At 57.0% G+C, this 56,761-nt stretch carries 50 protein-coding genes and 5 pseudogenes (2 of these 55 running past the window's edge); 22 read left to right on the top strand and 33 right to left on the bottom strand.

Annotation, left to right across the window (positions count from 1 at the left end):
* On the bottom strand, positions 1-1,554 hold the 5' portion of the coding sequence (locus LINBF2_RS12735) for a DNA topoisomerase III (RefSeq protein WP_281889395.1). Its footprint begins 1,413 nt before the window's first position; only the first 1,554 of its 2,967 coding nucleotides appear in the window; the start codon lies at positions 1,552-1,554; its stop codon lies beyond the left edge, outside the window.
* A 109-nt stretch (positions 1,555-1,663) separates the two neighbouring features.
* Here LINBF2_RS12735 and LINBF2_RS12730 point away from each other — a divergent pair, with 109 nt between their 5' ends.
* From LINBF2_RS12730 to LINBF2_RS12720, 3 genes are read left to right on the top strand one after another with little or no spacing between them, the layout of a single operon-like run.
* A complete protein-coding gene (locus LINBF2_RS12730; protein WP_281889393.1) occupies positions 1,664-2,293 on the top strand; it encodes an SET domain-containing protein-lysine N-methyltransferase in 630 nt (209 codons plus the stop codon).
* 38 nt (positions 2,294-2,331) lie between these two features.
* Positions 2,332-3,123 (top strand): biotin--[acetyl-CoA-carboxylase] ligase, encoded by a 792-nt coding sequence (locus LINBF2_RS12725; RefSeq protein WP_281889390.1) that lies wholly within the window; start codon positions 2,332-2,334, stop codon positions 3,121-3,123.
* A gap of 54 nt (positions 3,124-3,177) precedes the next feature.
* Positions 3,178-3,372 (top strand): hypothetical protein, encoded by a 195-nt coding sequence (locus LINBF2_RS12720; protein WP_281889388.1) that lies wholly within the window; start codon positions 3,178-3,180, stop codon positions 3,370-3,372.
* A gap of 39 nt (positions 3,373-3,411) precedes the next feature.
* On the opposite strand, the gene katG is transcribed toward LINBF2_RS12720, so the two are convergent.
* From katG to LINBF2_RS12660, 12 genes are all read right to left on the bottom strand, one after another.
* Entirely contained in the window at positions 3,412-5,625 is a 2,214-nt protein-coding gene (gene katG, locus LINBF2_RS12715) for a catalase/peroxidase HPI (RefSeq protein ID WP_281889386.1), read from the bottom strand.
* 188 nt (positions 5,626-5,813) lie between these two features.
* Positions 5,814-7,391 carry an alkyl hydroperoxide reductase subunit F gene (gene ahpF, locus LINBF2_RS12710; RefSeq protein ID WP_281889384.1) on the bottom strand — a complete coding sequence of 526 codons (1,578 nt, stop codon included), beginning with the start codon at positions 7,389-7,391 and terminating at the stop codon, positions 5,814-5,816.
* A gap of 197 nt (positions 7,392-7,588) precedes the next feature.
* On the bottom strand, positions 7,589-8,152 hold the full coding sequence (gene ahpC, locus LINBF2_RS12705) for an alkyl hydroperoxide reductase subunit C (RefSeq protein ID WP_104796950.1): 564 nt from the start codon (positions 8,150-8,152) through the stop codon (positions 7,589-7,591).
* Positions 8,153-8,296: 144 nt separating this feature from the next.
* A complete protein-coding gene (locus LINBF2_RS12700; RefSeq protein ID WP_281889380.1) occupies positions 8,297-8,488 on the bottom strand; it encodes a hemin uptake protein HemP in 192 nt (63 codons plus the stop codon).
* Positions 8,485-8,892, bottom strand: a complete 408-nt coding sequence (locus LINBF2_RS12695) for a biopolymer transporter ExbD (RefSeq protein ID WP_104796952.1) — start codon at positions 8,890-8,892, stop codon at positions 8,485-8,487. Before LINBF2_RS12695 ends, LINBF2_RS12700 begins: the two co-directional genes overlap by 4 nt.
* Positions 8,882-9,586: a MotA/TolQ/ExbB proton channel family protein gene (locus LINBF2_RS12690; RefSeq protein ID WP_281889378.1), complete on the bottom strand. Its 705-nt coding sequence runs from the start codon at positions 9,584-9,586 to the stop codon at positions 8,882-8,884. The genes LINBF2_RS12695 and LINBF2_RS12690 overlap by 11 nt, the downstream gene beginning before the upstream one ends.
* Before the next feature lie 3 nt (positions 9,587-9,589).
* On the bottom strand, positions 9,590-10,243 hold the full coding sequence (locus LINBF2_RS12685; protein ID WP_281889376.1) for an energy transducer TonB: 654 nt from the start codon (positions 10,241-10,243) through the stop codon (positions 9,590-9,592).
* Complete coding sequence (locus tag LINBF2_RS12680; RefSeq protein WP_281889374.1) at positions 10,240-11,328, bottom strand: alpha-hydroxy acid oxidase; 1,089 nt, start codon at positions 11,326-11,328, stop codon at positions 10,240-10,242. Before LINBF2_RS12680 ends, LINBF2_RS12685 begins: the two co-directional genes overlap by 4 nt.
* Before the next feature lie 2 nt (positions 11,329-11,330).
* Positions 11,331-12,017 carry a Fe2+-dependent dioxygenase gene (locus LINBF2_RS12675; protein ID WP_281889372.1) on the bottom strand — a complete coding sequence of 229 codons (687 nt, stop codon included), beginning with the start codon at positions 12,015-12,017 and terminating at the stop codon, positions 11,331-11,333.
* A 12-nt stretch (positions 12,018-12,029) separates the two neighbouring features.
* Positions 12,030-14,285, bottom strand: coding sequence for a TonB-dependent siderophore receptor (locus LINBF2_RS12670; protein ID WP_281889370.1), 2,256 nt, complete (start codon positions 14,283-14,285; stop codon positions 12,030-12,032).
* A 129-nt stretch (positions 14,286-14,414) separates the two neighbouring features.
* A complete protein-coding gene (locus LINBF2_RS12665; RefSeq protein ID WP_281889368.1) occupies positions 14,415-15,470 on the bottom strand; it encodes an extracellular solute-binding protein in 1,056 nt (351 codons plus the stop codon).
* 111 nt (positions 15,471-15,581) lie between these two features.
* Positions 15,582-17,201 (bottom strand): iron ABC transporter permease, encoded by a 1,620-nt coding sequence (locus LINBF2_RS12660; protein WP_281889366.1) that lies wholly within the window; start codon positions 17,199-17,201, stop codon positions 15,582-15,584.
* Between the two features lie 59 nt (positions 17,202-17,260).
* Here LINBF2_RS12660 and LINBF2_RS12655 point away from each other — a divergent pair, with 59 nt between their 5' ends.
* A complete protein-coding gene (locus LINBF2_RS12655) occupies positions 17,261-18,439 on the top strand; it encodes an ABC transporter ATP-binding protein (RefSeq protein ID WP_281889364.1) in 1,179 nt (392 codons plus the stop codon).
* A 42-nt stretch (positions 18,440-18,481) separates the two neighbouring features.
* Here the strand turns inward: LINBF2_RS12655 and LINBF2_RS12650 are convergent, their stop codons facing one another.
* From LINBF2_RS12650 to LINBF2_RS12640, 3 genes are read right to left on the bottom strand one after another with little or no spacing between them, the layout of a single operon-like run.
* Positions 18,482-19,924 (bottom strand): sensor histidine kinase, encoded by a 1,443-nt coding sequence (locus LINBF2_RS12650; RefSeq protein ID WP_281889362.1) that lies wholly within the window; start codon positions 19,922-19,924, stop codon positions 18,482-18,484.
* Between the two features lie 15 nt (positions 19,925-19,939).
* Complete coding sequence (locus LINBF2_RS12645; protein WP_104801907.1) at positions 19,940-20,614, bottom strand: response regulator transcription factor; 675 nt, start codon at positions 20,612-20,614, stop codon at positions 19,940-19,942.
* A gap of 37 nt (positions 20,615-20,651) precedes the next feature.
* On the bottom strand, positions 20,652-21,161 hold the full coding sequence (locus LINBF2_RS12640; protein ID WP_281889360.1) for a MarR family winged helix-turn-helix transcriptional regulator: 510 nt from the start codon (positions 21,159-21,161) through the stop codon (positions 20,652-20,654).
* A 141-nt stretch (positions 21,162-21,302) separates the two neighbouring features.
* Between LINBF2_RS12640 and recA the strand changes: the two genes are divergently transcribed.
* The gene (gene recA, locus LINBF2_RS12635; protein WP_281889358.1) at positions 21,303-22,442 is read left to right on the top strand and encodes a recombinase RecA; all 1,140 of its coding nucleotides are present in this window, start codon (positions 21,303-21,305) and stop codon (positions 22,440-22,442) included.
* Positions 22,443-22,478: 36 nt separating this feature from the next.
* Positions 22,479-22,979, top strand: coding sequence for a recombination regulator RecX (gene recX / locus LINBF2_RS12630; RefSeq protein ID WP_281889356.1), 501 nt, complete (start codon positions 22,479-22,481; stop codon positions 22,977-22,979).
* On the opposite strand, the gene argC is transcribed toward recX, so the two are convergent.
* Positions 22,976-23,893 carry an N-acetyl-gamma-glutamyl-phosphate reductase gene (gene argC / locus LINBF2_RS12625; RefSeq protein WP_281889354.1) on the bottom strand — a complete coding sequence of 306 codons (918 nt, stop codon included), beginning with the start codon at positions 23,891-23,893 and terminating at the stop codon, positions 22,976-22,978. The two genes, recX and argC, sit on opposite strands and share 4 nt — an antisense overlap.
* Positions 23,894-24,064: 171 nt before the next feature.
* Between argC and sucC the strand changes: the two genes are divergently transcribed.
* From sucC to LINBF2_RS12605, 4 genes are all read left to right on the top strand, one after another.
* Entirely contained in the window at positions 24,065-25,225 is a 1,161-nt protein-coding gene (sucC, locus tag LINBF2_RS12620) for an ADP-forming succinate--CoA ligase subunit beta (RefSeq protein WP_104801911.1), read from the top strand.
* 10 nt (positions 25,226-25,235) lie between these two features.
* Positions 25,236-26,132: a succinate--CoA ligase subunit alpha gene (gene sucD / locus LINBF2_RS12615; protein WP_281889351.1), complete on the top strand. Its 897-nt coding sequence runs from the start codon at positions 25,236-25,238 to the stop codon at positions 26,130-26,132.
* Between the two features lie 128 nt (positions 26,133-26,260).
* On the top strand, positions 26,261-26,773 hold the full coding sequence (locus LINBF2_RS12610; protein WP_281889349.1) for a pilin: 513 nt from the start codon (positions 26,261-26,263) through the stop codon (positions 26,771-26,773).
* A gap of 75 nt (positions 26,774-26,848) precedes the next feature.
* Complete coding sequence (locus LINBF2_RS12605) at positions 26,849-28,531, top strand: Wzy polymerase domain-containing protein (RefSeq protein ID WP_281889347.1); 1,683 nt, start codon at positions 26,849-26,851, stop codon at positions 28,529-28,531.
* 16 nt (positions 28,532-28,547) lie between these two features.
* Here LINBF2_RS12605 and LINBF2_RS12600 read toward each other — a convergent pair whose 3' ends face one another.
* Both LINBF2_RS12600 and moaC read right to left on the bottom strand, forming a co-directional pair.
* Entirely contained in the window at positions 28,548-29,303 is a 756-nt protein-coding gene (locus LINBF2_RS12600; protein WP_281889345.1) for a glycosyltransferase family 2 protein, read from the bottom strand.
* A gap of 39 nt (positions 29,304-29,342) precedes the next feature.
* Entirely contained in the window at positions 29,343-29,819 is a 477-nt protein-coding gene (moaC, locus tag LINBF2_RS12595) for a cyclic pyranopterin monophosphate synthase MoaC (protein ID WP_281889343.1), read from the bottom strand.
* 105 nt (positions 29,820-29,924) lie between these two features.
* Here moaC and LINBF2_RS12590 point away from each other — a divergent pair, with 105 nt between their 5' ends.
* Complete coding sequence (locus LINBF2_RS12590) at positions 29,925-31,463, top strand: M48 family metalloprotease (RefSeq protein WP_348773709.1); 1,539 nt, start codon at positions 29,925-29,927, stop codon at positions 31,461-31,463.
* Here LINBF2_RS12590 and LINBF2_RS12585 read toward each other — a convergent pair.
* Positions 31,416-31,775, bottom strand: a complete 360-nt coding sequence (locus LINBF2_RS12585; protein ID WP_281889341.1) for a phage holin family protein — start codon at positions 31,773-31,775, stop codon at positions 31,416-31,418. The two genes, LINBF2_RS12590 and LINBF2_RS12585, sit on opposite strands and share 48 nt — an antisense overlap.
* 79 nt (positions 31,776-31,854) lie before the next feature.
* On the opposite strand from LINBF2_RS12585, the pseudogene LINBF2_RS12580 reads away from it, so the two are divergent.
* A pseudogene (locus tag LINBF2_RS12580) lies at positions 31,855-32,261 on the top strand (DUF3717 domain-containing protein).
* 3 nt (positions 32,262-32,264) lie between these two features.
* Here the strand turns inward: LINBF2_RS12580 and LINBF2_RS12575 are convergent.
* The 3 pseudogenes from LINBF2_RS12575 to LINBF2_RS12565 all read right to left on the bottom strand — a co-directional run bounded on the left by LINBF2_RS12575 (position 32,265) and on the right by LINBF2_RS12565 (position 34,116).
* Positions 32,265-32,827: pseudogene (locus LINBF2_RS12575) on the bottom strand (YaeQ family protein).
* 104 nt (positions 32,828-32,931) lie between these two features.
* Positions 32,932-33,165: pseudogene (locus LINBF2_RS12570) on the bottom strand (adenylosuccinate lyase); the annotation flags it as partial.
* A gap of 63 nt (positions 33,166-33,228) precedes the next feature.
* Positions 33,229-34,116: pseudogene (locus LINBF2_RS12565) on the bottom strand (lyase family protein).
* Between the two features lie 204 nt (positions 34,117-34,320).
* On the opposite strand from LINBF2_RS12565, the gene LINBF2_RS12560 reads away from it, so the two are divergent.
* Positions 34,321-34,935, top strand: coding sequence for a glutathione S-transferase N-terminal domain-containing protein (locus LINBF2_RS12560; protein ID WP_281891343.1), 615 nt, complete (start codon positions 34,321-34,323; stop codon positions 34,933-34,935).
* Here LINBF2_RS12560 and LINBF2_RS12555 read toward each other — a convergent pair.
* The 7 genes from LINBF2_RS12555 to LINBF2_RS12525 are packed head-to-tail and all read right to left on the bottom strand — an operon-like array spanning position 34,932 to position 40,677.
* The gene (locus LINBF2_RS12555; protein WP_281889339.1) at positions 34,932-35,381 is read right to left on the bottom strand and encodes a nuclear transport factor 2 family protein; all 450 of its coding nucleotides are present in this window, start codon (positions 35,379-35,381) and stop codon (positions 34,932-34,934) included. The genes LINBF2_RS12560 and LINBF2_RS12555 overlap by 4 nt on opposite strands.
* Positions 35,381-36,163, bottom strand: a complete 783-nt coding sequence (locus LINBF2_RS12550; protein WP_281889337.1) for an SDR family NAD(P)-dependent oxidoreductase — start codon at positions 36,161-36,163, stop codon at positions 35,381-35,383. Before LINBF2_RS12550 ends, LINBF2_RS12555 begins: the two co-directional genes overlap by 1 nt.
* 34 nt (positions 36,164-36,197) lie before the next feature.
* Positions 36,198-36,776, bottom strand: coding sequence for a chalcone isomerase family protein (locus LINBF2_RS12545; protein WP_281889320.1), 579 nt, complete (start codon positions 36,774-36,776; stop codon positions 36,198-36,200).
* The gene (locus tag LINBF2_RS12540; protein WP_281889318.1) at positions 36,773-38,008 is read right to left on the bottom strand and encodes a cyclopropane-fatty-acyl-phospholipid synthase family protein; all 1,236 of its coding nucleotides are present in this window, start codon (positions 38,006-38,008) and stop codon (positions 36,773-36,775) included. Before LINBF2_RS12540 ends, LINBF2_RS12545 begins: the two co-directional genes overlap by 4 nt.
* Before the next feature lie 19 nt (positions 38,009-38,027).
* Positions 38,028-38,816, bottom strand: coding sequence for a DUF1365 domain-containing protein (locus LINBF2_RS12535; RefSeq protein ID WP_281891342.1), 789 nt, complete (start codon positions 38,814-38,816; stop codon positions 38,028-38,030).
* A 5-nt stretch (positions 38,817-38,821) separates the two neighbouring features.
* Entirely contained in the window at positions 38,822-40,114 is a 1,293-nt protein-coding gene (locus LINBF2_RS12530; protein ID WP_281889316.1) for an FAD-dependent oxidoreductase, read from the bottom strand.
* Positions 40,111-40,677, bottom strand: coding sequence for a glutathione peroxidase (locus tag LINBF2_RS12525; protein WP_281891341.1), 567 nt, complete (start codon positions 40,675-40,677; stop codon positions 40,111-40,113). Before LINBF2_RS12525 ends, LINBF2_RS12530 begins: the two co-directional genes overlap by 4 nt.
* 135 nt (positions 40,678-40,812) lie before the next feature.
* Between LINBF2_RS12525 and LINBF2_RS12520 the strand changes: the two genes are divergently transcribed.
* Positions 40,813-41,784, top strand: a complete 972-nt coding sequence (locus tag LINBF2_RS12520) for a MerR family transcriptional regulator (RefSeq protein ID WP_281889314.1) — start codon at positions 40,813-40,815, stop codon at positions 41,782-41,784.
* A gap of 43 nt (positions 41,785-41,827) precedes the next feature.
* Entirely contained in the window at positions 41,828-42,331 is a 504-nt protein-coding gene (gene rfaE2 / locus LINBF2_RS12515) for a D-glycero-beta-D-manno-heptose 1-phosphate adenylyltransferase (protein WP_281889312.1), read from the top strand.
* Here the strand turns inward: rfaE2 and glnE are convergent, their stop codons facing one another.
* Positions 42,332-45,025: a bifunctional [glutamate--ammonia ligase]-adenylyl-L-tyrosine phosphorylase/[glutamate--ammonia-ligase] adenylyltransferase gene (gene glnE, locus LINBF2_RS12510; protein WP_281889310.1), complete on the bottom strand. Its 2,694-nt coding sequence runs from the start codon at positions 45,023-45,025 to the stop codon at positions 42,332-42,334.
* Between the two features lie 36 nt (positions 45,026-45,061).
* Between glnE and LINBF2_RS12505 the strand changes: the two genes are divergently transcribed.
* The 3 genes from LINBF2_RS12505 to LINBF2_RS12495 are packed head-to-tail and all read left to right on the top strand — an operon-like array spanning position 45,062 to position 51,759.
* Positions 45,062-49,120: a YhdP family protein gene (locus LINBF2_RS12505; protein ID WP_281889308.1), complete on the top strand. Its 4,059-nt coding sequence runs from the start codon at positions 45,062-45,064 to the stop codon at positions 49,118-49,120.
* The gene (locus tag LINBF2_RS12500; protein WP_281889306.1) at positions 49,120-51,120 is read left to right on the top strand and encodes a PAS domain S-box protein; all 2,001 of its coding nucleotides are present in this window, start codon (positions 49,120-49,122) and stop codon (positions 51,118-51,120) included. Before LINBF2_RS12505 ends, LINBF2_RS12500 begins: the two co-directional genes overlap by 1 nt.
* Before the next feature lie 3 nt (positions 51,121-51,123).
* Positions 51,124-51,759 (top strand): response regulator, encoded by a 636-nt coding sequence (locus LINBF2_RS12495; RefSeq protein WP_104800413.1) that lies wholly within the window; start codon positions 51,124-51,126, stop codon positions 51,757-51,759.
* Between the two features lies 1 nt (position 51,760).
* On the opposite strand, the gene LINBF2_RS12490 is transcribed toward LINBF2_RS12495, so the two are convergent.
* Positions 51,761-51,901 carry a hypothetical protein gene (locus tag LINBF2_RS12490; RefSeq protein WP_201747071.1) on the bottom strand — a complete coding sequence of 47 codons (141 nt, stop codon included), beginning with the start codon at positions 51,899-51,901 and terminating at the stop codon, positions 51,761-51,763.
* Between LINBF2_RS12490 and LINBF2_RS12485 the strand changes: the two genes are divergently transcribed.
* The 3 genes and pseudogenes from LINBF2_RS12485 to LINBF2_RS12475 all read left to right on the top strand — a co-directional run.
* Positions 51,834-53,093, top strand: a complete 1,260-nt coding sequence (locus LINBF2_RS12485) for an MltA domain-containing protein (RefSeq protein WP_236657968.1) — start codon at positions 51,834-51,836, stop codon at positions 53,091-53,093. The genes LINBF2_RS12490 and LINBF2_RS12485 overlap by 68 nt on opposite strands.
* A gap of 56 nt (positions 53,094-53,149) precedes the next feature.
* On the top strand, positions 53,150-53,437 hold the full coding sequence (locus LINBF2_RS12480) for a Bor family protein (RefSeq protein ID WP_104800415.1): 288 nt from the start codon (positions 53,150-53,152) through the stop codon (positions 53,435-53,437).
* A gap of 82 nt (positions 53,438-53,519) precedes the next feature.
* Positions 53,520-53,741 (top strand): annotated as a pseudogene (locus tag LINBF2_RS12475) (Bor family protein); the annotation flags it as partial.
* A 58-nt stretch (positions 53,742-53,799) separates the two neighbouring features.
* Here LINBF2_RS12475 and LINBF2_RS12470 read toward each other — a convergent pair.
* Complete coding sequence (locus LINBF2_RS12470; protein WP_104800417.1) at positions 53,800-54,276, bottom strand: Lrp/AsnC family transcriptional regulator; 477 nt, start codon at positions 54,274-54,276, stop codon at positions 53,800-53,802.
* Positions 54,277-54,417: 141 nt separating this feature from the next.
* On the opposite strand from LINBF2_RS12470, the gene LINBF2_RS12465 reads away from it, so the two are divergent.
* Positions 54,418-56,761: the 5' portion of an indolepyruvate ferredoxin oxidoreductase family protein gene (locus LINBF2_RS12465; RefSeq protein WP_281889301.1), read on the top strand. 1,217 nt of this gene lie beyond the right edge of the window; 2,344 of the gene's 3,561 nt are visible here — the first part of the coding sequence; the start codon lies at positions 54,418-54,420; the stop codon falls past the right edge of the window.

The following is a 56,761-nucleotide window of genomic DNA, read 5'->3' as shown; positions in this document are numbered from 1 at the left end:
GCCGAGCAATGTGGCTTCGCTGTAGCGGGCAGGTGGACGAGTTTTCAAGCCTTTGGCGTCGGCTGATTCGTTCTTGGCCGACTCGCCTGCTTTCAAAGCGACGAGGGTTTTGCCGTCTTCTTCGTTGTCTGACGCTTCTTGTGCGGCGTCTTTGCCGTACACGGCCATCCAACCGGCGTTGACCAAGACCTTGCCTTCGGTGCGGAAGTTGTGGTCTTTGCCCCCTGCTTTGACCGTGCTGATACGCGTGGTCACCATGTATTCAGCACTGGGGAAGAACACCGCCATGAAGCGGCGCACCACCAAGTCGTACAGCTTTTGCTCGGCCTCAGACAAACCACTGGGCGCTTGCAAGGTGGGGATGATCGCAAAGTGATCACTGACCTTTTTGTTATCAAACACGCGGGGCAGTTTGCGCACGTAGTTGTTGTTCAGCGCGACGGTGGCGTGTTGTTCGAGGTGCTTCATGCCGCTGTCGGCCAACATGGTGAACGTGTCTTTCACCACAGCCACGTAGTCTTCAGGCAAGTGGCGTGAATCGGTACGTGGGTAAGTCAGCGCTTTGTGACGCTCGTACAAACTTTGCGCCAGGGCCAAAGTGGTCTTGGCCGAGAAGCCAAAGCGGCCGTTGGCTTCGCGTTGCAGCGAGGTCAAGTCAAACAAGCCGGGACTGGCTTTGGTGGTGGGTTTGCTCTCTTCGGTGACGGTGGCTTGTTGGTTGCGCACGGCGTCGGCAATGGTCAAAGCCTCGGCTTCGCTCCAAACGCGGTCGTGTTTTTTCTCGGCGTCTTCTGCGTCTTTTTTGTGCTCTGGGTTGAACCACTTGGCGGGGTAAGCGCCCGCAGCCACTTGGAAGCTGCCATGAATCTCCCAATAGTCGCGGCTGATGAACTTGCGTATTTGTTCTTCGCGCTCCACCACCACCGACAGGGTAGGCGTTTGCACACGGCCCACGGTGGTCAAGAAGAAGCCACCTTCGCGTGAGTTGAACGCAGTCAAGGCGCGTGTGCCGTTGATGCCCACCAGCCAGTCGGCTTCCGAACGACTGCGTGCCGCATCGGCCAAGCCTTGCATTTGTTTTTCGCTGCGCAGGGATTCGAAGCCATCCCGAATGGCTTGCGGCGTCATCGATTGCAACCACAGGCGCTTCACAGGTTTGTCGAGTGGCTTTTTACCGCCAGCGTATTGCTCGATCAAACGGAAGATCAATTCACCTTCACGGCCCGCGTCACACGCGTTGATGAGGGCGGTCACGTCTTTGCGTTTGGCCAGCTTCACCACCGCGTTCAAGCGTGTCTTGGTTTTCTCGACGGGCTTCAAGTCGAAGAAGGGGGGAATTACGGGCAGGTTGGCAAAGCTCCACTTGCCGCGCTTGACGTCGAATTCTTCGGGCGCTTGGATTTCCACCAAATGACCGACGGCACTGGAGACCACATAGGTGTCGCTCTCAAAGTGATCGTCGTGTTTTTCGAACTTCCCCGCCACAGGCGTGAGTGCGCGCACGATGTCTTGCGCGACCGAAGGTTTTTCGGCAATCACGAGGGTTTTGCTCATTTCAAAGTTCCTTAAAAACTGACCACTACAATTCGTTCTCTCGCGTGCGCACGCGCGCCCATGTGCGCGCACGCACATGCGTACGTATTAAAGTTAACAGAAAAAATCAGTGTCCAAAAAATCTCTCGCCCCAACCCCCGCGCCGATCAAAGGCCGCCGCATCCAAACCCGTCGCTCAGGCGTGCATGGCAAAGGGGTTTTCGCACTGACAGACTTTGCCAAGGGCGAGACCATCATTGAATACGTGGGCGAGATCATCAGCTGGAAAGAGGCGCTGCGCCGCCACCCGCACGACCCCACCGACCCCAACCACACGTTTTACTTTCACATCGACGAAAAGCATGTGATCGACGCCAAGTACGGCGGCAACTCGTCACGTTGGATCAACCACTCATGCAAGCCCAGCTGCGAGCCCGATGAAGAAAACGGCCGCGTGTTCATCAAAGCCATCCGCGACATCAAGGCCGGTGAAGAGCTGAACTACGACTACGGCTTGGTCATCGACGCGCCCATGACGCCTGAGCTCAAGCTCGAATACCCCTGCTGGTGTGGCGCGAAGAAGTGCCGTGGCACTTTGTTGTCCTCCACCTCGGAGTTCCCGAAGGACGAAAAGCCCAAGGCAAAAAAGGCTGATAAGTCAAAAAGCAAACCAGTCAAAGAAGACAAAAAAAAGTCAGACAAAAAGTCGATCGGCAAGGTCGACAAAGACACCTCTAAAGCCAAAGCTAAAAAGCGCTGAGACTCATGATCTGGCCTGCGGAAGACCTCTGGCTTGCGATGGTTGCCAAACAATCAGGCATCACAGTTGAGGTGCTGCCAGAGATTGACTCCACCAACACCGAGCTCATGCGCCGTGCCCGCGCGGGCCAAACCGAGCCGGTGCTGCTGGTGGCCGAAACCCAAACCGCTGGCCGTGGCCGCCTAGGTCGCCCGTGGCACGGCGAAGTGGGCCATGCCCTGACTTTCTCATTGGGGCTCATGCTCAAGCCAGCTGATTGGTCGGGCCTGTCACTGGCCGTGGGCCTGTCGCTGGCGCGTAGCCTAGACCCGCAAGGGGAACTGGGTGTGCGCTTGAAGTGGCCCAACGACTTGTGGGTGAAGCGCCCGTCCATGTCCGCAAATACGCCCACAGGTTGGGGCAAATTGGCCGGCATCTTGATTGAGACAGCCCTGCCCGCAGGCATGGGCTACAGCGCAGACCAAGGGCGAGAGCAAGGTCGTTATTGCGTCGTGGGTGTGGGCATCAACATCGCCCCGCCGGTGGCCGAGGGCTTATCGACCGCGCCATTGGGCCTGCAAGACCTGCAAAGCGGCATCACTGCACCCAAGGCGTTGATGAAGGTGGCCGAGCCCTTGCTGGCCACTTTGTTGGCGTTTGAGCGCACAGGCTTTGCACCTCTGCAAAATGCCTTCAATGCGCGCGATGCACTGTCCAACTTGAACGTCACCCTGAGCGATGGCCGTCACGGCGTGGCCAGAGGCGTAGACGCCACCGGCGCGATGCTGGTGGACACCGAACAAGGCCAAGAGGCCGTCAGCAGCTCAGAGGTGAGCGTGCGGCCTGTGTAGCGTGCGCAACGGCGCTTGCAAAGGCTGGCGCAATTCAAAAACGAAGGTGGATGTATGAAATCAAAATTTTTACTGCGCAACGTGGTTTACGTGTTGGCCGTGGTCAACCTGTTGTTTTGGTTGTGGAACGATGGCGGCTTGCGCTTCTTGGGCCTTGGCCCCAAGCCCGTACAAGAGCCGCACCGCCTTGAAAACCAAGTGGACCCAGAGCTGCTGACCATTAAGCCAGCAGCGTCTGAGTCCAAATAAAAAGCCCCTTGCGCGTTTAGGCAGCGCAGGGGCCAAGGTTCACTTCAGGTCAAAGCGGTCCAAGTTCATCACCTTGGTCCAAGCGGCGACAAAGTCTTTGACAAACTTGCCCGCGTTGTCGTGTTGGGCATAGACCTCGGCAATGGCGCGCAGCTGTGAGTTCGAGCCAAAAGCCAAATCCACACGGCTGGCAGTCCATTTCACGTTGCCTGTTTTGCGGTCACGCCCCTCAAAAGCGTTGTCGCCTGTCGGTTGCCAAGCCGTGGACATGTCGACCAAGTTGACAAAGAAGTCGGGCGTCAGCTGCCCTGCGCGGTCGGTGAACACACCTTGTTTGCTGCCGCCATGGTTGGCCCCCAGCACGCGCAGACCACCCACCAGTACCGTCATTTCTGGCGCGGATAAGCCAAGCAACTGCGCTTTGTCGAGCAGCATTTCTTCTGGCGACACGCGGAATGCTTTTTGGCGGTAGTTGCGAAAACCATCTGCTTGGGGCTCGAGCACTGCAAATGAATCGGCATCGGTTTGCTCGGGCGTGGCATCAGTGCGTCCGGGGGCAAAAGGCACTTCGATGGCGTGGTCTGCTGCTTTGGCGGCGGCTTCGATGCCAGCATTACCAGCGAGCACGATCAGGTCGGCCATCGAGACTTGTCTGCCGCCACGGTGGTTGGTGTGAAAGCCATTGCGGATGATGTCCAGCGTGGCCAGTACGCGTGCCAATTGTTCGGGTTGGTTGACCTCCCAGTTCTTTTGCGGCGCAAGGCGAATGCGCGCGCCATTGGCTCCGCCGCGTTTGTCGCTGTTGCGGAAGGTGGACGCAGAGGCCCATGCGGTGGACACCAGTTCGGCCAGAGTCAAACCACTTGCCAAAATTTTAGCCTTGAGGTCGGTGGCATCGCTGTGGTCGATGAGTGTGTGCTTGACTGCGGGCAAGGGGTCTTGCCAGATCAAGTCTTCGGCAGGAACCTCTGGGCCAAGGTAGAGGCACTTGGGCCCCATGTCGCGGTGGGTCAGTTTGAACCAAGCGCGGGCATATGCATCGGCAAACTCGTCGGGGTTGGCGTAGAAGTGACGTGAGATTTTTTCGTACGCAGGGTCAAAGCGCAGCGACAAGTCGGCCGTCGTCATGTGAGGTGGGTGCTTCTTGCTGGGGTCGTGTGCGTCGACCACCATGTCTTCGGGAGCCACGTCTTTGGCACGCCATTGGATGGCTCCGGCGGCGGTGGTCATTTGCTCCCACTCGTACTTGAACAACACTTTGAAATAGCCCATGTCCCATTGCGTGGGGTTAGGCTTCCAGGCGCCTTCAAAGCCGCTGGTGGTGGTGTCTGCACCCTTGCCTGTGCCGTGGCTGTTGATCCAACCAAAACCCATGTCGTGCATGGGCGCGGCTTCGGGTTCGGGGCCGACTTTGGCCGCGTCGCCAGCGCCATGCATCTTGCCGAAGGTGTGACCACCTGCGACCAAGGCCACGGTTTCGTAGTCGTTCATGGCCATGCGTGCGAAGGTTTCACGCACGTCTTTGCCTGAGGCGACGGGGTCGGGTTTGCCGTCGGGCCCTTGTGGGTTCACGTAGATCAAACCCATTTGGACGGCGGCCAGTGGGTTTTCGAGTTGGCGCTCGCCGCTGTAGCGGCTGTTGGGTTTGTCGCTGGTGGCCAGCCATTCTTTTTCAGCGCCCCAATACACATCCTCTTCGGGGGCCCAAATGTCGGTGCGTCCGCCACCAAAGCCAAAGGTTTTGAAGCCCATGGTTTCCATGGCCACGTTGCCGCACAAGATGAATAAATCAGCCCATGAAATTTGGTTGCCGTATTTTTGTTTGATGGGCCACAGCAAGCGTCGACCTTTGTCGAGGTTGCCGTTGTCAGGCCAGCTGTTGATGGGGGCAAAACGCTGGTTACCAGTGCCTGCGCCGCCACGCCCGTCGGCCGTGCGGTAAGTGCCTGCGGCATGCCAAGCCAAGCGAATGAACAAGCCGCCGTAGTGGCCATAGTCGGCGGGCCACCAGTCTTGTGACTGGGTCATCAACTCGGCCAAGTCTTTTTTGAGCGCGGCGTAGTCGAGCTTTTTGAATTCTTCGTGGTAACCAAAGTCTGCATCCATCGGGTTGGATACCGCTTGGTGCTGATGCAAGATGGAGAGGTTGAGCTGGTTGGGCCACCACTGTGCATTGGACTGAGCGCCTTGCTGTGCGCGTGCGCCGCCTGCTGCGTGGAATGGGCATTTGCCGGTATTTGATGCTTGGCTCATGTGTGTCTCCTTGAGGTTAAAAATAACTGCTTGCTCCAGACTGTGATGCTTGCAATTCAAATAGTCCAGCCAATTGTTTCTATCCATGATTTAGGCGAAGCCTATGTGCGGTGCACGTATCGAGCGGCAATAAAAAAAGGCAAGTACCGAAGCACTTGCCTTTTGCTGCGTTGCGCAGATGAGCTGGTTTAAGCAGTCGTGGGTTGACGGATCAAATGATCAAACGCTGACAAAGCCGCCTTCGCACCTTCGCCTGCCGCAATGATGATTTGCTTGTAGGGCACGGTCGTGCAGTCACCTGCTGCAAACACGCCAGGCATGCTGGTGTGGCCTTTGGCATCGATCACGATCTCGCCAAACTTGCTCAGCTCCATGCTGCCTTTCAAGAACTCGGTGTTGGGCACCAAGCCGATTTGTACGAACACGCCTTCGAGTGGCACATGGTGCACGACGTCAGTGGCGCGATCTTTGTAGCTCAGGCCATTGACCTTACCGCCTTCGCCGGTGATTTCGGTGGTTTGTGCGTTGGCGTGGATTGTCACGTTGGGCAAGCTCTTGAGCTTGTTCACCAACACGGCATCAGCTTTGAGCTGGTCGGCAAATTCAATCAAGGTCACGTGTTCGACGATGCCTGCCAAGTCAATGGCGGCTTCCACACCTGAGTTGCCGCCGCCGATGACGGACACGCGCTTGCCTTTGAACAAAGGGCCATCGCAATGCGGGCAGTAAGCCACGCCTTTGTTTTTGTACTCGGCTTCGCCGGGCACGTTCACATTGCGCCAACGCGCGCCAGTGGACAAGATGACGCTCTTGGCTTTGAGCACGCCGCCATTTTCTAAGTGCACTTCTGTCATGCCGCCGGTTTCTTCAGCAGACACAATTTTGCTGGCGCGTTGCATGTTCATGATGTCCACGCCGTAGTGCTGCACTTGGGCTTCGAGGTCAGCGGCGAGCTTGGGGCCGTTGGTTTCGAGCACAGAGATGTAGTTCTCAATCGACATGGTGTCGTTCAGCTGACCGCCAAAACGTTCAGCGGCAATGCCTACGCGGATACCCTTGCGGGCCGCATAAACAGCGGCAGCTGCACCTGCTGGGCCACCACCCACAATCAACACTTCGTAAGGCGCTTTCTCGCTCATCTTCACGGCGTCGCGTGCGGCAGCGCCTGTGTCGAGCTTGGCGACGATTTCTTCCACGCTCATGCGGCCGGAACTAAACACTTGGCCGTTCAAGAACACCATGGGCACGGCCATGATTTGGCGCTCTTCCACTTCCTTTTGGAACGCGCCGCCTTCGATCACCACGGTCTTGACTTTGGGGTTGACGATGGCCATGAGCGAGAGGGCTTGCACCACGTCTGGGCAGTTGTGGCAGCTCAGGGACATGTAGACCTCAAAGTTGAAGTCGCCACCATCCGCAGAATGAAGGCCCTTGATGCTGTCAATCACATCTTGCTCAACCTTGGGTGGGTGGCCGCCGGTCCACAACAGAGCTAACACCAACGAGGTGAACTCATGGCCGAGTGGCAAACCCGCAAAGCGCACGCCCTGTGTTTCGCCTTCGCGCACCACAGCAAACGAAGGCTTGCGTGCATCAGTGCCCGAGGTGTCGAGGGTGACTTTGTCAGACAAGCTAACGATGGTGTTGAGCAACTCGCCCATGTCTTTGCCGGTTTCGCTGTCGTCGAGTGAGGCGATCAAGCGGATGGGCTGGCGCAACATGCCAAGGTATTGTTGAAGTTGTGCTTTGAGTGTGTCGTCGAGCATGGTGTTCTCCTATTTCGGGGTGCATTAACTCAAGGTCATGCGCTTGTGGCGCAGTCCTAGTGGGTTAAAAGGTTGGGGGGTGATTCGCTGAGTACAACGCACGCTGGTGTACCAATGTGCGCTGCGCTCAACGACCTGCGCTAGCAGGTGTTGATCAATCATCGCCCTGCGTCAGCAGGGTTTAACGAAGGCAAAAATTAGATCTTGCCGACCAAGTCGATGGAAGGAGCCAAAGTCTTCGCGCCTTCTTTCCACTTCGCTGGGCACACTTGGCCTGGGTTAGCGGCTGTGTATTGAGCAGCAGTCAACTTGCGCAATGTCTCAGACACGTCACGAGCGATTTCGTTGGAATGGATTTCCATGGTCTTGATCATGCCTTCTGGATTGATCACGAAAGTGCCGCGCAATGCCAGGCCGTCTTCTTCGATGTGCACGCCAAAAGCGCGTGTCAACTTGTGTGTTGGGTCACCGATCAATGGGAACTTGGCTTTGCCCACGGCTGGAGAAGTCTCGTGCCACACTTTGTGTGAGAAGTGAGTGTCGGTGGTGATGATGTACACCTCAGCGCCGGCTTTTTGGAAAGCTGCATAGTTGTCAGCTGCGTCTTCGATTTCTGTTGGGCAGTTGAAAGTGAATGCAGCTGGCATGAAGATGAACACGTTCCACTTGCCCTTGAGCGTGGCTTCGGTGATTTCAACGAACTTACCGTTGTGGAAGGCTTGGTTCTTGAACGGTTGGATTTGGGTATTGATCAAAGACATGTGGTTTCCTTTGGGTGGTTGATAAAAACTATCGAATGAGAAAAGCTCATTGACGTGAATGATAGACAAGATTTTCTGCGTCGGCGATTGTTTGTCTCAATGAGGTCGATTGAGGCAGCCTTGGGCAACGGCTGCCCAAGCGCCTTATTTGGTCAAGATCAGCTTGCCAAAGCGGGTGGTTTGCAGTCGGTACGTCTCACCTTGATGACGGATGTAAAGCACACCTTGTTTGCCAAGCAACTCCTGGCTGTCCAGCGTCCGAATGCCATCAGCAGTGCTAGATGAGGTGCCAGCTGCAGCGGATGCCGTGGTTTTCGAGTCAGTAGGCTGGTTCATGGCTGGGTGGTGACAAAACCAATGCGCTGCATGCCCGCACGTTGTGCGCTGCTCATGGCTTGCGCCACAAACTCGTAAGGCACACGTTTGTCGCCGCGGATGAAGAGCTGTGGTTGCGGGTCTTTGCTGGCTTCATCTTTCAAGCGCAGTTGCAAAGCGTCTGCGCTGATGGCTTGTTTACCCAAGAAGTATTGGCCTTGTGCATCGACAGACAGTTGCAAATTGTTAGGAGGCGGGCTGCTGCGCACGCTGCTGGCGCTGGGCAGATCTACCTTGACGGCGTGTTGAATCACGGGAAGGGTGATGATGAAGATCACCAACAACACCAACATCACGTCCACCAAAGGTGTCATGTTGATTTCGCTCATCACCTCATCGCTGTCACCATTGGCTTCAAACGACATGGCTGGCTCCTTGTGCGCTGCTGTGCACGCGTGCGCCTGTGACGAAATAAGCGTGCAAATCATGTGCAAAACGGTTCATGCGCGCGATGATGAATTTGTTGCCGCGCACCAAGGCGTTGTAGCCCAGTACGGCTGGAATCGCTACGGCCAAACCCAATGCCGTCATGATCAAGGTCTCGCCGATGGGGCCTGCAACTGCATCAATGCCAACGTTGCCCGTTGTGCCAATGTTCACCAACGCGTGGTAGATGCCCCAAACCGTTCCGAACAAGCCCACGAATGGCGAGGTTGAACCTATCGAGGCCAAGATAGAGAGCCAGTTTTGTAAGTGTGAGGTGTGGTCATCAATGCCGTTGCGCAAACTGCGAGTCAGCCAATCGCTGATGTCCAAACGATCATGCAATTGCTTTTGTGCAGCTTGGTGATGTTCGGTGGCTTCTTGGCCCGTCAGTGCCAAGTGATGAAACAGGTTGTTTGGGCGTTGACTCAGCACACTCAGGCCTTCAGCCAAGCTGGTGCAGTGCCAAAACTGTTCGCTGTTGAGCGCGTTCTCTTTGTGTCGCCATGTGTCCAAGGCTTTGATGAAGATCACCACCCAGCTGGCCAATGACATGCCGAGCAACAGCAACAAAATGCTGCGCGTGACCCAATCACCTTGCAGCCAAATATTTGAAAAACCAAATGATGCGGGCATGACTTACTCCAAAATAAAACGAACGGGGATGTTGAACCACATGGCCTCTGGCGTGCCATTGCGACGACCTGGCACAAAACGCCAACGATGAACGGCTTCCAGCGCCGCTTGGTCTAAACGTGCAAAGCCACTGGAGGTGCGCACCTCAGCTTTTTCAGGCGTGCCTTGCGTGCTGATGAACACGCGCACGATGACCGTGCCTTGCTCACCATTGCGGCGGCTGATGCGCGGGTAGCCTGGCGGTGGGTTTTTTAAATAGTCCGCATCAGCAGAAGGTTCGACCAAACTTGGCGAGCCAGTTTTGCCCGATGCGGTAGAAGGTGCAGCTGCAGCTTCAGCGGAAGAGGCAGCTGCTTCTTGGGTGTCGCTGTTGTTGGGGGTGAGCGCGGGTGTGTCTGCTTTAGTCACGCTTTTCGTCAGCGTGTGTGTCGGTGTCGCTGTTGGCGCTGTTTTGGCGTGTGTGAGCGGCGCGGGGTTGGGGATGTCAGACACGACATCTGCCATCACAACTTTGCCAGATTCATCAGAGGCGGGTAATTCGGCCAGCTGGCTTTGTGCCACCCACAACAGCGCCACATGCACCAGCAGCACGGCTGCGATGGTGTTGCGCCATCGACGCGGGGATATGTGGTGAGGCTTCAACGGCGAAGTGGTCATGGCGTGACGTGCTCGGGTGTGATTGTTGACAACGTAGGGCAGCCACACAACGTCATGGTGGTTTCCAGCTCGTCACGCAACAGACGCAGCACATGGGCCACGCCACGCGCACCGCCGTGGGCAAGACCATACAAAGCGGGGCGGCCCACTAAGACGGCATTGGCGCCGAGGGCCAAGGCTTTGAATACATCTGTGCCTCGGCGAATGCCGCCGTCGACCAACACCAAGGCATCGGCGCGTTGTTGACGCACCGCTTGCAAGACGCTAGGCAGCACCTCAGCGGTGGATGGCATCGTGTCGAGCACGCGACCGCCGTGATTGCTAACCATCACACCAGCTGCGCCCACTTGCATGGCACGCACGGCATCTTGCGCATGTGTAATGCCTTTCAGTAAAACGGGTAGGCGCGTTTGCTGGATGAACCACTGCACATCGCCCCAACGTGGGGCTGAATCGGCCAAACCTGCACACAGGCCCGAGGTCTGCGCGGGTGTGTGTGCGGATGTCTGTGCGTGCCAATGTACGGCGCTCACTTCGGTGGGTAGTTGCATGCCGTGGCGGCGCTCTCGGTCGCGTACACCGTGCACGGGGGTGTCTACCGTGAGCACGATGGCTTGATAGCCTGAGTCTTCTAAGTCAGACAACATGGCTTGAGTGCGTGCGCGGTCTGCTTGCCAATACATCTGAAACCACAGCGGGCCACGGTCGTTGTCTTGCAAAAAACTAGCTGCTACGTCTTGCAGCGGGGTGCTGGTTTGGTGCGACACCACCATGCCACAGCCTTGTGCGGCAGCGGCCATGGCCATACCCGCTTCGCCGTGGTGGTGGGCCCAGCGCTGATAAGCCATGGGCGCGACCAAGAGTGGCGTGGGCGATGTGTGGCCGAGTAACGTGCAGCGCGTGTGGCCGTCGCGCAAATCTTGAAGGACGCGAGGGGATAAGCAGATGTTTTGCCATGCACTGAGGTTGCGCTGCAGGGTGATTTCGTCTGCTGCACCACCGCTGAAATAAGCCCATGCAGCATCGCTCAGCGCGGCTTGTGCTGCCTGTTCGTGATCGTGCAGGGTTTGGATGGCGTTGTTCATCGTCAAGTGTTGGCCCACTGGCGCAAAAGGTTGTGATACACGCCTGTGAGCGAGGTGGTCTCGGGTGTTTCGCCCAGTTGCGCACGCAACTTGAGCAAGTTCATGTCGAGCTCAAACAAGGTGCGGCGCTGCTCGTCACTGCGCACCATGCTCTCAATCCAGAAGAAACTCGCCACACGTTCACCGCGCGTGACGGGCGTTACCTCATGCACGCTAGTACCGGGGTAAAGCACCGCATCCCCTGCGGCAAGCTTGACGCCTCGGCTGCCATAGGTGTCTTGCACCAGTAGCTCACCGCCGTCGTAGCTCGTGGGGTCACTCAGAAAAACGGTGCACGACACATCGGTGCGCACCCACTCGCCTGTGGCTTGCGAATGCATGACTGCGCCATCGACGTGCGGGCCAAAGTGGTTGGCGTTGCCGCGATAGCGGTTGAACAGCGGGTTGAAAATTTTGCGTGGCAAGGCCGCAGAAAAAAACAAAGCATCGCGCTTTAATGCACTCAAGATGAGTGATTGCAACTGCTTGGCCTGTGCACTGCTTTGCGACAGCTGGGAGTTGTTCTTCACCGTCGCGGCTTGCGAACCTGCGCTGATGCGCCCTTCCATCCAAGGGGCTTCGTCGCCCAGCAAAGATAGGGCCGTTTGGAGTTCGTCAGCGGTGAGGACGTTGCGCAAGTGCAGCAGCATTGGGGCTTTCCTTTAGAACATGGATTTCCAGCTCAGCTCCACTCGGCGTGGTGCGCCGGGGGCATAAAAGCCGCGATACAGCGAATCGGCGTAGAGCTTGTTGGTGAGGTTGGAGATGTTGAACTTGAGCACGTTGGCATCGTTCAAGGTGCATTCGGCCATCGCGTCAACCGTGGTGAAGGCGGCCGCTGTTTTTGTGCGAGCGCCATCTGGGTTTTGCTCACCGCGGTAGTTCAAGCCCGAGCCCAAGCGCCACAGCGGGTTGATACGGAAAGTCGTCCACAAGCTGGCGCTGTGTTTGGGGGTGAGTGCGGAACGGTCGCCTTTGCCTTGCGCACCTGTGCCCGCTGCAACGATGTTGCTCTCGTCTATGGTGGCTTCAGGAATCCATGTTTGGTTGTAGAACATTTCCCAAGCGGGTGTCAGACGTCCTGCGAAGTTGAACTCCATGCCCGTGGCGTGTCGCTTGCCAGAGAGCAGCTGTTGTGCAGCCGCGCTGTCTGCATCGGTGTTGCGTTCGTTGTACTTCTCAGAGTGAAAGAGCGCGATGCCAAGCAAGCCCTTTTTCTCGAAGATTTCAAACTTGCTGCCGACTTCAATGTTGCGGCTCTTCTCGGGCGCTGTGTTGGCAGTTTTGGCGTTGTTGGATCCTGGTGCGTAGCTGCCCAAAGCGAACTGATAGGTGTCACCCGATGTGTTGTACGACGTGCCGTATGAGGTGTAGTACGTGGCGCTGTCGGTGGGTTGCCAAATTGCACCTATGCGCGGGCTCCAGAGGTTCTCACTCATCTGAAAGCTGTTGTTGCTCGTGTCGCGGTACTTGGCGCTGAAGCGGTCTAAGCGAAGACCGCCTAGCACTTTGAACTGTTGGGTGATGTTGATGGTGTCTTGGGCGTAAAGCCCCAAGTTCTCTGCCTCAAAACGGTTCATGGCCATTTGGCGGTTGTCGGTGATGGACACGCCATCGTTGGGTGTGCCGACAGTCGTTGGACCTGCACTAGATAGCCCGGTAGCTGCACTGTTATTGCGCAAGGCCTTGTCTTGGGTGTAATCGACACCCGCAATCAGCTCGTGTTTGCGGCCCATCCATTCAAAGTTGTTGTTGTAGTCACTTTGCACTTGCAGCACATCGCTTTCCCCGCGGCGAGCTTTGAAGCTTCGTGACAGTGGGGTGTTGCCATTGAGGCTAGAAAGTGAGGTGGCAGTTGTGAAGCGAACTGCGCTCGCCAGTAAATCACGCTCGTAGTGGCCGTAACGCACCGTGGTTTTCAGTGCGCTGTCTTGGTTGAATCGGTGTGTGTGGCCGAGTGTCAGATACGAGGTTTGAGTTTTTAAGTAATCGCTGGTGAGGCCGTAATAATTTTTGGCATTCAGTACGGGAACGATCACACCCGATCCATTGCTGCTGGCAGTGCTTGTGCCGTTGTCAATCATCCACGGGTGGTTGTACAGCGGGCGTCCATCGGTTTCTAGGTGGTAAAGGCCAACGGAATATTCGTCACGCTCACCAATGCCTGTGCGATAGGCCCCGGCAATGCCCTTTTTGTCGGCCTTGGCACCCCAGTTGTCTGCCTCGTGTGTCATCACGTTCAGACGAAAGGCTGAGGATTCGCCAGTTTGTTTGTTGAAGTCGCCGGTGATGCGACGCATTTGGCCGCTCCCGATGGTGACGTTGGTTTCGTTTTGGTCCATCAAGAAGGGCTGCTTGTTGACTTGGTTGACCACGCCGCCGGTTGAGCCTTTACCAAACAGCATCGACGCTGAACCTTTGAGCACTTCCACACGGTCGGTGTTGAAGGTGTCGCGCTCGGTCAGGGGGGCATCGCGCAGCCCATCGACGTAAATGTCACCCGCTTGGCCCAGTGAAAAGCCGCGCATTCGCACATCTTCTTCGCCTGTTTCTCCCGCTTGAAACGTCACGCCGGCGGTGGACTTGAGTACTTCACGGAAGTCGTCGTAGTTGCGATCGGCGATGAGCTTTTCGGTCATCACCGTCACGGTTTGCGGGATGTCTTTGAGCTGCTGGTTGCCTTTGGCAATGCCCGTTTGTTTGACCAGCAAGCTTTCCTTGGACAAGTTGGGGTCTTGCGTGTCTTTGACGGTGACGGTCTTGAGTGTTTTTTCTTCGCTCTGAGCAAGGGCAGGTTGCGCTGCACCCATGGAGCCCGCCAACATCAAGGCGGCCAAGGGCAGTAAGTTGCTAGGTGTTTTGGCTGCAAGTTCGGGCGAACAAGTTTGGTGCACGGATGTGCCTTTGGGGTGTTCCATTTGAAATTCCAACATTGAAAAGGTGGCAGGCAAGCTGCCTGATCAATGGCTGGCTATCAACGACCCGAAGGCGTGAGTGGCTGGCTGTTCGAGAAGTTGCGCATCGTCTGCGCAACGCAAGCGTGGTGTTTACTTGAAACCCACGCGGTCCAACATTTGTTGCACCTTGATTTGGTTCATGCCCACGGCGCTGATGGGTACCAGCTCGCTTTTGAAGTTGCCGCCGGTCATGGCTTTCAACGCGGGGTTGTCCAGCTTCATGCCCTTGACCACGGGCCACTCGTTGTTGCCGTTGGCAAAGTGGTTTTGTGCTTCAGGGCTGACGAGGTATTCCAAAAACTTCACGGCGTTGGCTTGGTTCTTTGAGTAACGCGCCACCGCACCACCAGCCACGTTCACGTGCGTGCCCCAGCTTTGTTGGTTGGGGAACACCACGCCCACGCGCTCAGCCACCGCTTTTTCGGCGGGGTTGGTGGAGCGCATCAAGCGCGCCAAGTAGTAGGTGTTGGTCACTGCAATGCCGCACTCACCGCTGGCCACCGCTTTGATTTGGTCGGTGTCGCCGCCTTTGGGCGCGCGGGCCATGTTGTCGACCATGCCTTTGAGCCAGACTTCAGTGGCAGCAGGACCGAGGTGTTCGGTCATCGCGCCAAACAGGCTCAAGTTGTAGGGGTGCGAGCCCGAGCGGATGCACAACTTGCCTTTGTTCTTGGGGTCGGCCAGCTCTTCGTAGGTGTCCACGTCTTCGCGTTTGACTTTGAGCTTGTCGTACACCACCACGCGAGCGCGGGTAGACAAACCAAACCAAGCGGTGCCGTCGTCGGTGGGTTTAGAGCGCAGCTGAGAGGGAATGGCGGTTTCCAAAGTCTTGGATTTGATGGGCAAGAACATGCCATCGACTTCGCCTTTCCACAAACGGGCGGCGTCGACCAGCAAGATGACATCGGCAGGTGATGCCGTGCCCTCAGCCTTGAGGCGGGCGATGATGCCGGCGTCGTCCGAATCAACGCGGTTGATTTTGATGCCCGTGGCTTTGGTGAAGTCGCTGTACAGCGCTTCATCGGTGGGGTAATGGCGGGCTGAGTACAGGTTGATGACCTGTTCGTCGGCCAACGCAGAAGCGCTGAACAAGCCAGCGGATACGGCAGAAATGGCCAAGGACAAAACGGTGAGGGTGCTACGCATGGGGCGACTCCAAGTTGAAAAGCTTGGGATGAGTGTACATCAAATGCGAATCATTATCATTTGACTTGGATCAAATGCCCCTGCCGAAAGTGCAGGTTTTATCGCGCAGAGTCAGTTGCGGCGCAGGGTGCGGCTGAGCAAGATGACCGGCAGCAAGCCCACTAGCACCAAGGCCAACGAGGGTAAAGCGGCTTCGCCCAAGCGTTCGTCACGCGCCAATTGATAGGCCATGATGGCCAATGTGTCGGTGTTGAAGGGGCGCAGCACCAAGGTGGCGGGCAGTTCTTTCATCACATCGACCAGCACCAGCAGCGTGGCTGCTGCGAGTGGTTTTTTTAGCAAAGGCCAGTGCACGCGACGCACCAGCGACAAACCTGAGGTGCCCAGCATGCGCGCACTGTCGTCCAGCGATGCGGGCACGCGCGCGTAGCCGCTTTGCACCGATTGCAAAGCCACGGCCACAAAGCGCACCAAGTACGCCCACACCAAACCCAGCACCGTTGCGGTCAGCCAAAAGCCAACACCCGATTGCGGCCACGTGGCTTGCACCCAGCCCACAGGCAAGAGCAAGCCCACCACAATCACCGCGCCTGGTACGGCATAGCCCAAGCTCACCACACCCATGGCTTGGCGCGTGAGCCAGTTGGGGTGCAAGCGGGCTTGTGCAGCCAACAGCAAAGCAGCGCCTACAGCCAGCAGCGCCGTCATGCCACCCAGCGACAAGCTGGTAACAGACCATTGCACAAAGCGTGACCAAGGCAAATCCATCACGCCGTCGCCTTGCAACAAAGCGCGAAACATAAACAGCACGGGCAACACAAAACCGCACAACACGGGCAGCACACACAGCGTCCACACAAAAGCGGCAGCTGCGCCTTGTAACTTCAAAGGTTGCGATTCGCTGCCATGGCGGTCCACGCGCGCGCTGGAAAAACGCAAGCGCGATTGCGCGCGCTGCTCGGCTGCAAGCAAGACCACCACCACGATGAGCAGCAAAGTGGCCAGTTGCGCAGCGGCAATGCGGTTGTCCATCACCAGCCACGCTTTGTAAATGCCAGCAGTGAAGGTTTGAATGCCAAAGTAGCTCGACACACCAAAGTCAGCCAAGGTTTCCATCAAGGCCAAAGCGGTGCCTGCGGCAATGGCAGGGCGAGCCAGCGGCAAGGCCACGCGCAGAATGCGGCGCGACAGCGGTGCACCCAGCAAGCGGGCTGCCTCCATCAAATGGTTGGCGCGTTCAGACAAAGCCGTGCGAGCCAGTAAATACACATAGGGATACAGCGCGAGGGTGAACACACAGGCTGCGCCCCACACATTGCGAACCTCGGGGAACACGCGGCCTTCTAGGCCAAACGCAGCCCGAATGCCGGTTTGCAGGGGGCCGCTGAATTGCAAGTAGTCGGTGTAGGCATAGGCCACCACATACGCAGGCATGGCCAGTGGCAAGAGCAGCGCCCATTCCAAACTGCGGCGCATGGGGAAGTCAAACAACGTCACCGCTGCCGCAGACACCGTGCCCATGCTGATGACGCCCACGCTCACCAGTGCGCACAGCAGCAGCGAGGTGCCCACATAGTCAGGCAGCACCGTGCTGGCCATCTCAGCCAAGATGCTGGCTGAGGCGTCGTTCCACTGTGCCCACGAAAACAGCACGGTCAACACTGGCAGTGCCAACAGCAAGGCCAGGACGGCCAACACACAGCGTAAAAACAAGCGAGAGCTAAAAACCATGCGGCATTGTAGGTAGCCGCACAGCGTGTGGCGTTAAAGGCCGTCTCTACAATGGCGCTATGTTTTTAGATGTCGCCCAGCTCTCCGTTAGCTACCCAGAACGTGCCCGACCCTCGGTGGATCGCGTCACGCTGAGCTTGCGCGCGGGCGAAATGGGTGTGCTCATTGGCCCTTCGGGCTGCGGCAAAACCACGCTGTTGCGCGCGGTGGCCGGCCTAGAGCGTGCCAGTGCCGGTGAAATTCGTTTGGCCCAATCGGTGGTCAGCAGTGCCTCCGTGCATGTGGCACCCGAAGCGCGCCGCATTGGCATGGTGTTTCAAGACTACGCCCTCTTCCCCCATTTGACCGTGCATGACAACGTGAGCTTTGGCTTGCACAAGCAACCCCGTGCCGAGCGCGAAGCGCGTGTGCGCGAGGTGTTGGCCTTGGTGGGTTTGGCCAGCAGTGCACAACGTTTTCCACACGAATTGTCGGGTGGCCAACAACAGCGCGTGGCCTTGGCCCGTGCGTTGGCGCCTAAGCCACAACTGTTGTTGTTGGACGAACCGTTCTCCAACCTCGATGTGGAACTGCGCGAACGCTTGGCTTTGGAAGTGCGTGGCATTTTGAAAGAAGCGCAAACCACAGCCTTGTTTGTGACGCACGACCAAATGGAAGCCTTTGCGATTGGTGACGTGATTGGCGTCATGTCCGAAGGCCGCTTGCACCAGTGGGACGACGCCTACACGCTGTACCACCGCCCTGCCACCCGCTTTGTGGCCGAGTTCATTGGCCACGGCGTCTTCACGCCCGCCACCCTGCGCGAGGTGAACAACCAAGTGGTGGTTCACACGCCCATGGGCGATTTGATGGATGTGGCCGAGTGCCCACTGCCCTGCACCTTTGCATCCGGTGAGTGCGATGTGCTGCTGCGTGCGGATGACATCGTGCACGATGACGATGCACCGGTGAAGGCGGAAATCATTCGCAAATCATTCCGTGGCTCAGAGTTTTTGTATACCTTGCGTTTGAAAACCGGCGAAACGGTAATGGCCCATGTGCCCAGCCATCACGACCACAAAGTGGGCGAGTGGATTGGCATTCGCGCCGAGGTGGACCATGTGGTCACATTCAACCGTGCTTGCCCCGTGAATGGCAACGACTTGTGCAATATGCCTTGCGCTGAGCACGAGGCGCCGCATGAGCACGCGCAAACGCATGAACAGCCGATTCACTTTCATGTGAAGCCATTGGCTTAAACAGACCTCGTGAGTTGGACAAGCGGCTTGTGAGCCGCTTTTTTATGCCTGCGTATTCGAGAAACGCACGGTGAACCGAGCACCCGGCATGGACTTGCCGGGGGATGCATCTTCCAGCGTCACCACAGCGGCGTGTTGGTGCGCAATTTCCAGCACGATGGGCAGGCCTAAGCCCGAGCCATCGGCCTCTGTGCCCAAGGCGCGGTAGAAGGGTTGGAACACCAAATCGCGTTCCGCCTCTGGAATGCCAGGGCCCGAATCTTCCACCTGCAACACCACCACTTTGCCAAACTTGTCGGCGAGCAAACGCACGGTAATCACGCCCGGAGTGTCCTCGCTGGAGGGCGTGTAGTTGATGGCGTTGTCCACCAAGTTGCGCACCATTTCTTTGAGCAGCGTGGGGTTGCCCATCACACGCACACCTGTGCTGCCGGATGCCGCACCTTCATAGCCTAGGTCAATGTATTTGTCCAAGGCGCGTGGCAGCGAGTCTTGAATCACGTCGCTCACCAACGCCACCAAATCACAAGGGCTGCGCGCGATGTTGGTGCTGCCGCTTTCGGCGCGTGCCAAGGACAACAGTTGGTTCACCGTGTGCGTGGCGCGAATGCTGGCGCGTCCAATGAGTTTGAGCGATTGCTTGAGTTCATCCGCGCTAGAGTCCGCGCGTTGCGCCAAGTCGGCTTGCATGCGCAAACCCGCCAACGGTGTTTTGAGTTGATGCGCGGCATCGGCCAAAAAGCGTTTTTGTGTGGCGATGGATTCTTTGAGTCGTGTGAGCAAGTCGTTGATAGAGGCCACCAGAGGGGCTACTTCTTGCGGTACCGCAGATTCATCCAACGGACTCAGGTCATCTGGTTTGCGCAGACGAATGCGTTCTTCGAGTTTGTTGAGCGGGCGAATGCCGCGCGCCAAAGCCAGCCACACCAACAGCACGGCCAGCGGCAAGATGACGAACTGCGGCAGCATCACGCCTTTGATAATTTCGGTGGCCAGCACCGAGCGTTTCTCTAGTGTTTCGCCCACTTGCACCAGCACGGGCTTGGCACCTGGCACGTCTACGCGCACCCAGGTGTAGGCCACGCGCACATCGGCGCCGCGCATTTCGTCATCGCGAATGCGTACTTCACTTGGCAAAGGTTTTTCTTCGTCAGGGGGCAGTGGGAAGTCGCGTTCGCCGCTCACAAATTCGCCACGCGTGCCCAGCACTTGGTAATAAATCAAGTCCGCTTCGTCGGCGCGCAAAATTTCGCGCGCTGGCAAAGGCAAGTTGAAATACATGCGCGTTTGGTCGCTCTTGACGAGCTGCGCGAGGGCTTGCACGTTGTATTCCAAGCCTCGGTCAAACGGGCGGCCTGCAATGTTTTGCGCCACCAGCCACGTCAGCGCCAAGCTGACCGGCCACAGCAGCAGCAGCGGCGTGAGCATCCAATCCAGAATCTCGCCAAACAGCGAGTGTTGCTCGCGCCTAAACAGCTTTGCCATGCAAGTGTGCCGTGTTTAGCCCGGAATCTTTTCGAGGCAGTAGCCCAAGCCGCGCACGGTGGCGATGCGGATGGGGCCTTTTTCAATCTTCTTGCGCAGGCGGTGGATGTACACCTCAATGGCGTTGTTGCTCACCTCTTCGCCCCACTCGCACAGGCGCTCGACCAGTTGGTCTTTGCTCACCAAGCGGCCACTGCGTTGCAACAGCACTTCGAGCAAGCCGAGTTCACGCGCAGAAAGTTCGACCATCTTGCCGTCAATGGTGGCCACGCGACCGGTTTGGTCGTACACCAGTGGGCCGTGTTTGATGGACGACGAGGTGCCACCCATGCCGCGACGTGTGAGGGCGCGCACGCGGGCTTCGAGTTCTTGCAGGCTGAAGGGTTTGGCCATGTAGTCGTCCGCGCCGTAGTCCAAACCTTTCACACGCTCCTCCACGCCGTCAGCAGCGGTGAGGATGAGCACAGGAATGGATGAACCGCGTGATCGCAAACGTTTGAGCACTTCAAGGCCGTGCATTTTGGGAAGGCCTAAATCCAAGATGAGCAAGTCAAACTCATCGGTGGTCATCAAAGCGGCATCGGCTTCGGTGCCGCTGGCCACGTGGTCGGCGGCGGCACCCGATGCGCGCAAAGTACGCAACAGGCCGTCGGCCAAGACCAAGTCGTCTTCTGCAATCAGGATGCGCATGTGTTGTCTCCAACTTTGTTTGTGTTTTTTAGAAAGTTCAGCGCTGCGATTCTAGGTCCGAGTAAGCCCCTGCATAGGCCTCCAACCCTAAGCTGACCACGGTGGCCACGTCTGTGCCCACTTCTTGTTTGAATTCCGCTTCGGTTTGTGCCACGGCTTGCTCAAAAGCCCGCAGCCAAGCCAGCCCAGTTTCGGTGAACACAATGCGCCGCGCGCGGGCGTCTTGTGGGTCGGGCGTGCGTTGTACCAAGCCCCACGCTTCGCACTGGGTGACTAAGTCGCCCATGGCCTGCTTGGTCATGCCGGCGCTGGCGGCGAGGTCGATCAGGCGTGAGCCTTCTAGGCTCAGGTGGCGTGTGATGTGGATGTGCGCCGCGCTCACCTGCGAGCGGGCGGCGAGGTTGGACAACGCTAAAGGCACATCCTCGTTGTGCGCCATCAGGTGCAGCACGCGAGCGTCAAAGCGTCGCATGGCGTGGCCGAGTAAGCGGCCCAAGTGAACTTGTCGCCAGTCTTGCTGGGTGGAAAAGGTGGGAGTAGAAGCCATTTATAGATGGTAAGGCAAACTGACCAAAAAAAGTGTTTACAAGTTTTGACTTTGCGTTAAAGTACTGGTCAAGCATCCAGTTGTTGTTAAACACAGTAACTGGACATTCTCGGTAAGCCCTTGATTTAACGGAGATTTCTCATGAACAACAAACCCATCGTCGCTGACAGCGAAAAAGCCAAAGCCCTCCAAGCCGCCTTGGCGCAAATCGAAAAACAATTCGGCAAGGGCACCATCATGCGCTTGGGCGAAGGAGAAGTGATTGACGACATCCAAGTTGTGTCCACCGGCTCATTGGGTTTAGACATTGCCTTGGGCGTGGGCGGTTTGCCGCGTGGTCGCGTGATCGAAATCTACGGCCCAGAGTCATCGGGCAAAACCACCCTCACCTTGCAAGTGATTGCCGAGATGCAAAAACAAGGCGGCACTTGCGCGTTTGTGGATGCTGAGCACGCTTTGGATTCTCAATACGCCCAAAAGCTCGGCGTGAACCTGCAAGACCTGCTCATCAGCCAGCCCGACACCGGCGAACAAGCGTTGGAAGTGGTTGACAGCTTGGTGCGCTCTGGCGCGGTGGATTTGGTGGTGGTCGACTCTGTGGCCGCCCTCACACCCAAGGCCGAACTCGAAGGCGACATGGGCGATTCATTGCCAGGCCTGCAAGCCCGTTTGATGAGCCAAGCGCTGCGCAAGTTGACGGCTTCCATCAAGAAGACCAATTGCACTGTCATCTTCATCAACCAAATCCGCATGAAGATTGGCGTGATGTTTGGTTCGCCAGAAACAACCACTGGCGGTAACGCGCTCAAGTTCTACGCTTCTGTGCGTTTGGACATTCGTCGCACCGGCACCATCAAGCGTGGTGACGAGGCTGTGGGTAACGAAACCAAAGTCAAAGTGGTGAAGAACAAAGTGGCGCCTCCTTTCAAGACGGCAGAGTTCGACATCTTGTTTGGCGAAGGCATCAGCCGCCAAGGCGAAATCATTGACATGGGCGTGAACGCCAAAGTCATTGAAAAGTCTGGCGCTTGGTACGCCTACCAAGGCGAAAAGATTGGCCAAGGCCGTGACAACGCCCGTGAGTTCTTGCGCGAAAACGAAGCCTTGGCTTTCGAGATCGAAAACAAAGTGCGCGAATCTTTGGGTATTCCTTTGTTGGCTGGCGGTGTAGATGCACCTGCGGCCAAAGAAGAAAAAGCGCCCAAGGCCTCTAAGGCTGCCAAAGAAGCGAAAGACGTCAAGGGCGCTGCTGATGCAGATGCAGACGGCGTAGTGGCTTAACGCTCGCTCAAAAGCGTCAACCCAAAAGTCAGCCTCGTGACACACGACGTCGATTCAAACGAAGACGAGAAACCCAAGGCGAAAAGGGCCAAGGGGTTTCAAATCTCACTCAAAGGCCGAGCCTTGCGCTTGCTCTCGCAACGCGAGCACTCGCGCTTTGAGCTAGAGCGCAAGCTCAAACCTTTTGAAGAAACGCCGGGCGAGCTGGCCGAGGCCTTAGATTTTTTGCAGGCCAAAGACTTCATCAACGAGCAGCGTGTGGTGGAGTCAGTGGTCAACAGCCGCTCTCGCAAGCTCGGTGCATCCCGGGTGCGTCAAGAATTGCAAGCCAAGGGGTTGCCTGTTGAGGCCATCGCCGAAGCCGTGCAAGAGATGCGCAGCACCGAGCTTGAGCGAGCCCGCGAAGTCTGGCGAAAGAAATTTGGCGAGCCGCCTGTGGACCAAGCGGCGCGTGCCAAACAAGTGCGGTTTTTAGTGAGCCGAGGCTTTGCGCCTGAGGTCGTGCGCAAAGTTGTCGCTGGCGCAGAAGACTTTTAAACGCCCAACATCAATTGCAAGTTTTGCACCGCAGCGCCGCTAGCGCCCTTGCCTAAGTTGTCCAATCGCGCCATCAGCACTGCATGGCGATGGGTTTCGTTCGCGAAGACGCGAATTTCTAGTTTGTTGGTGTCGTTCAACGCGGTCGCGTCGAGTTTGCCGTTGTCGGTGGCGGGTTGCACGCTGACCCAGCCTTCTGGGTGTTGGCCGTAGTGTTTGGCCAGCGCGTCGTGCAGGTCAGTCGCTTTGGGTTTGGTTGGCAGCATGTCCAAATGGATGGGCAGTTGCACCAACATGCCTTGGCGGAAGTTACCCACCGATGGCACAAACAAAGGCCGGCGTGTGAGGCCGGTGTAGGCCATGATTTCTGGGATGTGCTTGTGCTCTAGACCAAGTGCATAGGCTTCAAACAGCGGCGCTTTGCCAGCTTCGTAGTCCTCAATCATGGTGCGGCCGCCGCCTGAGTAGCCGCTGACCGAAGGCAGGGCTACGGGAAGGTCAGCAGGAACCAAGCCTGCGTCAATCAGTGGACGCAGCAAAGCGATGGCACCTGTGGCGTAGCAGCCGGGGTTGGCCACACGGTCGGCGTTGACCACGGCATCACGTTGGCCTGCGGCCAACTCGGGGAAGCCATAAACCCAACCAGGCTCAACACGGTGCGCAGTGGAGGCGTCGATGATTTTGGGTTTCGTGCCGCTCAGGCTGTCGATCATGGCGACGGACTCAATCGCGTGGTTGTCGTGCAGGCACAAGATGACCATGTCCACGCCAGCCATCAGCTCGCGTTTGGCTTCGGGGTCTTTGCGTTTCGCGGGGTCAATGCTGACGACTTCGATGCTTGGCATGAGCGCCAAGCGTTCGCGAATTTGTAGACCTGTGGTGCCGGCTTCGCCGTCGATGAAGACTTTAGACATGGATGTCGCCAGAAAGTACAAAAATGTGAGGCGTCGCTAGGCTGTTGTAAGCCAGTTAAAAGTTTGACGCGATGCAGCATGATACAGTCTCAAGGCTTTGTGTGGAGCGGCTCTTAGGTGTCGTCAACCAAACAAAACGTTACAAATCCACCGATTACTAAGAGAGATCTCATGAAGATTCACGAGTACCAAGGCAAGGAAATCTTGCGTCAATTTGGTGTGCCAGTGCCACGCGGTATCCCTGCGTTCACGGTACAAGAAGCGGTGGAAGCCGCGCAAAAGTTGGGCGGCCCAGTTTGGGTTGTGAAAGCTCAAATCCACGCGGGTGGCCGCGGCAAAGGCGGCGGCGTCAAAGTGGCTAAGACCATTGATGATGTCAAGCGTTTGGCCGAAGAGATCTTGGGCATGCAGCTCAAGACCCACCAAACTGGCCCAGAAGGCCAAAAAGTGCGTCGCCTCTACATCGAAGACGGCGCCGACATCAACAAAGAATATTACGTGTCAGTCGTGACTGACCGTGCAACGCAAAAGATTGCTTTCATCGCTTCCAGCGAAGGCGGCATGGACATTGAAGAAGTTGCCCACAGCACCCCAGAAAAAATCATCACCGAGTTCATCGATCCGTTGACTGGTTTGGGCGATGCACAGGCCAAGAAGATTGCAGACGCCATTGGCATGCCTGCTGACTCCACCGCTCAAGCCGTGGACATCTTCAAGAAGCTGTACCAGTGCTACATGGAAACTGACGCATCTTTGGTGGAAATCAACCCACTGAACCGCGACAGCAAAGGTAACGTGATGGCTTTGGACGCGAAGTTCAACTTCGATGCCAACGCATTGTTCCGTCACCCCGAAATCGTGGCTTACCGCGATTTGGACGAAGAAGATCCTGCTGAAGTGGAAGCTTCTAAGTTTGACTTGGCCTACATCTCCTTGGACGGCAACATCGGTTGCTTGGTCAACGGTGCTGGCTTGGCCATGGCCACCATGGACACCATCAAGTTGTTTGGCGGCGAGCCTGCCAACTTCTTGGACGTGGGCGGCGGCGCGACAGCTGAGAAAGTCACCGAAGCCTTCAAGATCATGTTGGCCAACAAGAATGTCAAAGGCATTTTGGTCAACATCTTCGGCGGCATCATGAAGTGCGACACCATCGCCAGCGGCGTGATCACAGCTTGTAAAGCCGTGAACTTGTCAGTGCCATTGGTTGTGCGCATGAAAGGCACCAACGACGAGCTGGGCAAGAAAATGTTGGCCGAATCAGGTCTGCCAATCATCTCTGCCGACACCATGGCCGAAGCCGCAACGTCTATCGTTGCAGCCGTGAAGTAAGGGAAAAAACATGTCCATCTACATCAATAAAAACACCAAGGTCATCACCCAAGGTATCACCGGTAAAACCGGTCAGTTCCACACTGAAAAGTGCATCGAGTACGCAAACGGTAAAAACTGTTTCGTTGCGGGTGTGAACCCCAAGAAGGCTGGCGAGTCCATTTTTGGCGTGCCAATTTTCTCCTCTGTCAAAGAAGCTGCGCACAACACAGGCGCAACCGTGTCTGTGATCTACGTGCCACCAGCTGGTGCAGCTGCTGCCATTTGGGAAGCTGTGGAAGCTGACCTCGACTTGGCCATCTGTATCACCGAAGGCATCCCAGTCCGTGACATGCTTGAAGTTCGTAACAAGATGAAAGCCAAGGAAGCTGCTGGCGGCAAGAAAACCTTGTTGCTCGGCCCTAACTGCCCTGGTTTGATCACACCTGACGAAATCAAGATCGGCATCATGCCCGGTCACATCCACCGCAAAGGCCGTATCGGCGTTGTGTCTCGTTCAGGCACATTGACGTACGAAGCTGTGGCGATGTTGACCGAAGTGGGCTTGGGCCAATCCAGCGCAGTCGGTATCGGTGGTGACCCCATCAACGGTTTGAAGCACATCGACGTGATGAAAGCTTTCAACGACGATCCAGACACAGACGCCGTCATCATGATTGGTGAAATCGGTGGTCCAGACGAAGCTGAAGCTGCACAGTGGTGCAAGGCCAACATGAAGAAGCCCATCGTTGGTTTCATCGCTGGTGTGACTGCCCCTCCCGGCAAGCGCATGGGCCATGCGGGTGCTTTGATTTCTGGCGGTGCAGACACTGCAGATGCCAAGCTGGCCATCATGGAAGAGTGCGGCTTCATCGTCACACGCAACCCATCTGAATTGGGCAAATTGCTCAAGGCTCAGTTGAAGTAATCTCCTTCGGGAGTTACCCAGATCAAAGCGAGCGGTGTTTCACCGCTCGCTTTTTTTTGAACTCATGCACCTGCTTATGATTTGGCGGCGCTGCCTAGAATTCGTGCCCAACCTCCAAAGGACTTGCGATGAAACAAACCCTACAACGCGGCTTCACCTTGATCGAACTCATGATCGTGGTGGCCATCATTGGCGTACTGGCCTCGGTAGCTTTGCCTGCTTACCAAGACTACATGATTCGAGCGCGTGTGAGCGAAGGCCTTGGTCTTGCTTCGGCGGCTAAAACAAATGTGTTGGATGTACTCAACAGCGGCAACATTGGCACGGCGACCTCGGGCTACAAAACGGGCTACACCTTCGGTGGTGCGACCAAGAACATCAGCAGCATTGATATTGCTGCGAGCACAGGCGTCATCACCATCACCACAACGGCGGCTGCGGGCGGCGGTAGCTTGTTGTTGGTGCCTTTCACCAAGAGCGGCACGACTGAAGCTGCATTGCCAGCGCCAACAGCTACAAGTGCATCGATTGATGGCGTGGTGCAGTGGAGGTGCATGGCCAAAGATGCAACCGCGTTTGTCGGCGTGTCTGTGCCCAGTGATGCATTGGACAAAAAGTATGTGCCGAGTGATTGCAAATAAGCGCATGCACACATCGATCCAGGCGCCTACGGGCGCCTTTGTTTTTGCAACGCCTGAGTGATAGAAAATCACGCCATGAATTCGTCTACAGCTCAAAGCCTCTTGGTGCGCAATGTCATCTTGGTGTTGTGTGTCGCCTTGCCGTGGCTCAACCCCTTTGTCAGCAGCCCATCCACAGCCGTCATCCCTTTGTTGGTGAGCTGGATGATGGCGGCGTGCGCCTTGTTGGCAGTGGTTGAGCTGCCGCTGGCGAAACCACGCTGGACCGTTTCAGAAGTCGCGATGTGCGGCGTGTTGCTGGCGTGGTTGGTGGCTTCAATGCTGTGGGTGCCACAGGTGGTGGACCGTGCGTTAACGATGGGGCTGCTGGCGTCTTTGATGTGCGTATGGCTCATGGCCGGTGTGGGCCGACGAGCCGCGGTGGACGAATCGCTGTTGCGTTGGTTGGTGGTGGGGATATTGGCCGCAGCGGTCACCAGTGCGGTGTTGGGTGTGTTGCAGTATTTGGGCTTGGCGCGTGAGTTGGCGCCTTGGGTGAACCAGCCGCTGAAGGGCGATGCTTTTGCCAACTTGCGTCAGCGCAACCAATTCGCCTCGCTCACCAGCTTAGGACTGGTGGCGTTGCTGGGTTGGGTGGCGGTGCGTACCAAGGCGCAACGCATGACGCGTGTTGGCTGGACCTTGACCTTTGTCTTGCTCAATGTGTTGGCCGCAGGCGTGGCGTGTTCGGTGTCACGCACGGGTGCTGTGCAATGGGCGCTGGTCGGTGTGTTGATGGCGGCATGGGGCTGGTGCAGCACTAAGCAAGAAGCGGCATTTGGCAAAGGCTTGGTGTGGCTGGCGTTGGCAGCCCCTGTTCTGGTGGCGTTGTGGTCCGTGTGGATGCCTTTGCTGGCTTTACAAACGACGGGTGAGCAAGGTGCGAGCATGATTTTGCGCGTCACAGGTCAAGCGCAAGACTATGCCGCTTGCGGTGGTCGTCGCGTGTTGTGGAGCAATGTGTTGGCGCTAGTGACACAGCACCCATGGCTGGGTTGGGGTTGGGGCGAGACCGACTATGCGCACTTCATGACGGACTACAACATCTTGCGTTTTTGCGACATGCTGGACAACGCGCATGACTTTCCGTTGCACTTGGCACTCGAATTTGGTGTGCCATTTGCTCTGGCTGTGATGGCGTTGATATGTGTGTGGGTGCTGCGCCGCACCCCGTGGCGTGAACAACACGCATGGCGTGTGATGGCTTGGTGCTTGCTGCTGGTACTGGGCTTGCACAGCCTGCTGGAATACCCACTTTGGTACGGTCCGTTTCAAATGACCTTGGGCTTGGCCATCGGTGTGTTGTGGGCAGCACCTGATGCGCCTGCAAGAGAAGAAGCGCAAGAAGGCCCCATGCTGGTGGCTGCCTTGTTGTTCATCGGTTGTTTGTACGCGGCATGGGACTTCAACCGTGTGGGGCAAATCTACCGACAAGCTGCTTCGCGCGATGCGGCCTACCGAGACAACCCCTTGCACCATGCCAAGCAATCGTGGCTCTTCAAAAATCAAGCAGACTTTGCTGAGCTCACCACGCAGACGGTCACCACAGACAATGCGGCGGAGTTGTATCCACAAGCGCTGCGCTTGATGCATTACTCACCCGAAGCGCGTGTGGTGCAACGCGTGATTGACAGCAGTAAGTTGTTAGGCCACGACGCACAAGCGCAGGCGTTGACCGAGCGTCTAGACGATGTGAAGCAGTCGCAACCTAATAAGTAGTGTGCGAACGAGGGACTTAAGCCTTGTCGCGTGCTTCTTGCAAAGCCAGTAGTTTCAAGTATTTGTAATACGTGCTTTCGGCGTTGTACACGGCCAAAATAAAACCATAACGACCATCTAAAAAACCGGCTCTAAAAATATAAGTTCGAATGAAGGCCCACAGCCCGTGACTGATGGCTTTGCTGAAGGAACCTTTGACGCCTTTGTTGTCTAAATCTTTGGCGTTGCCTGATGCGTAACGGTTGAGTTTTTCCAGGACATCGTCTAAATCGCGATAGCTGTAGTGAATCAAGCTTTCGTTCAAATCCGCTTTTGTGCCATCAACCGTCATGTGGGCATGTAAGAAGTGATGCGTGAATCCCGCTTTTTCACGCTTGACCAAGCGCAATGTGTAGTCAGGCCGCCATCCGCCGTGGTGGATGAAAGTGCCACACAAGCTGGACAAACGGGGCAAGCGATAACCATCAGCCCGGCTGCTATGAATTGCTTCAAGGACTTCCGCTTTTAACGCAGGCGTGATGCGCTCATCGGCATCCAACGACAACACCCAATCCGATTTGGCAAGCCCTATGCCGCGAGATTGTTGCGGACCGTAACCTGGCCAATTTGTCGAAACGACTTGGGCACCTACGGCCTCTGCCAGTTGTTGTGTTCCATCCGTGCTGCCAGAGTCCAACACGATGACTTCGTCGGCAAAAGAGGCAGAGTGGACACAGTCTGAAATATTGCGCGCTTCGTTTTTGGCGGCAATGATGATGGTGAGCGTAGCCATGGTGTGATGTGCGTATGGGTCGTAGATCAAGAATGAAGTTTATTGTGCGACGTAGCTGCCCGACTTACCGCCATGCTTCTCAAGCAAATGCACCTCGGTCATCGTCATGCCTCGGTCCACTGCTTTGCACATATCGTAAATAGTCAGTAACGCCACTTGCACAGCGGTGAGGGCTTCCATCTCCACGCCTGTTTGACCGACGGTCTCCACAGTGGCCGTGCACTGCACGCTGTGCGTGGTTTCGTCGATGGCAAATTCCACCGCCACGCGGGTGAGCGCGAGTGGATGGCACAAGGGAATCAAGTCGCTGGTTTTCTTGGCAGCTTGAATGCCTGCAATGCGGGCAATGCCCAACACATCGCCCTTCTTCGCGGTGCCGCTTTGAATTAGGCCCAACGTGGCGGGCAACATGACGATGCGGCCGGTGGCGACGCCCACGCGTTTGGTGTGGGCTTTGTCGGCCACGTCCACCATGTGGGCTTGGCCTTGCGCGTCAAAGTGTGTGAGTGTGGACATGCTGAAATTTACAACGGGTTAACATGAAAGCCGCATCATACGGTCCATGGCACACATGTTTTCTACCCTACCCCATCTGTTACGTCGCCTTGGCGTGTGGGGGGTGTGCGCGGCGATGTTGCTGCCAATGGCGCCTGCGCAGGCGCAACTCAACAATGGGCGCTTGCCAAACTTAGGGGATGGCGCCGAAGTGCCACTGGGTGTGGAGCGCCGTTTGGGGAGAGCATTGCCCGCGAAATTTACCGTGACCCTGACTATTTAGACGACCCCGTGTTGGGCGACTATTTGCAATCCATCTGGCAACCTTTGTTGGCCTCTGCGCGTCAGCGCGGCGAGCTGACGCCCGAGTTGGAGCAACAGTTTGCGTGGGAAGTGGCGCTGATTCGTGAGCGCAGCATCAACGCGTTTGCGCTGCCCGGTGGCTATTTGGGCGTGCACTTGGGCTTGATTTCAGCGGTCAGCAGCGCCGACGAATTGGCGTCGGTGTTGGCCCATGAATTGAGCCACGTCACGCAACGCCACATTGCACGCATGATTGCGCAGCAGGGGCGCCAAGGCCCCATGGTGATGGGCGCCATGATTTTGGGCATGCTGGCTGCGAGCCGCACTGCCAACGCCAGCAGCATGAGTGCGGCGAATGCGGTGATGGTGGGCGGCCAAGCCGCGGCCATACAAAGCCAGTTGAACTTTTCGCGCGACATGGAGCGCGAGGCGGACCGCGTTGGCTACGGCGTGATGACCGAAGCCGGCTACGAGCCACAAGGTTTTGTCACCATGTTTGAAAAGCTGCAACAGGCCGCGCGTTTGAACGACAACGGTTCATTCCCTTACCTGCGCAGTCACCCGATGACGACCGAGCGTATTTCAGATGCGCAAGCGCGTCAGCAGTTGCTGCCCATGCGTGGCGCTGTGCCCACCACGTCAATGCACGCGATGATGGCTGCGCGTGCGCAGGTGTTGGCCAATCCAGGCATTGATGTCCTGCGCACCATCACCGCGCAAGCCAACGTAACGACTTTGGCGGCAGCGACGAAAGCCAAACAAGCAGGCATGCTGTACGGCGCTGCGATGGCCGAGATGAAGCAACGCAACTTTGGCGAAGCGCGTCAGTACCTGGGGCGCTTGCAAGCCTTAGGTAGCTTGGAGGTGAGCGCCCAACGTGTGGTGCGTTTGTTGGCTGCCGAGTTGGCTTTGGCGACCGGTGACGCCGCGCAAGCGGTGGCCTTGTTAGAGACCAAAGCCACGGTGATTGCGAACAACGACCGAGCTACACGCATTCAACTGGCCCAAAGCCGAGTGGCCACTCGCAAACCTACACAAGGCAAAGCCGCAGCAAGTGATTTGTCGGTGTGGCTCAACCAGCACCCACGCGACGCCACGGCTTGGTTGGTGCAAGCATCGGCGCATGAGTTGCAAGGTGACGGCTTGCGTGCCATTCGCGCGCATGCAGAGGCCCGCGCTATGGAGTTGGATTACGGTGCGGCGGTAGACCGTTTCAAAGCGGCCCAATTGCTGGCCCACCAAATAGCAGGTGAGGGAAAGCTAGACCGGGCGGGTCACATGGAGGCGTCCATCATTGACGCCCGTTTGCGCGAGTTAGAGCGGTTGCGGCGGGAACAAGCGCTCGAGCGCGGCATCAATTAACACGCCAAACGCCGAGTAAATCAGCGAGCCCAGCAGGGCTGAGCCAAAGCCGCGGACCCAAAAGCCTTCCAGCAAACCAGCGGCGGCCCAAAACATGAAAGCGTTGATGACAAACATGAACAAGCCCAGCGTGAAAAACGTCACCGGCAATGTCAGCACGACCAAAGCCGGCCGCACGATGAGGTTAAAAATGCCCATGACCAAAGCGGCTGCCATGGCCGCACCAAAGCCCGTGACTTCAACGCCGCTGTAAAGATGTGCCAATGCCATCAAGGCGGTTGCGTGCAGTACCCAAGTTAAAAGTAGTTTCATTGCTCGGTCAGCATAGCATTGCCGCTATCATCCACACCCCGACTTCCCCCCTGCTTTTTAGGTAACAAACTCTAACGCGATGGCTGGCATTCACATCACCGACATTGAGGCGGCCATCAACTATTGGCGCGAACAAAAGCCATCGCCCGACGGCGTCACACTCGCGCCCGAAATCCGTGCGCTGGCCGAGGTGTATGCGCTGATGATTTATTACCACCACGAAGAAGCAGCTGAAAAAGGTTTCCCCAAAAAGGCCTACGACGCATGGCTAGGTTGGTACAACACCACCCCGATGCGCCTTGCATTGCAATTTGCTCCACCAGCCAAGGCGACGAAGAGTGCAAGGGCTGCGGTCGCACCTTTGAAGAAGTGCAGTACTGGCCAGAAATGTCGCCGGGCGAGAAGCGCAGCACATGGCGACGCATCACCATGATTGGCACGTCTTGGCGCTTTAACAAATACGCCGAGCGGGCCCAGGCTGACTAGGCGTTACTTCCAGCGTTCGCACTCAATGTCAACGGTAGTCTTGCCGTTGCTCATCATCACCACACCTTCTTGAATGGTCGCTTGCAGCTGCATGCTGCGCTCGGCCAGTTTGGCCAAGTCTTGCGACGCGCTGCTAGGGATGCGCCACACCTGCAGTGACGTGGGCTTGATGAGTTTGTTTTGCATGTTCTTCCACCAGACATCGCCTGAGCTAGAGAATACATACAACATCACTTGGTCAGCCTTGCTACATGCTTTGAGCAATGGCTTTTCTTCGGGCTGACCCACTTCAATCCACAGTCGTTTGCGGCCCGTGAAATCGGTCAGCATCACATCGGGTTCGTCGGGGTTCGACAGACCAGCGCCAAACGCCAGTACGCCGTCGCCGTTGCACACGTCTTGTAGCAAATGCGCTTGCAATGAGAGCGCGACCAAGCGCACCATCATGCGTTCGTCGGTTTCGCTTGGGTGACGCGCCAGGGTCAGTGCGTGGTCTGCGTAGTAGCTGTGGTCAATGTCAGGCGATCCTGAACGTTCGCTTTGAAGATGGTGGATTTGATCGCCATCTGATTAAACGCGACGCGCCAGTTCGGCGGCTTTGCCCACGTAGCTGCCGGGGCGTCATCGCCAGCAAGCGGTCTTTGTCGGCTTGAGGGATTTGTAACGAGGCAATCAAACCATGCAGCGCTTCTGCAGTGACGGTTTTGCCGCGCGTGACTTCTTTGAGCTGTTCGTAAGCACCTTGCACACCGTAGCGGCGCATGACGGTTTGGATGGGCTCAGCCAACACTTCCCATGCGGCGTCAAGGTCGGCAGCCAAGGCTTCTTCGTTGAGCTCGAGTTTGTTCAAGCCCACCATCATCGATTGATACGCCAGCGCGGTGTAGCCCAAAGCCACGCCCATGTTGCGCAACACGGTGGAGTCGGTTCAGGTCACGCTGCCATCGGCTGATGGGTAGCTTTTCGCTCAGGTGTTTGAGCACGGCGTTGGCCAAACCCAAATTGCCTTCGGCGTTTCAAAGTCAATCGGGTTGACTTTGTGCGGCATAGTTGACGAGCCAATTTCGCCAGCTTTCAAACGTTGCTTGAAGTAACCCAATGACACATAGCCCCACACGTCACGCGACCAGTCAATCAGGATGGTGTTGGCACGCGCCACGGCATCAAACAACTCGGCCATGTAATCGTGATGTTCGATTTGAATGCTGTAGGGCTGGAAGGTCAGGCCCAAACCCAAAGGCGCGGGTGTTTCCACCACTTGCGGCTGAAGGCTTCCCAGTCAAAGTCAGGCCAAGCGCTCATGTGCGCGTTGTAGTTGCCCACGCGCCGTTCATCTTGGAGCCATGATGTGCACGCCCGCAATGCGCTCACGCACTTGGCGAAGACGCATCACCACGTTGGCCACTTCTTTGCCCACGGTGGTGGGGCTGGCGGTTTGGCCGTGGGTGCGACTCAGCATGGGCACGTCGGCAAACGCGTGGGCCATCTCGCGCAACTTGGCGATCAAGCCATCGAGGCCAGGCAAGATGACCTCATCGCGGCCCGCCTGCAATTGCAGCGCGTGGCTGGTGTTGTTGATGTCTTCGCTGGTGCAGGCAAAGTGCACAAACTCGGCAGCGGCTTCGAGTTCAGCGTGGCCTTTGAATTTTTTCTTGATCCAGTACTCCACGGCCTTCACGTCGTGGTTGGTGACTTTTTCTTCATCCTTGATGGCCAATGCGTCTTCGGTGTTGAAGTTGGTGACCAAGCTGATCAAATAGTCGCGTGACTTGGTACTCAAAGGCTTGAATTCGGCAAAGCCCGCATCGCTCAAGGCGATGAACCATGCAATCTCCACTTGCACGCGACGGTGCATATAACCTTGCTCGCTCATCAAGGGGCGCAGAGCGGCGACTTTGCCAGCGTAGCGGCCATCGAGAGGTGACAGGGCGGTGACTTGGGAAATGGCTTGGGAAGTGTGGTTTGTATTGCTCATCCTGCAATTTTAGGTGCTGGGCCCAAGTGCCATGTATACGCCAAGCTCGCTAAACTACAGCATCAACAAATCGATGTGAAACGTATGAAACTGATTGGTGCAATTACCAGCCCCTATGTGCGCAAAGTGCGCATCGTCATGGCCGAGAAAAAACTGGATTACCAGTTTGTGACCGAAGACGTCTGGGCTGCAGATACCAACATCACGGCATCCAACCCTTTGGGCAAGGTACCTTGCCTCATCATGGAAGGCGGCGAGGCGCTGTTTGACTCGCGCGTCATCGTTGAATATGTAGACACCCTTTCACCCGTGGGCAAGCTCATTCCTGGCAGCGGCCGAGAACGCGCCGAAGTAAAAACTTGGGAAGCTTTGGCTGATGGCTTGTTGGACGCGGCCATTCTTGCCCGTCTGGAAGCCACTTGGCCTGGCCGCAAAGATGGCGAACGCAGCCATGCGTGGATTGAGCGCCAAATGAAAAAGATTGACGACAGCTTGGTGGCAATGCATCGTGGTTTGGCCGAGCGCAGCAATTGCGTGGGCATCCATCTGAGTTTGGCAGACATTGCCGTTGGCTCCGCCTTGGGTTATTTGGATTTCCGTTTTCCGCAGCTGGATTGGCGTGCGCAGCACCCCAACCTAGAGGCTTTGTACGAACGCTTGGCGCAACGCCAAAGCTTCAAAGACACGGCGCCGGTTTAACTGTTCGCACGTTTTTTGAGCCAACGCATCAAGCTGCCCACCACGGGCAGTTTTTCGTACAACTCTTCAGCTGCATCCCAATAGTCGCGGTGCACGGCCACGCGCCATGCGCCCGCTTCTTCACGCAGCACAAAGTGCGTGGCGCCATGAATGGTTTGTGTCGCGCCGTTGTGCAGGCGAGGCATGGCAAACAAAAAATCCCACGTCACAAAACACTGCTCGCCTAGTTGCACTTGCTGGGTGATGACAAAGCGGGGCGCATCTAAGGCCTCAAACATGTGGGCAAAGATGCCTTCAATGGCGGGCAAGCCTTGCACCTCATTGAATGGGTCCTTGAACTGCGCATCGTGTGTGTAAATGCTGGCCATGTGGGCCACATCCGACGCTTGCAGGTGTTCAAAAAATTGCACCACGCGTTGCAACGCGGCTTCTGGGCTGTCTTGCATCACATGCCCGTGCCGCGGCGAACCAAGGCGAAATACCAGCGGTAGGGCAGCATGCGCAACAGCAACAACATGCGCGTGAACCGCTTGGGAAAGTGAATTTGAAATTCACCCTTGCGCCACCCTTTGAGAATTTCTTGTGCAGCTTTTGTGCTGCTGATGAGCGCGGGCATGGGGAAATCATTGCCTGCCACCAGCGGTGTTTCCACAAAGCCTGGGTTGATCACGCTCACGCCAATGCCGTGCGGCGACACGTCGTAATACAAGGCCTCAGCCAAGTTGATGAGTGCCGCCTTGGTGGGGCCGTACGCCAAACTTTGCGGCAAACCGCGAAAACCTGCCACGCTAGAAATAAAGCTGATGTGACCACGTTGCTGTGGCAGCAACTCCGGTAACACAGCGTCCAGGACACGCAGCGCACCGGTGTAATTGATGTCGAGGTGGCGCAGCATTTCAGACAGCGAGTAGTCGCTGGCGCGAACGGGCACGTAGTAGCCTGCGCAATACATCACCACGTCTAAGCCTTGCTGGGCTTGCACATATTTGGCAGCTTGGGTGATGGCCACCGCATCGCTCACATCCAACACCACAGCTTGGGCACCTGGATGCGCGTCGACAAACTGTTGCAGCAAGTCAGCTTTGCGAGCCGACACCACCACTTTGGCACCCGCGGCATGCAAGGCCTTGGCGGTGGCCAAACCAATGCCGCTGGAGGCGCCAATGAGCCAGACGCTGCGGCCGTGCCAATCGGTGATGGGTGTATTGAGTGGTTTTAAAAAGTTCATAACTCGGCTCTGTGTGAAAAGATGGGTGTGCGCATCAAAGCTGTGCACCTGCCAAAAGTTGTTGGCGCAGTTGGCGTTGCGAGGTTTCGGGTGCCAGCCAAATACCGAAAAAGCGTTGTGCCAGTTCGGTGTCTGTCACCTCACCCAAAGCACGGTCTTGATGCCACAGCTGCATGCCTTTGTCGGGTGCGTACACACCGGTGATGCGTTCGCCGTTGCGCACATTTGGAATGAGCGTTTGAAGCACGCCTGCCCAGTTTTGTTTTTGGTTGGTGGTCAACGCGCGCTGGCCTTGCATCTCATCCATCGAGCGTTGAGCAATGTCCGTGCCCTTGAAGTCACGCAAGTAGCGTAGCTCTAGCATCAGGGTTTGTTTGGCCCAGTCTTCAGGGGCAAATGCGGCGCTGGCCCACAGACTGGCGTCATACACCTCAAAGCCCCAATAGGTGAAGCGGTGTTGTCCAACCAGACGTGGCGTGCCACGCAGCAAGGTGCGTACAAAACCAGGGGCCGCTGCTGACGTGTTGGCGTGCGCCTCCACGGCCAGGCCCCCTGCACCGCTGACCAACGCGGCATGCATCACATAGGTCAAGGCGGTGCGACGTGTGGTCATGGTTTGACCAAGGTGAATTGCAACACGTCGGTGTTGTGCTGCTCAAACGCCGCCTCGCAGTAGGCGAGGTAAAACTCCCAAATGCGAACAAAGCGTTCATCAAAGCCGAGCTGCAACACCTGCGCTTTATCGGTCATGAACTGGTGACGCCAGCGGCGCAAAGTCTCGGCGTAGTCAAGTCCAAAGGCCAGCTCGTCGATTACCTTCAGGCCTGCGCGCTCGGCGTGCGCGCGGAACTCGCGCGGGCAGGGCAAGCAGCCACCGGGGAAGATGTATTGCTGAATGAAGTCGGTGCTTTTCACGTAGCGGTCAAACAGCGCGTCATCGATCACGATGGTTTGGACGCAAGCTTTGCCGCCCGACTTGAGCAAGCGCGCCACGCTCTCGAAATACGTGGGCCAATATTCTTGGCCAACCGCTTCCAGCATTTCGATGGAGCAAATGGCGTCATAAGGGCCATCGTCGATGTCGCGGTAGTCTTGCAGGCGCAAGTCGCTGGTGCTTGCCAAGCCCAGCTTTTGCATGCGTTGGTTGGCGAAGGCCAGTTGCTCGTGGCTCAAGGTCACGCCACTCATGCGTGCGCCAAATTCTTTTCCACCCAACTCGGCCAGAGCGCCCCAGCCGCAGCCGATTTCTAGAATGCGGTCGCCCGCTTTGGCGTCGACCATGCGCAGGGCGCGGCGGACTTTGGCAGTCTGTGCTTCGGCCATGGGTTTGGCACGGTCGTTGTCAAACCAAGCCGACGAGTAGTTCATGGTGGGGTCAAGCCACAGCTCATAAAACGCGTTGCCCAAGTCGTAATGCGCATGGATGTTTTTCTTGCTGTTGCTGCGCGTATTGCGATGCAACAGGTGGCGCACGCGGTAAAACAAGCGGCCCAGCCAGCTGCCAAAAATCAGCTCGTCCATGTCACGGCGGTTGGCCACCAAGAGCTGCAACAGCTCAGACAAATTGTTGGTGGTCCACTCGCCCGCGATGTAGCTTTCGGCAAAGCCAATGTCGCCTGATTTCAAGGCTTGCGTGAGCGGCGCATAGCTGTGCAAATGCAAGGTGGCGTTGAGAGCAGGGCCAGAGGCAGGTGTTGCGCCGTATTGCGCCACACTGCCATCGGGCCATTGCACATGCAAGGTGCCGTGTTGCAAACGTTGCAGCAAGCTCAACACGCGTCGCGCAGCAGCGGGCATGTCTTGTGGGGCAGAGCGGACGGGGGCCGAGGTCGTGGAGGTGGTCATGGCTGGGCTGTGAATCGGTTCAACGGGTTACAAAATCTTTGGGCGGCGCGGGCTTGGTAAAAAACGGCACACGCTTGCGCCACAACTTGAAGGCTTGCCAGTGGATGCGCAGCATCACCATCAAGGTCATCAGCGGGTAGCCCCACAGGGCGTGGCGCAACTCATCGCGGGTGATGGGCTTGAGCAGGCCGCTCACGCTGGTTTCAATCAATGGGCCTTGCGCATCGTCGTGGTCCACGCGTGCCACGGTGTGGTCGGCGGTGCGCATGAAGCGAAAGCGGTAGTCGCCCTGCACAGCACAAAACGGTGACACATGAAACACTTTGTCGGCACGTTGTTCGACACCGTATTGCGGACGGTCTAACAAGTAGCAATGACGTTCACCAAAGGTGTTGTTCACCTCCACCACGATGGCGCGTAGGGTGTTGTCGGCGGCGTGGCAATACCAAAAACTCACGGGCTTGAAGGTGTAGCCCAGCACGCGGGGGTAGCAATGCAGCCAGGTCTCGCCCGTGGCATCCAGAATGCCCGCGTCTTGCAGCAGTTCATCCAACCACGCCAATGCTCCCCCTGACTGAGCGCCGCGGCCATCGCCATGGTCGGTGTCGTGAAAGCTGATGGCCCCTGCGCGGTTGATGGGCAACACCGCATCGCCCGAGCTGCGCAGTGTGCGCATGGGCAGCATTAAAAAGAAGGTGCTGTAGTTGAACGCATGCACCTTGGGTCGCAAACGCGTGTGACGCACTTGGCCAAAGCCAATCATGGCTTTGGATATTTCACTGGCGGGTGAAGTCGGGCTGTGCGTCATGGGGTTCATGGTGCCAGGCTGGCCAATAAGTTCTGTGCGGCATCACGCCCAGCTTTGAAGCCGTCTTCATGGAAGCCGTAGCCCATCCATGCGCCGGCGAACCACGTGTGTTGTTGGCCTTGCAGCTGTGGCATGTGGGCCTGCGCTTGAATGGCGGGCAAGTCAAACACGGGGTGGGCGTAAGCGTATTCGCCAATCACGTGCTTGGGGTCAATCTCGCGAACAGGGTTGAGCGACACGATCACATCTTGGCTAAAAGGCAGTGGCTGCAGCAAGTTGAGCCAATAGTGCAAACACACACGGGTGGACTCGGTGCTGCTGTGCGCGGCACGCTCGTAGTTCCAGGCGGCCCATGCCAGTTTTGTCTGCGGCATCACCGAGGTGTCGGTGTGCAGCACCGCGCGGTTGGGGTGGTAGCGAATGGCGCTGAGCGTGGCCTGTTCTTGTGCCGTGGGCTCGGCCAGCATGGCCAGTGATTGGTCGGCATGGGTGGCCAAAATCACTTGGTCAAATCGCTCATTGCGCCCATGCGTCTGCACCGTCACGCTGTGCGCGTCGCGTTCAATTTTGAGCACGGGGCTGTTGAGGCGTTTGTCGGGAATACGCGCCAAAATCTTGTCGACATAGTGGCGTGCGCCGCCTGCCACCGTGTACCACTGGGGACGGTTGTTGACTTGAATCAGCCCGTGGTTGTGGCAAAACCGAATCATGGTGGCCACAGGAAACTTCAGCATTTGGTCCGTCGGGCAGCTCCAGATGCAACCTAGCATGGGCAACAAATACCAGTCACGAAACGCATCGCTGAATTTGTGTGAGAACAAAAAGCCGCTCAGGGGTTGGGCCAGTTCGTGGTCTTGGTTGCGCTCGGCCAGCTCGGTGGCGAGGGTGTTGAAGCGCATCACATCGCGCAGCATGCGCAAGAAGCTGGGCTTGAACACATTGCTGCGTTGTGCAAACACGGTGTTGAGGTTGGCGCCGTTCCATTCCAAAGCGCCTTTGCCGTTCGCGTGCGGCACTTGCACCGAAAACGACATGTCTGATTTAACAGTCGTGACTTGCAGCTCTTCAAACAAGGCAATCAGCCCCGGATACGTGCGTTCGTTGTAAACCAAAAACCCCGTGTCTACGCCGTGTGTTTGTGTGCCTGTCGGCGTGGGCAAGGTCACGTCGACGGTGTGTGTGTGGCCCCCGAAATAGTCGCCCGCTTCAAACAAAGTGATGTCGGCTGCCCCGTGCAAATGGTGTGCCGCCGACAGACCTGAAATACCTGAGCCCACAATGGCGATGCGTGGCTTCATGACGCAGAGCCCTTCACGATGGCTTGCTTTTCGACGAGTTGTTTTTCGATTTCTTGGACGAAACTTTTATCTTGCGGGTTGGTCATGCTGCTGAAGCTTTTGATGGTTTTGCCGTCACGGCTGATGATGTATTTGTAGAAATTCCACTTGGGGGTGGTGCCAGTTTGTTCGGCCAACTGCTTGAACAAAGGCAAAGCACCCGAACCCTTGACGGTGGTCTTCACAAACATGGGGAACTTCACGCCAAAGGTGTTTTCGCAGAAGTCTGCAATTTTGGCGTTGCTTTCGGGTTCTTGCGAAAAATCGTTGCTCGGAAACCCGAGCACTACCAACCCTTTGTCCTTGTATTTGGCGTGCAGAGCTTCTAGCCCTTTGTACTGCGACGTGAAGCCGCAAAAGCTGGCGGTGTTGACCACCACCACCACTTGACCGGCGTATTGGCACAGATTTTGTGGCTTTTCGTCTTGCAGGCGAGCCACCGTGTGCTGCAACACAGCTGGGCAAGTGGCTGCTGTGAAAGTGCCAGCGTCAGCTGCGCTGTGGGCGACGCCCATGCTGGCCATGAGGCAAACCACTATAAAAATGTTGCGTGGGTTCATTTCAAAGCCCTCCTAGTTCGTACACAATCTTTGCGAAGTATTGCACTTCTGTCCAAGACAGATCCATTCTCCACGCTGACCACCGGGGGATTTCAACTTATGAATTCACGTGATGACCATTCGCAAATGACACTCTCCATCTCCGCTGTTGAGCGCGACACCGGGATTGGCAAAGACACACTCCGTGTATGGGAGCGTCGCTATGGCTTTCCAGTTCCAGGACGTGATGCTAACGGCGAGCGCATCTACCCCATGGCGCAAGTGGAAAAATTGCGTGTCATCAAACGTTTGATGGACCAAGGCCATCGCCCAGGCCGCATCGTGGCGTTGACCATCGATGCTTTGCAACACCTGAGCCGCGGCGAAGCCACTCTGCAAACCGGTCGCGCGATGGAAGCCGCCCACATTCGCCAAGACTTGGTGGCCTACATTGCCATGTTGCAAACCCAAGACCATGAGGGCATGCGTCGCGAGTTGTTCAAAACCCTCTCTCAGCACGGCTTGCAATATTTTGTGACCGAGGTGGTGGCGCCACTCACGTTCATGGTGGGCGAGACATGGGCGCGGGGGGAGCTGGCGGTGCATGAAGAACATTTGTTCACCGAGTGCGTCAGCAGCCTGATGCGCCAAGCCATTGTGGCAATCCCCAAGCCCGAAGGTGGCGGCGAGCCGGTTGTTTTGCTGACCACGTTCCCACAAGAGGCCCACGGTTTGGGTTTGTTGATGGTGGAGAGTTTGCTGACTTTGCAAGGTTGCCGTTGCGTGTCGTTGGGCACGCAAACGCCGGTGCGCGACATCGCCCAAGCGGCCATTGCCCATGCCGCCGATGTGGTGGCTTTGAGTTTCAGCGTCAACATGAACCCCAACCATGTGGTCGACGGTTTGATGGAACTCAATCTGCTGTTGCCCGACTCGGTTGAGGTGTGGGTGGGCGGCGGTGCTTCGGCGTTGCGCCGCCGGCAGATTGAGCGCGTGCTGGTGCTGCACGACCTGCACTCAATTTCAGAAGCTGTGAGCCACTGGCATCGCCACAAAACCAGCTCTGAAAGCAAGGCCGACGGCTGGTCTTGAGGCTGCCCGTGTTCGGTCGGGTGCCGCCTAGAATTGGCGCACCATGACCGACACCACTTTGTTCCCTCCTGCTTTTTTATCCAAGTTGGCTTCGCGTCAAGACGCCGTGCAACGCGTGGCGGCCTTACGCACCCAAGGACCTGTGGTGTTCACCAACGGGGTGTTTGATGTGTTGCACCGAGGTCATGCCTCGTACTTGGCACAAGCCCGCAGCTTAGGTGGCAGTTTGGTGGTGGCTTTGAACAGCGATGCCTCTGCACGCCGCTTGGGCAAAGGCCCAGACCGTCCGCTGAACAACGAGCTCGACCGCGCTGCTTTGATGGCGGCCTTAGAGTCAGTGAGCTTGGTGACTTGGTTTGACGAAGACACACCCTTGGAGCTCATCACCGAGTTGCGACCGGATGTGTTGGTCAAAGGTGGCGACTACGACATGAGCAAACTGGCCGAAACCCAAGTGGTGCTGGCCTACGGTGGTCGCGCCCAAGCGATTCCGTTTGTCGACGGCTACTCCACCACCGCCTTGGTGAAGAAGATTCGTCAAGGCTAATCAATCAAACACCGCGTGCCACAAAGACTGAATCGCCGCACATTCTTTTTCTAGTTCAGCCGTTGGCACTTGCGTGGGTTGCTCGTCCAAGCGTGCACGGTGTTGCACGCGGCGCAATTCTCGGTAAGCGCTGCCTGCCGCTTCACCCACACCTGCGGGCAACAAGCCTGCTTTTTCAGCGCTGAGCAACAAGGCAATGTTGCCCACGTTGGCCAACAAAGCGGGGTGTTGTTGCGCATGGGCTAACACCAAGTACTGCACCGCAAACTCCACATCCACCATGCCGCCTGCGCTGTGTTTGACATCAAACAAATCAGGCTTCACCGTGTGCGCTGCGCGCAGCTTGTCACGCATGGCCACAATCTCTTGTTGCAGTGATGTTTGGTCACGCTTGGCGTTGATCACATTGGCGCGCACGGCATCAAAACGTACTTGTAACGCGGGTGCGCCAAGACAAAAACGCGCGCGTGTCATGGCCTGATGTTCCCAAGTCCAAGCGGTGTTTTCGCCGCGTTGGCATTGGTAGTCGGCATAAGCCTCAAAGGTGGACACCAGCAGACCTGAGTTGCCGTTGGGTCGCAGGGCGGTGTCGATTTCGTACAAGTCGCCTTCGCCTGTTTTGACGGTCAACCAGTTGATGAGTTTGCGCACATACGACGCGTAAATTTCGCCCGCCCGCTCGTGCTCGTCTTCATACACAAACACGATGTCCAAGTCACTGCCGTAGCCCAGCTCTTTGCCGCCGAGCTTGCCGTAGGCGAGGATGGCAAATTGTGGTTCGTCGCGATGGCGTTGCTTGAAGTGTTGCCACACCCAACGGCTGGTGATTTTCAACACGCTGTCGGCCAGGGCACTCAAGTCATCTGCCACTTGTTCGACGGTGATGCGGCCTTCCACGTCACGCGCCAATGTGCGGAACACTTCGGCATGGTGGGCGCGGCGCAGCAAGTTGAGCAGGGTTTCTTCGTCGGCTTGTCCGGTGGCTTGCAGCGAGTCCAAGCGACGCTCTAACTCTTGCTCAAACTCAGCTGGTACAAAGCGTTCGGCCAACAAGGCTTCACCTGCCAACTCATCAATCACGCCGGGATGTTGTTGCAAATACTTGGCTGGCCAACGCGCAAGCCCCAGCAATCGCATGAGTTGCTCATGCACACGTGGACGTTCGATCAACAGAGCCAAATAGCTTTCGCGGCGCAGCAGCGGCTCCATCCAATCGCTCCAACGTATGGCGGCTTCTTCGGTCACACGACCATCGTCAATCCACGCGTTGGTGCGCTGCAAGAGTTTGAGCAAACGTTGCACGCCGTCATCACGCAGCGCGCGCATGCGTGGCTGCTCAGACCAATGGCTCACGCGCTCACGCAAACGAGGGTTCAAGTCAGGCAGCAAAGACGCCAAATCCACGTAATCGTTTTTAGGTGTGCAGCCTTTGCATTCGCCGTTGCCGTTGGATTCGGTTTTTTCGCCCAAGCCCAACAAGCGGTCAAACTCTTGCGCCACCAATTCGCGGTGGCTGTCGAGTTGTGCCAGGAAGTCGCACACATCACCAAAGCCCAAGGTCAACGCAATCCAATTCAGGTCTTCGTCGTGGGTGGGCAGTGCATGGGTTTGTTGGTCGTCCAAGTATTGAATGCGGTGTTCGACTTGGCGCAAAAACACATAGGCTTTGGCCAGCGCATCGGCGGTGGCGGCGGGCATGAGGTTAGCCTGGCTCAGGCGCTGCAAGGCTTGCAGCGTGGGGCGTGTGCGCAGCTCAGGGAAATGGCCGCCGCGCACCACTTGCAGCAGCTGCACGGTGAATTCAATTTCTCGAATGCCGCCGCGTGCAAGCTTCACATCGTTGGCGCGCTCAGGCCGTCCTGCGCTGCGTGAGACTGAGTGCTTGCGAATTTGCTGGTGCAGTCCGCGCAACGACTCAAACACGCTGTAGTCCAAATAGCGACGGAACACAAAGGGCAGCACGGTGTCGCGCAGCTCAAACGCATTGGCTTTGGCGCTGAAGGGGGCGACCACGCGGCTCTTTAGCCAGGCAAAGCGTTCCCACTCGCGCCCTTGCACCAAGAAATATTCTTCCAGCGATTGGCGCGACACCACGCTTGGCCCCGAGTTGCCGTTGGGGCGCAAGGCCAAGTCCATGCGAAACACAAAGCCGTGTTCGGTGGTGTCACCAATCAAGGTGTAAATGAGCTTGACGGCTTTGGCAAAGTAGTCGTGGTTGCTGATGCGTCCGCGGCCATCGGGCAAGCCAGTGGTTTCACCGTCTTCGTCGTACACATAAATCAGGTCGATGTCGCTGGATACATTGAGTTCACGGGCGCCAAATTTGCCCATGCCGATGATCCACAAGGTGGCGCGCTCGCCGCTGGGGGTGGTGGGCATGCCGTAGTTGCCATCGAGTTGGGCTTGTGCTTCTTGGAAGGCCATGTTGAGCGTGAACTCGCCCAATTCGGTCACGGCGCAGGTGATGGTGTCTAGGTTGGCGTTCTGCTCACAGTCCAGCACCACCAAACGCTCCATCACCAGCTGGCGCAGCATGCGCAGGCTATCGCTGCAGCTGTGGGTTTGGCGCAGTGCCTCAAAACAGGTCTGCATCGTTGCCAAGACAGGCGCCCCCTGCGGCAGCAAATGCAGCGCATTGGCATAGCGGCGGCGTAATCGTTGAACGAAGCGCGAATAAGTACTCAAGTTTTCCATAGGGCAGGGGATAATTCCCGTCATATTGCTCGTACCGTGAAACAGTTGTCTGACGCCGTGAATTCCACCCCCGAAAATTTGATGCTTGATTTGCAAACCAAGTCAGGCTGGCGACGTGCGCTCAACTGGGCTTTGGGTTTGGTGGTGTTCACGTGGGTGGCTGTGCTGATGGCTTGGAGCGCTCTGCACATTTTCATTGTGCCGCGAATCAGCGATTACCGTGAGGTGCTGCAACAACAAGCCTCACGTGCATTGGGCATTCGTGTGGAAATCGGCCATGTCAGTGCCCAAGGCGGCTGGTTGGTGCCATGGTTTGAAGCCAATGACATTGTGTTGTTTGACCGTGAAGGGCGTGACGCCTTGCGCTTGCCGCGCGTGATTGCAGCGGTGTCGCCACTCTCGGTGCTGTTCGGTCAGTTTGAGCAACTGGACATCGAGCAACCCGAATTAGAAATTCGTCGTGATGCGCAAGGCCATGTGTGGGTTGCTGGTTTGGACACCAGTGCGGCGGGTGATGGCCGCGGCGCAGATTGGTTCTTTTCACAACCCGCGTTTATGGTGCGTCAAGGCGTGGTGCATTGGCGTGATGAAAGCCGTCCAGCAAAAGCGCAAACGAGCGCACCGGTGCTGTCGCTTCAAGGTTTGGATGTCTCGGTGAAAAACCAGTGGTTTCAGCACGAGCTGAGGGTAGATGCCACCCCGCCCGAGGCCTTTGGCCAGCGCCTGTCTGTGCGTGGCAAGTTTTTCCAATTGCCTTGGCAGCGCGCGGGCGATACCGCGCAATGGTCGGGTGAGTTGTTTGCCGACTTGCCTTATGTCGATCTTGCGGCCTTGCGCCAATGGGTGGCGATGGACAAAGGTTTGTCTTTGCAAGAAGGCCGTGGTGCCGTGCGTGTGTGGACCGATGTGCAAAAAGGACAACCCATCGGTGTGACAGCGGATGTGGCGCTAGATGCTGTGGCCGCTCGCTTGGGGGCAGATTTGTTGCCCTTGAGTTTGCGTCATATGCATGGTCGCGTGGGTGCACAGTGGCAAGACGGTGAAGTGGAAATCAGCAGCCAAGATTTGGTGTTCGACACCCAAGAGGGTGAACACTGGCCGGGTGGTGTGGTGCGTCTGAGCTGGCGCGGCGACACATTTGAATCTGGCACGTTCAGTGCAGACCGTTTGGATTTGGATGCTCTGGTGCAAATCAGCCAACGTGTGCCGTTGTCCGAACAGGTGCGTGACCTCTTGGCGCGTGCCCAACCGCAAGGTCAAGTCAACCAGCTCAAGGCCACATGGCAGACCAACGACGACGCTTCTCTTCAGTACAGCGCGCGCGGCCAAGTGCGTCAATTCTCTATGCAGCGCGATGCACTGCCCAACAGCCCATTGGCCCATGTGCCTGGCATGCAAGCCGCGCAACTGGAATTTGATTTGACCCACAAAGGTGGCAAAGCCCGTGTGAGCATTCACAAAGGCAGCTTGACCTTGCCCCTCGGCTTAGATGAGCCGTACATCGCGCTGGAAGAAGCCTCGGCACAAATCGCTTGGCAGCTCAAAGGCGATGACGTGGCCTTGCAGTTCACGCAGGGCCGCGTGGTGAACGACGACATGGCGGGTGAATTCAATGGCAATTGGAAAACAGGCGAAGGCGATGCGCGCTTACCCGGCGTGCTGGATTTGACGGCCTCGCTCAGCCGCGCCAAAGTGGCACACGTCCATCGCTATTTGCCCAACACCTTGCCCGCTGACGTGCGTGCCTATGTGCGTGATGCGGTCAAGACGGGAGACGCCAGCCATGTGACCCTGCGCTTGCGCGGCAACTTGAACGACATGCCGTTTGACAACCCCAAGCTGGGTGAGTTCCGCGTTGTTGCGCAAGTGGCACAAGCTAAATATGCCTACGTGCCACCGGAGCCACCTAAGCCTAAAACTGCGCCACGTCCTGCATGGCCTGCCCTGACAGAGCTCAATGGCGAGTTGGTGTTTGACCGATCTGCGTTGCATTTCAAAGGACGTACACAGTTGGCGGGTGCCCCAGATGTGACTTGGCAAAAAGTGGAAGCGCACATCCCTCAGTTGGCACAACCTGTGGTGAGCGTGACGGGCGAAGCGCGCGGGCCTGTGGCACAGGTGCTGGATGTGATTGCCAAATCTGCCCTCAACGACTTGACGGGCACCGTGCTGAACAAAAGCCAAGCCACGGGCGATGCAAATTTCAAATTGGCACTGAGCTTGCCCATCGACAAGCTAGAGACGTCTAAGGTTCAGGGCAGCGTGGTGTTTGCCGACAATGCTTTGCAAATTATTCCTGGTACGCCTGTGCTCAACCGCACACGCGGTACCTTGCAGTTCAGCGAACAAGGGTTTCAGCTCAAGGCGATGCAGGCCCAGTTGTTGGGCGGCGATGCGGTGTTAGATGGCGGGTTGTCATTTGTGGTGGGTGATGGCGAATCACCTTTGCAACTCAAAATTCATGGCGACCTGACCGCTGAGGGTTTGCAGCGTGCCCGTGAGCTTGGCTTTGTTTCTCGGTTGGCACAACGCGCATCTGGCAAGTCAAGCTACACCGCCACTTTGGGTTTGCGCCGTGGTGAGCCCGAGCTGTTGATCAACAGTGATCTCAAGGGCATGGCCTTGAATTTGCCGGCGCCTTTGAATAAAACGTCGCAGGCGGTCATGCCTTTGCGCGTTGAGACGCAACTCACACGCGAATCGCTAGCAGCTAAATCACGCGTGTTGCAAGACCAAATCAAAGTCACCTTAGGCAGTGTGGTGTCGGTGAGCTATGTGCGTGATCTCACTGGGTCACGACCCCGTGTGGTGCGTGGCGGCATTGCCGTGGGGCAGTCGGTGATGGATGCTGTGCCTATGCGTGACAACGCGGTCAGCCTCAATTTGCAATTGCCAGCGTTAGACCTGGATGCATGGAACACCACGCTCACACAACTCACCGGTGCGTCGCCGCTCAAACGCAAATCGACCGCCACCTCGGTCATTGGCAGCGAAGCCACAAGCGAAGGCGCCCAAGACTACATGCCCACATTTGCTGCGTTGTTGGCAGAACAAATCAAGGTCTCAGATCGGGTGATTCACAAAGTGGTGGTGGGAGGCACACGCCAAGGTGATTTGTGGCGTCTCAACATCAGTGCCGATGAGTTGAATGGTTCCGCGGAAGTTCGTCCGCCCAATGGCAATGTGCCCGCGCAGTTGTATGTGCGTTTGGCGTATTTGAATATTCCGCCCAGCTCGGTGCCCGATGTGGAGCGTCTGTTGACTGAGCAGCCCAGCAGCATTCCCACTTTGGACATCGTGGTAAATGAGTTGACCTTGCGTGGCAAAAAACTGGGGCGCTTAGAAATTGATGCGGTGAATCGCGTGGGCGCAAATGCTGTGCGTGAATGGCGACTCAACAAATTCAATGTGATCTTGCCCGAGGCCACCTTGACGGCCAATGGCAACTGGGCCGCCGAGGGGCCACGCGTACGTCGCACCCAGTTCAATTTTGTGCTGGCCATCCGCGACAGCGGTGATTTGTTGACGCGTTTGGGGACGCCTGGCGCTATTCGTTATGGTGAGGGGCGTTTAGAAGGCCAAGTGTCTTGGCAAGGCTCGCCCATCACTTTGGATTACGCCAGCATGAGCGGCAAGATGAATTTGGCGATTGAAAAAGGTCAATTTTTAAAAACAGAACCAGGCGCTGCGCGCTTGCTGGGTGTGTTGAATTTGCAAGCCTTGCCGCGTCGTTTGACCTTGGACTTCAGCGATTTGTTCAGCGATGGATTTGCTTTCGACTTTGTGCGCGGTGATGTGCGCATTGACCAAGGCGTGGCATTCACCAACAACTTGCAGATGAAGGGCGTGGTTGCTGGCGCTTTGATTGAAGGCAGCGCCGACCTGGTGCGCGAAACCCAAAAACTCAAAGTGGTGGTGGTGCCTGAAATCAATGCGGGAACGGCATCGCTTTATGTGGCCACCATCAACCCGTTGGTTGGATTGACCAGCTACTTGGCCCAGATGGTGTTGAGCAAACCTCTGGTGCGTGCAGGCACCAGTGAGTTTCAAGTGGATGGCACGTGGGCAGATCCCCGTGTGACCAAGGTGGATTGATGTTGTTGCCTGTGGGACCACAAGTACGTCGCTGGGTGCTGTGGGGGCTCTTGGTGGTGCTGGTGTTGTCCATGCTGAGCACTTTGGTGTGGCTGGCTGGGCGCTACGAGGTGAGCCAGGTGCAAAGCCGCTTAGAGCGCGACGCGGCAGATGCGGTGAGCGACATCCGCACCGCGCTCACCCGCAATGTGCAAAGCTTGCAAGCCTTGCAATATGCCGATCGCGCTGCCACGCCGTGGGAGCAAGATGCCCACACCTTGTTGCGTGAACATCGCGAGTGGTTGCGTCTAGAGCTGCGTGATGCGGACTTACGCGTGCTCAAAAGCATCGACACCCCGTTTCGGGCTCCCGTGTTCAACCGTTTTGGTCGCGCGGCCAATCAGCCTGAAGTGGTGCAAGCGTGTGGTGTGGCACGCCGCCAAAGCGGCCCCGGCTATGGCGCGAGCACCTATGTCCCACAAGCCGATGGCTTGGGCTTGGAAATTATGGATTTGTGCTTGCCGGTCATCACCGATGGCCAGCTCACGGGCTACACCATTGCCACCTATTCCTTGGGGGAGATCTTGGTCAACATGGTGGGGCCACAGCTCACGCGCAGCCAAGAGGTGTCATTCACAGAGTCAGATGGCACGCGTTTGGCCATGCACGGCACAGCACGTCGCGGCTCGCGCGTGTTCATTGCCAAGCAGCTGATTGATTTGCCGGGCCACACCATGGTGCTGCGCATGGACAGCTGGCGCGGTGCCCCTGATGTGTTTCCCAATGTCTTGACCGCGTTGGTCACGGCCATGGCGATTGCCTTGGTCACCGTGCTCATCATGTTGGCGCGTGACATGCGTCGCCGTCAACGCGTGGAGCTGGACTTGGCCGAAGCGTTGGCCTTTCGCAAAGCCATGGAAGACTCCCTCGTCACCGGCTTGCGCGCCCGTGACAACCAAGGTCGCATCACCTATGTGAACCCCGCATTTTGCGAAATGGTGGGTTTCGAGGCCAAAGAGTTGATTGGCAAAAGCATTCCTGCACCTTATTGGCCACCCGAGATGGTGGACGAGTACGGCCAGCGCCAAGCCTTGCGTTTGGCGGGTAATGCGCCGCCGCGTGAGGGCGTGGAATCGGTCTTCATGCGCCAAAACGGTGAGCGTTTTGCCGTGATGATTTTTGAAGCCCCGCTGATCAACGCCTTAGGCGAACAAACCGGCTGGATGGGCGCGGTGTTGGACATCAGCGAGCAGCGTCGCGTGGAAGAAGTGTCGCGTGCCAGCCAAGAACGTTTGCAAGCCACCGCACGTTTGGCCACGGTGGGTGAGATGGCCTCGTTGTTGAGCCACGAGTTGAACCAACCGCTCGCTGCGATTTCAAGTTACGCCACCGGCAGCATGAACCTGTTGCAAGATGCCGCCGTGAAAGACCCGCAGTTGGCGGAGACCTTGGGCAGTGCCATCCAGCGCATTGGCCAGCAAGCTGAACGTGCCGGCAAGGTCATCAAGAGCGTGCACGACTTTGTGCGTCGCCGTGACCAAGCGCGCGAGGCAGTGAAGCCACGTGCCTTGCTCGATGACGTGATGCCCTTGGTGATTTTGCAAGCCCGCAAATTGGGTGTGCGTGTGGTGGTTCAATGCCCGACCGATTTGCCAACCGTGTTCTGCGATCGGACCATGGTCGAACAAGTGCTGTTGAATTTGTCGCGCAATGGCATGCAAGCCATGGCGGATGAAACGCCTAACAAAGTGCTCACACTCAGCGTACGCAGCGCTGCATCCAACGCAACCAGCCGTTGGTTGGAGTTTTCGGTGGCTGATATTGGCCAAGGCATTCCTGATGGCGTGTCAGAGAAATTGTTCACACCGTTTTTCACCACCAAAGAAGAAGGCATGGGCTTGGGTCTGAGTTTGTGTCGTACCGTGGTGGAACAACATGGTGGATTTTTGGGGCATCGCCCCAACACACCGCGCGGCACGGTGTTCAGTTTCACCCTGCCACAATCGTCCCCCGAGACCTGACACATGCAACCCACAGAAGACGCTTTGGTTTTTATTGTTGACGATGACGCTGGCGTGCGCGAAGCGCTGGCGTGGCTGTTGCGTTCGCGCCGTTTGCCCAGTCAATCGTTTGACAGTGCAGATGCATTTGCCGAGTTTTTAGGGGGAGGCAGCAATGCGTGGCAGCCTTCGCAGCCCGGTTGCTTGTTGCTTGATGTGCGTATGCCAGGCATGAGCGGCTTGGCTTTGTTTGAGCATCTCATTGAGCGTCAACTGCTTGATGCCTTACCTGTGATTTTTTTAACAGGCCATGCCGATGTGCCCACCGCCGTCGATTCCGTCAAGCGGGGCGCGTTTGATTTTTGTGAAAAACCTTTTTCAGACAACGCCTTGGTCGACCGCATTGAACAAGCCTTGGCGCGTTCGGCGCAAACCTTGCAAAGCGTACGAGCCAAACAAGACCTGCAACACAACTTGGCCGATTTGACGGAACGTGAACGCGACGTGATGCACTTGGTGGTAGAGGGTTTGCCCAACAAACTGATTGCAGATCAGCTGGACATCAGCGTGCGCACCGTGGAAGTTCACCGCGCCCGTGTGTTTGACAAAATGAATGTGAAGTCGGCCGTGGAGTTGGCCAACTTGCTGCGTGGCGAGTGAGTTATTTTTCGTCTTTGGCGGCTTCTTCTTGTGCGGCAAGGTGTTCAGCTTCGGTTTCTTCCCGACCTGAGAACATCGTCCACCATACGATCAACACCAAGATGCAACCCGCGCCCAGCGCTTCTAGCAAAATTAACAGCATGAGACAAATCCTGTGGCGTTTGACATGGACCTTGATTGTAGGAAGCTTGGTGGCGTGCGGCACCCCACGCTACGCGCCCGTGACGGACTACGGTCGTTCAGCGCCTGCTGCTAGGGCGCCCGCAGAAACACCGCGTGCCAGCGGCAGTTTGGCTGGCACACCCGGCACACCGAGTCCGCAGCAAAGCTACCGCAGCCGTTGGGTGGCCACGTCATGGAACGATGTGCCCGGTTGGCAAAACGACCCCACGCAGGATGCATGGAATGCATGGCTGCAAAACTGTGAACGCCCCGGCCCTTTGTTTGCGCCGTTGTGCAAAGACGTGCGTCAACTCATGCTGGGCAGCGACGATGACCGCCGCCTGTGGATGATGAGCCACTTGCAGCCCTACCGTGTTGAATCGCTTGACGGTGCCGTCGATGGTTTGCTCACCAGCTATTACGAGCCGCTGTTTGATGCGTCAGCACAAATGCGTCCCGGCTTTGAAGTGCCGTTGTACGCCCCGCCTGAAGGGTTGGCCGAAGCGCGACGCGCGGGCCGCCCATGGTTCAGCCGACAAGAGATCGACACCAACTCGCAAGCGCGTGACGCCTTGCGTGGCCGCGAAGTGGCGTGGCTTGCTGATCCGATTGATGCCTTGGTGTTGCACATCCAAGGCTCAGGTCGCGTGCGCATGGCCAATCCCGATGGCACCACGCGCGTGGTGCGCTTGGCATTTGCCGGCTCCAACGAGCAGCCGTATCAAAGCGTGGGCCGTTGGTTGTTAGACCGTGGCTTGATTCGTGATGCGTCGTGGCAAGGCATCAAGGCATGGATTGTTAGCGCCCAACAAAGCAATCCGCGCTTGGTGCAAGAGATGTTGTGGAGCAACCCGCGCTATGTGTTCTTCCGTGAAGAGGTGCGCAGCGCGGCGGATGCCGACCTCGGTCCGCGTGGCGCACAAGGTGTGCCCCTGACCGCGGGACGCTCGATTGCCGTGGATAAAGATTCGATTCCCTACGGCACACCGGTATGGCTGGCCAGCGCTGGGCCCAATGGCAGTTTGCAGCGTTTGGTGTTTGCGCAAGACACGGGCAGCGCCATCGTGGGCGCGGTGCGGGCCGATTACTTTGCGGGCACAGGAGCGGAGGCGGGGGACTTTGCGGGGCGCATGAAGCAGGGTTTACGTCTTTGGGTGCTATGGCCTCGATGAATTGAATACTAATATCTACTAAAATAGACGCCCATCTAACTTTTTGAGTGTTTGAAATGAAAAAACTAGCGATTGCAGCCATTGTGCTCAGCTTGACTGGCTGCGCGATTCAGCGTTTTGATGTTCGCCCTGACGCGCACAACGCACCAACACATGACGACTTGCAAACCTTCTGGGTGGGTGGCATTGGCCAAAGCGAAGAGATTGATGCCGCCAAGGTGTGTGGCTCTGCTGCCAAAGTGCAGCGCGTCGAAACACAAATGACCGCTGGCAACGTGGGTCTGACCATTGTGACGCTGGGTATTTATTCCCCACGTCAAGTTCGTGTTTATTGCACCCGTTAATCGTTAGGACAGCATCATGAAAAAAATCATTTTTCCCTTGATCTTGGTTGCCACATTGGCTGCTTGATCAACACAAACTGCCTACATCAACGGTCAAACCGGCAAGTTGGGCAAAGAAGACATGCAAACCTTCTTTGTGAGCGGCTTGGGTCAAACACAAACCATCGACGCAGCTGCGGTTTGCGGCGGTGCCAACAAGGTGGTCAAGGTTGAACGTCAAACTTCATTCATCAACGGCGTGCTGGGTATGTTGACTGGCGGTATCTACACGCCTTACGACGCCAAGGTGTATTGCGCAAACTAAGTTAGTTGCGCATTTCGGAAGCCCCGTTTGCACGGGGCTTTTTTATGTCAGTCGACGATCATTTTTTCAAATGCGTCAAAGGCAAAGCTCCGCTGGCTTTGACTTCACCGAGTGAAAAGCTGGTGTGTATGTCTTTCACATGCGGCAAGTTGATCAACACCTCGCGTGCAAATTGGCTGAAGGTTTCTAAATCTTGCGACACCACTTGCAGCTCAAACGTGCCTGTGCCGCTGATGTAGTGGCAGGCCACGATTTCTGGAATTTTGCGAATCGCCACTTCTAACTTGCGGGCCACATCGCCTGTGTTGCGTTCCGCATCCACGCGCACAAATGCCAGCACACCCAAGCCAATTTTGTGGCGGTTGATTTCTGCGCGATAGCCGGTGATGTAACCCTCTTCTTCAAGCACACGCACACGCCGCCAACAAGGCGCCGCACTCAAGCCCACGCGCTGCGCCAGTTCTGCATTGGTCAGGCGTGCATCGGCTTGTAGCTCGCGCAAAATCGCCAGATCAAATTTGTCGAGTGTCTCCAAGGTAACGCCCCTCTGTTTCTTTTTATCGAGATTTTAGAAAGAATCTTGCGCAAACAGGGTAATTTAGAGCGTAAAACGCAAACCTTTATCTGGACGCAAACCCTACACTTTGTTTCAAACACAAAGCAAACGGAGACACCGATGAATGCACCCTTACCCGAGCACGTTCGCCGAGCCCTCGACACCGTGACGCTGGACGACAAATACAGCCTCGACGTGGGCCGCGCATTCATGAGCGGCGTGCAAGCCTTGGTCAAGCTGCCCATGTTGCAGCGCCAACGCGATGCGCTGCAAGGCAAAAACACGGCAGGCTTCATCAGTGGTTATCGCGGCTCGCCGCTGGGCACCTATGACCAATCGCTGTGGAAAGCCAAGCCATATTTAGAAGCGCAAAACATCGTCTTCCAACCCGGTGTGAACGAAGAGCTGGCCGCCACCGCGCTGTGGGGCACCCAGCAACTCGGCTTTGCACCGCCGGGCAGCAACAAGTTTGATGGTGTGTTTGGTATTTGGTACGGCAAAGGGCCGGGCGTGGACCGTTGTTCGGATGTGTTCAAGCACGCCAACATGGCGGGCACCACACCCTGGGGCGGCGTGCTGGCTGTGGCGGGCGATGACCATGTGGCCAAAAGCTCAACTGCGGTGCATCAAAGCGATCACATTTTCAAGGCCTGCGGCACGCCCGTGTTCTTCCCCAGCAACGTGCAAGAAATTTTGGATTTGGGTTTGCATGCCATCGCCATGAGCCGCTTCAGCGGTGTGTGGTCGGGTATGAAGACGATTCAAGAAATTGTGGAGTCCAGCTCCACTGCGGTGATTGATCCACAGCGCGTGAACATTGTCATTCCAGAGTTTGAAATGCCTGCAGGCGGCCTGCACATCCGCTGGCCCGACACCGCACTCGAACAAGAAGCGCGTTTGTTTGACTACAAGTGGTACGCAGCCCTTGCGTATGTGCGCGCCAACCGTTTGAACCACAACGTCATCGAAGGCCCGAACGACCGCTTAGGGTTGATCACCAGTGGCAAGGCCTACAACGACACGCGGCAAGCGCTGCTTGACTTGGGGCTGGACGATGACACCTGCCGCCGCTTGGGTATTCGTTTGCACAAAGTGGCCGTAGTGTGGCCGTTGGATGCGCAGCTCACGCGTGAGTTTGCCAAGGGCCTGCAAGAGATTTTGGTGATTGAAGAAAAACGCCAAGTCATTGAGTACCAACTCAAAGAAGAGCTGTACAACTGGCGTGCTGATGTGCGTCCCAATGTGCTGGGCAAATTCAACGAGATCGAAGGCGACGCAGAGCAAGGCCCCTTTGGTGGCGGCGGCGGCGAATGGTCCATGCCCAACCCCAGCGCCAATACTTTGTTGCGCGCGAACGCGGACCTGAACCCCGCGCTCATTGCGAAGGCGATTGCACAACGCGTCTTGAAGCTCGGTGTAGATGCCGACACCACCGCGCGCATCAACGCGCAGCTGGCCATCATCACAGCCAAAGAACAAGCCATGACCGCGGTGACTTTGAAGGCCGATCGCATGCCGTGGTTCTGCTCGGGCTGCCCGCACAACACATCTACCAAAGTGCCCGAAGGCTCACGCGCCATGGCTGGCATTGGCTGCCACTTCATGGTGTTGTGGATGGACCGCGACACGAACGGGTTCACACAAATGGGTGGCGAGGGCGTGCCTTGGGTGGGCCAACAACCGTTTGTGAACGACCAGCACATCTTCGCCAACTTGGGCGACGGCACTTACTTTCACAGCGGCATCTTGGCGATTCGCCAAAGCATTGCAGCGGGTGTGAACATCACCTACAAGCTGCTTTACAACGATGCCGTCGCGATGACGGGTGGGCAACGCGTGGGTGAACGTCCTGAAGGCCACAGCGTTTTGCAAATTGCCCAAAGTATGAAAGCTGAAGGCGCGCAACGCATCACCGTGGTCACGGACGAGCCCGAGAAATACGAAGGCGCTGGTTTGGTCGACGGCGTGGCCGTGTTCCACCGCGACGAGCTAGACCGCATCCAACGCGAGATGCGGGGAATCTTGGGCTGCACCGTCATCATCTATGACCAAACCTGTGCCACCGAAAAACGCCGCCGTCGCAAACGCGGCACGATGGCCGACCCTGCGGTGCGCGTGTTGATCAACGACTTGGTGTGCGAAGGCTGTGGCGACTGCGGCGTGCAAAGCAACTGCATGAGCGTGGAGCCGATTGAGACCGAGTTCGGTCGCAAACGCACCATCAACCAAAGCACCTGCAACAAAGACATCAGTTGCGTCAAAGGCTTTTGCCCGAGCTTTGTGACGGTGGAGGGCGGCAGCCTGAAGAAAAAAGCCAAAGGTGTGTCGCGCATGGCGTTGCCTGCATTGGCCTTGCCAGAACCCACGTTGCCAGATGCCACACACGCGTGGGGCATGGTGGTGGCGGGTGTGGGTGGCACGGGTGTCATCACCATCGGTCAGTTGTTGGGCATGGCAGCACACA

Origin of the sequence: Limnohabitans sp. TEGF004 (assembly GCF_027924965.1) — a bacterium.
Lineage (GTDB): Bacteria > Pseudomonadota > Gammaproteobacteria > Burkholderiales > Burkholderiaceae_C > Limnohabitans.
The sequence above is the reverse complement of the archived record's forward strand: the minus strand, read 5'-3'. Positions and strand labels throughout refer to the sequence as shown.

Excerpts from the sequence above, each read along its gene's own strand:
- LINBF2_RS12605 (WP_281889347.1), top strand. The coding sequence starts at position 26,849 with ATGAATTCGTCTACAGCTCAAAGCCTCTTGGTGCGCAATGTCATCTTG.
- LINBF2_RS12480 (WP_104800415.1), top strand. The coding sequence starts at position 53,150 with ATGAAAAAACTAGCGATTGCAGCCATTGTGCTCAGCTTGACTGGCTGC.
- LINBF2_RS12500 (WP_281889306.1), top strand. The coding sequence starts at position 49,120 with ATGTTGTTGCCTGTGGGACCACAAGTACGTCGCTGGGTGCTGTGGGGG.
- LINBF2_RS12685 (WP_281889376.1), bottom strand. The coding sequence starts at position 10,243 with ATGACCACTTCGCCGTTGAAGCCTCACCACATATCCCCGCGTCGATGG.
- LINBF2_RS12645 (WP_104801907.1), bottom strand. The coding sequence starts at position 20,614 with ATGCGCATCCTGATTGCAGAAGACGACTTGGTCTTGGCCGACGGCCTG.
- LINBF2_RS12610 (WP_281889349.1), top strand. The coding sequence starts at position 26,261 with ATGAAACAAACCCTACAACGCGGCTTCACCTTGATCGAACTCATGATC.
- glnE (WP_281889310.1), bottom strand. The coding sequence starts at position 45,025 with ATGGAAAACTTGAGTACTTATTCGCGCTTCGTTCAACGATTACGCCGC.
- LINBF2_RS12530 (WP_281889316.1), bottom strand. The coding sequence starts at position 40,114 with ATGAAGCCACGCATCGCCATTGTGGGCTCAGGTATTTCAGGTCTGTCG.
- LINBF2_RS12545 (WP_281889320.1), bottom strand. The coding sequence starts at position 36,776 with ATGACCACACGTCGCACCGCCTTGACCTATGTGATGCATGCCGCGTTG.
- LINBF2_RS12720 (WP_281889388.1), top strand. The coding sequence starts at position 3,178 with ATGAAATCAAAATTTTTACTGCGCAACGTGGTTTACGTGTTGGCCGTG.
- LINBF2_RS12520 (WP_281889314.1), top strand. The coding sequence starts at position 40,813 with ATGAATTCACGTGATGACCATTCGCAAATGACACTCTCCATCTCCGCT.
- LINBF2_RS12650 (WP_281889362.1), bottom strand. The coding sequence starts at position 19,924 with ATGGCAAAGCTGTTTAGGCGCGAGCAACACTCGCTGTTTGGCGAGATT.
- LINBF2_RS12660 (WP_281889366.1), bottom strand. The coding sequence starts at position 17,201 with ATGGTTTTTAGCTCTCGCTTGTTTTTACGCTGTGTGTTGGCCGTCCTG.
- LINBF2_RS12495 (WP_104800413.1), top strand. The coding sequence starts at position 51,124 with ATGCAACCCACAGAAGACGCTTTGGTTTTTATTGTTGACGATGACGCT.
- LINBF2_RS12675 (WP_281889372.1), bottom strand. The coding sequence starts at position 12,017 with ATGCTGCTGCACTTGCGCAACGTCCTCACCGCTGACGAACTCCAAACG.
- LINBF2_RS12700 (WP_281889380.1), bottom strand. The coding sequence starts at position 8,488 with ATGAACCAGCCTACTGACTCGAAAACCACGGCATCCGCTGCAGCTGGC.
- rfaE2 (WP_281889312.1), top strand. The coding sequence starts at position 41,828 with ATGACCGACACCACTTTGTTCCCTCCTGCTTTTTTATCCAAGTTGGCT.
- LINBF2_RS12525 (WP_281891341.1), bottom strand. The coding sequence starts at position 40,677 with ATGGCCAGCATGGGCGTCGCCCACAGCGCAGCTGACGCTGGCACTTTC.
- LINBF2_RS12490 (WP_201747071.1), bottom strand. The coding sequence starts at position 51,901 with ATGCTGTTAATTTTGCTAGAAGCGCTGGGCGCGGGTTGCATCTTGGTG.
- LINBF2_RS12550 (WP_281889337.1), bottom strand. The coding sequence starts at position 36,163 with ATGAACTTTTTAAAACCACTCAATACACCCATCACCGATTGGCACGGC.
- LINBF2_RS12680 (WP_281889374.1), bottom strand. The coding sequence starts at position 11,328 with ATGAACAACGCCATCCAAACCCTGCACGATCACGAACAGGCAGCACAA.
- LINBF2_RS12655 (WP_281889364.1), top strand. The coding sequence starts at position 17,261 with ATGTTTTTAGATGTCGCCCAGCTCTCCGTTAGCTACCCAGAACGTGCC.
- sucC (WP_104801911.1), top strand. The coding sequence starts at position 24,065 with ATGAAGATTCACGAGTACCAAGGCAAGGAAATCTTGCGTCAATTTGGT.
- sucD (WP_281889351.1), top strand. The coding sequence starts at position 25,236 with ATGTCCATCTACATCAATAAAAACACCAAGGTCATCACCCAAGGTATC.
- LINBF2_RS12535 (WP_281891342.1), bottom strand. The coding sequence starts at position 38,816 with ATGACGCACAGCCCGACTTCACCCGCCAGTGAAATATCCAAAGCCATG.
- LINBF2_RS12725 (WP_281889390.1), top strand. The coding sequence starts at position 2,332 with ATGGTTGCCAAACAATCAGGCATCACAGTTGAGGTGCTGCCAGAGATT.
- LINBF2_RS12640 (WP_281889360.1), bottom strand. The coding sequence starts at position 21,161 with ATGGCTTCTACTCCCACCTTTTCCACCCAGCAAGACTGGCGACAAGTT.
- LINBF2_RS12560 (WP_281891343.1), top strand. The coding sequence starts at position 34,321 with ATGAAACTGATTGGTGCAATTACCAGCCCCTATGTGCGCAAAGTGCGC.
- LINBF2_RS12600 (WP_281889345.1), bottom strand. The coding sequence starts at position 29,303 with ATGGCTACGCTCACCATCATCATTGCCGCCAAAAACGAAGCGCGCAAT.
- LINBF2_RS12540 (WP_281889318.1), bottom strand. The coding sequence starts at position 38,008 with ATGACCACCTCCACGACCTCGGCCCCCGTCCGCTCTGCCCCACAAGAC.
- moaC (WP_281889343.1), bottom strand. The coding sequence starts at position 29,819 with ATGTCCACACTCACACACTTTGACGCGCAAGGCCAAGCCCACATGGTG.
- LINBF2_RS12665 (WP_281889368.1), bottom strand. The coding sequence starts at position 15,470 with ATGCGTAGCACCCTCACCGTTTTGTCCTTGGCCATTTCTGCCGTATCC.
- recA (WP_281889358.1), top strand. The coding sequence starts at position 21,303 with ATGAACAACAAACCCATCGTCGCTGACAGCGAAAAAGCCAAAGCCCTC.
- katG (WP_281889386.1), bottom strand. The coding sequence starts at position 5,625 with ATGAGCCAAGCATCAAATACCGGCAAATGCCCATTCCACGCAGCAGGC.
- LINBF2_RS12695 (WP_104796952.1), bottom strand. The coding sequence starts at position 8,892 with ATGTCGTTTGAAGCCAATGGTGACAGCGATGAGGTGATGAGCGAAATC.
- LINBF2_RS12555 (WP_281889339.1), bottom strand. The coding sequence starts at position 35,381 with ATGCAAGACAGCCCAGAAGCCGCGTTGCAACGCGTGGTGCAATTTTTT.
- ahpF (WP_281889384.1), bottom strand. The coding sequence starts at position 7,391 with ATGCTCGACGACACACTCAAAGCACAACTTCAACAATACCTTGGCATG.
- argC (WP_281889354.1), bottom strand. The coding sequence starts at position 23,893 with ATGTCTAAAGTCTTCATCGACGGCGAAGCCGGCACCACAGGTCTACAA.
- LINBF2_RS12670 (WP_281889370.1), bottom strand. The coding sequence starts at position 14,285 with ATGGAACACCCCAAAGGCACATCCGTGCACCAAACTTGTTCGCCCGAA.
- LINBF2_RS12585 (WP_281889341.1), bottom strand. The coding sequence starts at position 31,775 with ATGAAACTACTTTTAACTTGGGTACTGCACGCAACCGCCTTGATGGCA.
- ahpC (WP_104796950.1), bottom strand. The coding sequence starts at position 8,152 with ATGTCTTTGATCAATACCCAAATCCAACCGTTCAAGAACCAAGCCTTC.
- LINBF2_RS12690 (WP_281889378.1), bottom strand. The coding sequence starts at position 9,586 with ATGCCCGCATCATTTGGTTTTTCAAATATTTGGCTGCAAGGTGATTGG.